Annotated in this window: 55 protein-coding genes (2 of these 55 cut by a window edge); 31 read left to right on the top strand and 24 right to left on the bottom strand. The window is 57.1% G+C overall.

Annotated features, from left to right (window positions below; all coding sequences use genetic code 11):
- The 5 genes from RBB77_RS11045 to cobA form a co-directional block, all read left to right on the top strand.
- Positions 1–271 carry the end of a sodium:solute symporter family transporter gene (locus RBB77_RS11045; protein ID WP_353067351.1) on the top strand. 3887 nt of this gene lie to the left of the window's left edge, so only the last 271 of its 4158 coding nucleotides appear in the window; the start codon falls outside the window, past its left edge; it ends in the stop codon at positions 269–271.
- A 113-nt stretch (positions 272–384) separates the two neighbouring features.
- Entirely contained in the window at positions 385–1059 is a 675-nt protein-coding gene (phoU, locus tag RBB77_RS11040) for a phosphate signaling complex protein PhoU (protein ID WP_353067349.1), read from the top strand.
- A gap of 280 nt (positions 1060–1339) precedes the next feature.
- Complete coding sequence (locus RBB77_RS11035) at positions 1340–3064, top strand: nitrite/sulfite reductase (RefSeq protein ID WP_353067347.1); 1725 nt, start codon at positions 1340–1342, stop codon at positions 3062–3064.
- 9 nt (positions 3065–3073) lie between these two features.
- Positions 3074–3715: a precorrin-2 dehydrogenase/sirohydrochlorin ferrochelatase family protein gene (locus RBB77_RS11030; protein WP_353067345.1), complete on the top strand. Its 642-nt coding sequence runs from the start codon at positions 3074–3076 to the stop codon at positions 3713–3715.
- Positions 3712–4476, top strand: a complete 765-nt coding sequence (cobA, locus tag RBB77_RS11025) for a uroporphyrinogen-III C-methyltransferase (RefSeq protein WP_353067343.1) — start codon at positions 3712–3714, stop codon at positions 4474–4476. Before RBB77_RS11030 ends, cobA begins: the two co-directional genes overlap by 4 nt.
- Here cobA and RBB77_RS11020 read toward each other — a convergent pair.
- Positions 4466–5266 (bottom strand): PEP-CTERM sorting domain-containing protein, encoded by an 801-nt coding sequence (locus RBB77_RS11020; RefSeq protein ID WP_353067341.1) that lies wholly within the window; start codon positions 5264–5266, stop codon positions 4466–4468. The two genes, cobA and RBB77_RS11020, sit on opposite strands and share 11 nt — an antisense overlap.
- Positions 5267–5735: 469 nt before the next feature.
- Here RBB77_RS11020 and RBB77_RS11015 point away from each other — a divergent pair, with 469 nt between their 5' ends.
- On the top strand, positions 5736–6275 hold the full coding sequence (locus tag RBB77_RS11015) for a hypothetical protein (RefSeq protein WP_353067339.1): 540 nt from the start codon (positions 5736–5738) through the stop codon (positions 6273–6275).
- A 97-nt stretch (positions 6276–6372) separates the two neighbouring features.
- Here the strand turns inward: RBB77_RS11015 and RBB77_RS11010 are convergent, their stop codons facing one another.
- From RBB77_RS11010 to RBB77_RS11000, 3 genes are all read right to left on the bottom strand, one after another.
- Complete coding sequence (locus RBB77_RS11010; protein WP_353067337.1) at positions 6373–7140, bottom strand: phenylalanine 4-monooxygenase; 768 nt, start codon at positions 7138–7140, stop codon at positions 6373–6375.
- A gap of 438 nt (positions 7141–7578) precedes the next feature.
- The gene (locus RBB77_RS11005; RefSeq protein ID WP_353067335.1) at positions 7579–8112 is read right to left on the bottom strand and encodes a dihydrofolate reductase family protein; all 534 of its coding nucleotides are present in this window, start codon (positions 8110–8112) and stop codon (positions 7579–7581) included.
- A gap of 190 nt (positions 8113–8302) precedes the next feature.
- Positions 8303–8704, bottom strand: coding sequence for a YciI family protein (locus RBB77_RS11000; RefSeq protein ID WP_353067334.1), 402 nt, complete (start codon positions 8702–8704; stop codon positions 8303–8305).
- Positions 8705–8970: 266 nt separating this feature from the next.
- Here RBB77_RS11000 and RBB77_RS10995 point away from each other — a divergent pair, with 266 nt between their 5' ends.
- Complete coding sequence (locus RBB77_RS10995) at positions 8971–9507, top strand: DinB family protein (RefSeq protein ID WP_353067332.1); 537 nt, start codon at positions 8971–8973, stop codon at positions 9505–9507.
- Between the two features lie 144 nt (positions 9508–9651).
- Positions 9652–10212: a VOC family protein gene (locus RBB77_RS10990; protein WP_353067330.1), complete on the top strand. Its 561-nt coding sequence runs from the start codon at positions 9652–9654 to the stop codon at positions 10210–10212.
- Positions 10213–10344: 132 nt separating this feature from the next.
- On the opposite strand, the gene RBB77_RS10985 is transcribed toward RBB77_RS10990, so the two are convergent.
- The 4 genes from RBB77_RS10985 to RBB77_RS10970 form a co-directional block, all read right to left on the bottom strand.
- Positions 10345–11130 (bottom strand): response regulator transcription factor, encoded by a 786-nt coding sequence (locus RBB77_RS10985; protein WP_353067328.1) that lies wholly within the window; start codon positions 11128–11130, stop codon positions 10345–10347.
- A gap of 3 nt (positions 11131–11133) precedes the next feature.
- Positions 11134–11460, bottom strand: coding sequence for a PilZ domain-containing protein (locus tag RBB77_RS10980; RefSeq protein WP_353067326.1), 327 nt, complete (start codon positions 11458–11460; stop codon positions 11134–11136).
- A gap of 121 nt (positions 11461–11581) precedes the next feature.
- The gene (locus RBB77_RS10975) at positions 11582–12796 is read right to left on the bottom strand and encodes a hypothetical protein (RefSeq protein ID WP_353067324.1); all 1215 of its coding nucleotides are present in this window, start codon (positions 12794–12796) and stop codon (positions 11582–11584) included.
- 54 nt (positions 12797–12850) lie between these two features.
- A complete protein-coding gene (locus RBB77_RS10970; RefSeq protein WP_353067322.1) occupies positions 12851–14380 on the bottom strand; it encodes a glycosyltransferase family 39 protein in 1530 nt (509 codons plus the stop codon).
- Between the two features lie 9 nt (positions 14381–14389).
- Between RBB77_RS10970 and RBB77_RS10965 the strand changes: the two genes are divergently transcribed.
- The 3 genes from RBB77_RS10965 (at position 14390) to pruA (ending at position 20175) form a co-directional block, all read left to right on the top strand.
- On the top strand, positions 14390–17953 hold the full coding sequence (locus RBB77_RS10965) for a polysaccharide deacetylase family protein (protein ID WP_353067320.1): 3564 nt from the start codon (positions 14390–14392) through the stop codon (positions 17951–17953).
- Positions 17954–18057: 104 nt separating this feature from the next.
- Positions 18058–18465: an ester cyclase gene (locus RBB77_RS10960; protein WP_353067318.1), complete on the top strand. Its 408-nt coding sequence runs from the start codon at positions 18058–18060 to the stop codon at positions 18463–18465.
- A gap of 69 nt (positions 18466–18534) precedes the next feature.
- A complete protein-coding gene (gene pruA, locus RBB77_RS10955; protein ID WP_353067315.1) occupies positions 18535–20175 on the top strand; it encodes an L-glutamate gamma-semialdehyde dehydrogenase in 1641 nt (546 codons plus the stop codon).
- 205 nt (positions 20176–20380) lie between these two features.
- Here pruA and RBB77_RS10950 read toward each other — a convergent pair whose 3' ends face one another.
- Positions 20381–21037: a response regulator transcription factor gene (locus RBB77_RS10950; RefSeq protein ID WP_353067313.1), complete on the bottom strand. Its 657-nt coding sequence runs from the start codon at positions 21035–21037 to the stop codon at positions 20381–20383.
- 239 nt (positions 21038–21276) lie between these two features.
- Here RBB77_RS10950 and RBB77_RS10945 point away from each other — a divergent pair, with 239 nt between their 5' ends.
- The 7 genes from RBB77_RS10945 to bshA all read left to right on the top strand — a co-directional run bounded on the left by RBB77_RS10945 (position 21277) and on the right by bshA (position 29938).
- Positions 21277–22923, top strand: a complete 1647-nt coding sequence (locus RBB77_RS10945) for an FAD-dependent oxidoreductase (protein ID WP_353067311.1) — start codon at positions 21277–21279, stop codon at positions 22921–22923.
- A gap of 23 nt (positions 22924–22946) precedes the next feature.
- Positions 22947–24410, top strand: a complete 1464-nt coding sequence (locus tag RBB77_RS10940; RefSeq protein WP_353067310.1) for an ATP-binding protein — start codon at positions 22947–22949, stop codon at positions 24408–24410.
- Positions 24411–24525: 115 nt separating this feature from the next.
- Positions 24526–24867, top strand: a complete 342-nt coding sequence (locus tag RBB77_RS10935; protein WP_353067309.1) for a hypothetical protein — start codon at positions 24526–24528, stop codon at positions 24865–24867.
- Positions 24868–24918: 51 nt separating this feature from the next.
- Positions 24919–25341 (top strand): VOC family protein, encoded by a 423-nt coding sequence (locus tag RBB77_RS10930; RefSeq protein ID WP_353067307.1) that lies wholly within the window; start codon positions 24919–24921, stop codon positions 25339–25341.
- A 172-nt stretch (positions 25342–25513) separates the two neighbouring features.
- Positions 25514–27742 carry a beta-glucosidase gene (locus RBB77_RS10925; RefSeq protein WP_353067306.1) on the top strand — a complete coding sequence of 743 codons (2229 nt, stop codon included), beginning with the start codon at positions 25514–25516 and terminating at the stop codon, positions 27740–27742.
- A gap of 70 nt (positions 27743–27812) precedes the next feature.
- Positions 27813–28682: a ChbG/HpnK family deacetylase gene (locus RBB77_RS10920; protein ID WP_353067305.1), complete on the top strand. Its 870-nt coding sequence runs from the start codon at positions 27813–27815 to the stop codon at positions 28680–28682.
- Between the two features lie 104 nt (positions 28683–28786).
- Entirely contained in the window at positions 28787–29938 is a 1152-nt protein-coding gene (gene bshA, locus RBB77_RS10915; RefSeq protein ID WP_353067613.1) for an N-acetyl-alpha-D-glucosaminyl L-malate synthase BshA, read from the top strand.
- On the opposite strand, the gene RBB77_RS10910 is transcribed toward bshA, so the two are convergent.
- Positions 29896–31299: a sensor histidine kinase gene (locus RBB77_RS10910; protein WP_353067304.1), complete on the bottom strand. Its 1404-nt coding sequence runs from the start codon at positions 31297–31299 to the stop codon at positions 29896–29898. The two genes, bshA and RBB77_RS10910, sit on opposite strands and share 43 nt — an antisense overlap.
- Before the next feature lie 91 nt (positions 31300–31390).
- On the opposite strand from RBB77_RS10910, the gene ribA reads away from it, so the two are divergent.
- Positions 31391–32029, top strand: coding sequence for a GTP cyclohydrolase II (gene ribA / locus RBB77_RS10905; protein ID WP_353067302.1), 639 nt, complete (start codon positions 31391–31393; stop codon positions 32027–32029).
- 2 nt (positions 32030–32031) lie between these two features.
- On the opposite strand, the gene RBB77_RS10900 is transcribed toward ribA, so the two are convergent.
- From RBB77_RS10900 to RBB77_RS10875, 6 genes are all read right to left on the bottom strand, one after another.
- Positions 32032–33258: a DUF3179 domain-containing (seleno)protein gene (locus RBB77_RS10900; protein ID WP_353067300.1), complete on the bottom strand. Its 1227-nt coding sequence runs from the start codon at positions 33256–33258 to the stop codon at positions 32032–32034.
- A 117-nt stretch (positions 33259–33375) separates the two neighbouring features.
- Positions 33376–33876 carry a DinB family protein gene (locus RBB77_RS10895; protein WP_353067298.1) on the bottom strand — a complete coding sequence of 167 codons (501 nt, stop codon included), beginning with the start codon at positions 33874–33876 and terminating at the stop codon, positions 33376–33378.
- A gap of 25 nt (positions 33877–33901) precedes the next feature.
- Entirely contained in the window at positions 33902–34822 is a 921-nt protein-coding gene (locus tag RBB77_RS10890) for a glycine betaine ABC transporter substrate-binding protein (RefSeq protein WP_353067296.1), read from the bottom strand.
- On the bottom strand, positions 34822–35454 hold the full coding sequence (locus RBB77_RS10885; RefSeq protein ID WP_353067294.1) for an ABC transporter permease: 633 nt from the start codon (positions 35452–35454) through the stop codon (positions 34822–34824). The genes RBB77_RS10890 and RBB77_RS10885 overlap by 1 nt, the downstream gene beginning before the upstream one ends.
- Positions 35451–36200 (bottom strand): ATP-binding cassette domain-containing protein, encoded by a 750-nt coding sequence (locus tag RBB77_RS10880; RefSeq protein ID WP_353067292.1) that lies wholly within the window; start codon positions 36198–36200, stop codon positions 35451–35453. The genes RBB77_RS10885 and RBB77_RS10880 overlap by 4 nt, the downstream gene beginning before the upstream one ends.
- A 34-nt stretch (positions 36201–36234) precedes the next feature.
- Positions 36235–37053, bottom strand: coding sequence for an ATP-binding protein (locus RBB77_RS10875; RefSeq protein WP_353067290.1), 819 nt, complete (start codon positions 37051–37053; stop codon positions 36235–36237).
- A 206-nt stretch (positions 37054–37259) separates the two neighbouring features.
- Between RBB77_RS10875 and RBB77_RS10870 the strand changes: the two genes are divergently transcribed.
- From RBB77_RS10870 to tpiA, 8 genes are all read left to right on the top strand, one after another.
- A complete protein-coding gene (locus RBB77_RS10870; RefSeq protein WP_353067288.1) occupies positions 37260–37493 on the top strand; it encodes a hypothetical protein in 234 nt (77 codons plus the stop codon).
- A gap of 191 nt (positions 37494–37684) precedes the next feature.
- Positions 37685–38695 carry a type I glyceraldehyde-3-phosphate dehydrogenase gene (gene gap / locus RBB77_RS10865; RefSeq protein ID WP_353067287.1) on the top strand — a complete coding sequence of 337 codons (1011 nt, stop codon included), beginning with the start codon at positions 37685–37687 and terminating at the stop codon, positions 38693–38695.
- A gap of 305 nt (positions 38696–39000) precedes the next feature.
- Positions 39001–39627 (top strand): pyridoxamine 5'-phosphate oxidase family protein, encoded by a 627-nt coding sequence (locus RBB77_RS10860; RefSeq protein WP_353067285.1) that lies wholly within the window; start codon positions 39001–39003, stop codon positions 39625–39627.
- 106 nt (positions 39628–39733) lie between these two features.
- A complete protein-coding gene (locus RBB77_RS10855; protein WP_353067283.1) occupies positions 39734–40108 on the top strand; it encodes a RidA family protein in 375 nt (124 codons plus the stop codon).
- 39 nt (positions 40109–40147) lie between these two features.
- On the top strand, positions 40148–40636 hold the full coding sequence (locus RBB77_RS10850; RefSeq protein WP_353067281.1) for a hypothetical protein: 489 nt from the start codon (positions 40148–40150) through the stop codon (positions 40634–40636).
- 1 nt (position 40637) lies between these two features.
- Positions 40638–41858 (top strand): phosphoglycerate kinase, encoded by a 1221-nt coding sequence (locus RBB77_RS10845; protein ID WP_353067279.1) that lies wholly within the window; start codon positions 40638–40640, stop codon positions 41856–41858.
- 7 nt (positions 41859–41865) lie between these two features.
- Positions 41866–42516, top strand: a complete 651-nt coding sequence (locus RBB77_RS10840; protein WP_353067277.1) for a DUF4919 domain-containing protein — start codon at positions 41866–41868, stop codon at positions 42514–42516.
- A gap of 109 nt (positions 42517–42625) precedes the next feature.
- Positions 42626–43387, top strand: a complete 762-nt coding sequence (gene tpiA / locus RBB77_RS10835) for a triose-phosphate isomerase (RefSeq protein ID WP_353067275.1) — start codon at positions 42626–42628, stop codon at positions 43385–43387.
- A 55-nt stretch (positions 43388–43442) separates the two neighbouring features.
- Here the strand turns inward: tpiA and lepB are convergent, their stop codons facing one another.
- Positions 43443–43964: a signal peptidase I gene (gene lepB, locus RBB77_RS10830; protein WP_353067612.1), complete on the bottom strand. Its 522-nt coding sequence runs from the start codon at positions 43962–43964 to the stop codon at positions 43443–43445.
- A gap of 414 nt (positions 43965–44378) precedes the next feature.
- On the opposite strand from lepB, the gene murQ reads away from it, so the two are divergent.
- On the top strand, positions 44379–45347 hold the full coding sequence (murQ, locus tag RBB77_RS10825) for an N-acetylmuramic acid 6-phosphate etherase (protein WP_353067273.1): 969 nt from the start codon (positions 44379–44381) through the stop codon (positions 45345–45347).
- A gap of 60 nt (positions 45348–45407) precedes the next feature.
- Here the strand turns inward: murQ and RBB77_RS10820 are convergent, their stop codons facing one another.
- Genes RBB77_RS10820 through RBB77_RS10810 form a run of 3 tightly spaced genes read right to left on the bottom strand, consistent with a single transcriptional unit; the run spans position 45408 to position 48189 of the window.
- Positions 45408–46841: a hypothetical protein gene (locus RBB77_RS10820; RefSeq protein ID WP_353067271.1), complete on the bottom strand. Its 1434-nt coding sequence runs from the start codon at positions 46839–46841 to the stop codon at positions 45408–45410.
- A 19-nt stretch (positions 46842–46860) separates the two neighbouring features.
- On the bottom strand, positions 46861–47445 hold the full coding sequence (locus RBB77_RS10815) for a class D sortase (RefSeq protein ID WP_353067269.1): 585 nt from the start codon (positions 47443–47445) through the stop codon (positions 46861–46863).
- A 3-nt stretch (positions 47446–47448) separates the two neighbouring features.
- The gene (locus tag RBB77_RS10810) at positions 47449–48189 is read right to left on the bottom strand and encodes a hypothetical protein (protein WP_353067267.1); all 741 of its coding nucleotides are present in this window, start codon (positions 48187–48189) and stop codon (positions 47449–47451) included.
- A 454-nt stretch (positions 48190–48643) separates the two neighbouring features.
- On the opposite strand from RBB77_RS10810, the gene murA reads away from it, so the two are divergent.
- Positions 48644–49924 (top strand): UDP-N-acetylglucosamine 1-carboxyvinyltransferase, encoded by a 1281-nt coding sequence (gene murA, locus RBB77_RS10805; protein ID WP_353067265.1) that lies wholly within the window; start codon positions 48644–48646, stop codon positions 49922–49924.
- 9 nt (positions 49925–49933) lie between these two features.
- Here the strand turns inward: murA and RBB77_RS10800 are convergent, their stop codons facing one another.
- On the bottom strand, positions 49934–50410 hold the full coding sequence (locus tag RBB77_RS10800; protein ID WP_353067263.1) for a GNAT family N-acetyltransferase: 477 nt from the start codon (positions 50408–50410) through the stop codon (positions 49934–49936).
- A 193-nt stretch (positions 50411–50603) separates the two neighbouring features.
- On the opposite strand from RBB77_RS10800, the gene RBB77_RS10795 reads away from it, so the two are divergent.
- Complete coding sequence (locus RBB77_RS10795) at positions 50604–51683, top strand: LacI family DNA-binding transcriptional regulator (RefSeq protein WP_353067261.1); 1080 nt, start codon at positions 50604–50606, stop codon at positions 51681–51683.
- A 10-nt stretch (positions 51684–51693) separates the two neighbouring features.
- Positions 51694–52911, top strand: a complete 1218-nt coding sequence (locus RBB77_RS10790; protein WP_353067259.1) for an MFS transporter — start codon at positions 51694–51696, stop codon at positions 52909–52911.
- Between the two features lie 369 nt (positions 52912–53280).
- Here RBB77_RS10790 and RBB77_RS10785 read toward each other — a convergent pair whose 3' ends face one another.
- The 3 genes from RBB77_RS10785 to RBB77_RS10775 all read right to left on the bottom strand — a co-directional run.
- Entirely contained in the window at positions 53281–53913 is a 633-nt protein-coding gene (locus RBB77_RS10785; RefSeq protein WP_353067257.1) for a PEP-CTERM sorting domain-containing protein, read from the bottom strand.
- 584 nt (positions 53914–54497) lie between these two features.
- Positions 54498–55649, bottom strand: a complete 1152-nt coding sequence (gene mqnE, locus RBB77_RS10780) for an aminofutalosine synthase MqnE (protein ID WP_353067256.1) — start codon at positions 55647–55649, stop codon at positions 54498–54500.
- A 38-nt stretch (positions 55650–55687) separates the two neighbouring features.
- Positions 55688–57671, bottom strand: the 3' portion of a protein-coding gene (locus tag RBB77_RS10775; RefSeq protein ID WP_353067254.1) for a WD40/YVTN/BNR-like repeat-containing protein. Its footprint extends 44 nt past the window's final position; only the last 1984 of its 2028 coding nucleotides appear in the window; its start codon lies off the right edge, out of view; its stop codon occupies positions 55688–55690.

The raw sequence follows: 57671 nt of genomic DNA, 5'->3' as shown, positions 1-57671 counted from the left end.
CCCTTCTCATGGGAAGACGATCCCTGGAGTTGCGTTCACAGTGACCGACCGAGGCGCATTCAATTCTCCCGAGATGGGAATCGAACTGATCAGCGCGCTCCACCATCTTTATCCTGAGTTTCAATTGGCCAAAGCCGCATATCTGGTTACGAACGTGGATACGATGCAGGCGCTGACAAACATGGACGATCCACGTAAGATCGCGGCTGGATGGGAGAAGGACTTAACCGTCTTTGAGCGCCAACGCGAAGCGTACTTGCTCTACAAGTAGCCGCACGTGGCCCGAATTGTGTACATTCCCGCAACTCGAGGAAGCGATATTTATGGTTTCTTCTCTTTATTTCCGTCACAATAGTGGAACGAAGTGTAAAGAAGGATTCGCCGATGCCGCGCATTAACTTTCAAATGCAACTTGCAGCTCTCAAAGACAAGCTTCTCGCCATGGCGGCACTCTCGCAACAGGCTCTTTCCTTGTCGTTGGAGGCTTACCTGACTGGGGATATGAGTCTTTGCGACCACGTGAAGGAGATTGAAGCGGCGATCAATACGGCGGAACGTGACGTTGATGAGATGGCATACGACCTGCTCGCCAAAGAACAGCCGATGGCGATCGATCTCCGCTTCATCCTGTCGGTGATCAAGATCAACGGGGATCTGGAACGAATTGGGGATCAAGCTACTAACATTGCCTCGCGGACCCAATTCCTGCATGAATCGCCGAAGATTTCTCTGCCAATCGATATTCCGGATATGGGCGAGAAGGTTGGGGTCATGATCCGGCGCGCGATTCAATCGTTGCTGGAGGCCGACGCCAAGCTGGCAGAGTCTGTACTCGCGATGGACGATGAGATCGACGACATGAATCGCGACGTTCAGAACGAGCTGATTGAGGTAATGCAGCAACACCCGGTGGTCAGCGGGCAGGCGCTGAATGCGATCATCATCTCGCGTAACCTGGAGCGCGCAGCGGACCACGCCACCAATATCGCAGAGGACGTGATCTTCTGGGTTCGCGGCTCGGATGTGCGGCACAAGCTCTCGCTGGCAGAAGCAGACTAAATCAGTGCTGTCCGTGGCTTGAGTTCGAGTCACGTTTCCAATGTGCCTAAAAATGCCGTCAGCCTTGACGTGTGGTTCTCTGCCAACTAACCTTAGATGATGGTGAGCACGTCTCCACGAATGTCAAATGCCTGTCGCACATGTTGTTACATCTCTGTGCGCTGTTGCCTTTGCCCGTTTCGTGGACTTACCCAATAAGTCTCGACATTCCAGCAAAGTCACAAGCGCCCACTGATTCGGTGGGCTTTCTTGTTTTACAGCAGACAAAAGGATACTCATCATGGGAACCCCCGGCGCACCACCTGTCAAAGAGACCAAAGCACAAAAGTCCGAGCGTCTGAAACTGGCAAAGAATCCGTGGGATGCCTGGGAGGAGGTTCGGCAGTTTGCCCGGGACGGCCGCGATTCCGTGCTTCCCGAGTGGGCTGGACTCTACTTCAAATGGTGGGGGATTTACACGCAGGGAGACGGTGTGGGAGCGACTGGCGGTGTCGGCGGTGAAGGCAAGGCCACCGAATACTTTATGATGCGTATCGGTCTTCCAAACGGCATCCTAAACAGCTCTCAGCTGCGCGTCATAGCCGATCTTACAAAAACGTATGCTCGAAATCTTGCAGACATCACGACGCGCCAAAATATACAGCTTCACTGGCTGACGATTGATGCGTTGCCTAAGGTAGTCGATGCATTGACCGCTGTGGGACTGAGCCCCAAGGGCGCATGTGGCGATGTAGTTCGGAACGTAACGGGCTGCCCGCTGGCGGGAATTGATGGTCATGAGCTCCTTGACGCTTCTCCGCTGGCAGTTGAGATTGCACACAAGCTGACGGCGAATCCTGAGTTTTATAACCTGCCGAGAAAGTTCAAGATCTCTGTCACCGGTTGTCCTTTGTGGTGCACGTACCCCGAGATCAATGATGTTGCTTTGACGGCGATCAAGCGGGTTGCCGATGGTAAGGAGGAGATCGGCTATACATTGCGTGTAGGTGGCGGTCTTTCGACCGAACCTCATCTTGCAGTGCGTATCCCCGCATTCCTCCGTCAGGATCAGGCATATGCGGCTGTTCACGCCACTGCAGAGATCTTTCGTGAGCAGCAGGAGCTTCGTGAAAATCGCACCCGAGCTCGTATCAAGTATCTCTTTATGCGGCACGGCTGGACTGCGGAGTCCTTTCTCGAAGCGTTGGAAACCAAACTCGGGTACAAGTTGGATCCCAGTCCTGTCAGTGACGACGTCGTTCCTGACGACATCTACCGGGATCACATTGGGGTCGCGCCGCAGAAACAGCTTGGATTGTCTTCGGTGGGTGCCAGTGTTCTACGTGGACGTATCTCGGGCGAACAACTTCATAAATTGGCCGAACTAGCGGAACAGTATGGCAACGGAGAGCTGCGAACCACGATCATGCAGAACATCCTCATCGCGAATGTCCCGAACGCAAAGGCCTCGGATTTGGTTGTTGCGCTGAATGGGATGGGACTGCAGGTGGATGTTTCAGCTTTCTGGCGCGGAGCGATCGCCTGCACCGGCACGGAGTTTTGCAAGCTGGCGATTGCAGAGACGAAGAGCTTCTCGAAGTGGCTCGTCAGTGAAATGGAAGAGCGGCTCCCGGCCTTCGATCAACAGATCAAGTTACACGTAACAGGTTGCACTAATAGCTGCGGACAGCATTGGATCGCTGACATCGGATTAGAAGGCAAGAAGATCAAGAAGGACGGGAAGTCCGTAGATGCCTTCTATTTTTGTGTGGGGGGCGCGGTGGGCAGGTTTGCACGAACCGCCCGTCCGTTGGGATATCGAGCTGCAGCCGACGATGTTCCGAATGCTATTGAGCGGCTGTTGCGCGGCTATCTTGCAGCGCGTCAACCGGAAGAAGACCTCCGTGCTTATTTCGCCCGCGTGGATGACGACAGTCTTCGCGCTCAGCTTGCAGGTACAGTTGTTGATCCCGTTGACCGCGATGCTCCGCCGGTTGGCGCGGGCCGCTATGCCCCGGGAGAGTAACCTAGCTCCATGGATCTTTTTCCTATCTTTCTTAAAATTGCGGCGCGGCCATGCGTTGTCGTTGGAGCCGGGAATCTGGCCGAAGCGAAGATCGATTCGCTGTTGGCAGCTCACGCTAAGGTGACGGTCATTGCACCGGAAGCGCGTCCTCGCGTTGCGGACATGGCCGCTGAAGGCGAGATCGAGTGGCTGAAGAGGGAGTATGCTGCGGGCGACTTGACGGGGCAGTTCCTGGTGGTTGCGGCGACCGATAATCCTGTGGTGAACCGAGCCATTTTCAAAGAGGCAACCGAGACAAACATCCTCTGCAATGCGGTAGACGACCCGCCGTTTTGCGATTTTTACTTTCCTTCAATAGTGCGGCGCGGAGATCTCCAAATCGCCATTTCGACTGCGGGAGCAAGTCCGGCGCTCGCCCAGCGGCTGCGCAAAGAGATCAATGCGCAACTGCCGCTCGACGTTGGCGATTGGCTAACGGACCTAGGCAACCTGCGGCGCGAGGTAACGCAGATCGAGCCGCTCAATGAGGAGCGGAAGTGGCTGCTTCATCAACTGGCACAACGGGAAGTGTGCGGGTACGAGTCCTGTCCTTCACGCCTGCTTGCCCGCGAACATGCTTTGAAGAATCCACTCCCTGAGAAGAAATCGTGAACGCTGCCGCCCAGCCTGGAACCGTCTACTTAGCAGGTGCAGGTCCCGGCGATCCTAACCTGCTTACGCTCCGCGCACTTCGGTTGCTTGAGACCGCGGATTTGATCCTGCCGGATGATCTGGTCTCCGCTGAAATTCTCTCGCTCTCCCACGCCGGTGCAGAGATAATTCCGGTCGGGAAGCGCTGTGGGCAGCCGCGTATTACGCAGGCCGAGATCCATGTTCTTATGCTGGAGGCCGCACGGGCAGGTAGGTCGGTGCTTCGGCTGAAGTCCGGCGATCCGCTGATCTTTGGGCGGGCTGGCGAGGAGATAGGGGCCTTGCGATCGGCCAAGATCCCGTTCGAGATCGTCCCAGGTATCACGACGGCGTTTGCTGCGGCAGCAAGACTGAGGACTCCGTTAACAGATCGCAGCGCAGCTTCGAAGCTGATTCTCGCGACAGCGCATCATGCGGCGGAGAAGGTGGATCTGAAGCCGAAGTGGACGGGAGCCCTCCCTGAGGACGCCACGCTGGTGATCTACATGCCGGGCCGTAAATTTCGTGCACTCGCCCAAGACCTTATTTCTTCCGGGATCTCCGGCGAGACGCCGTGTGTCGCGATTAGCAAAGCGACCGCCGCTGATGAGCACGTTTATATTTCGACTCTAGACGAACTCGACGATGAAGCTGTTGGTCCTGCTCCTGTGATTCTGTTGATCGGACATGCCATCCAAGTGCCAGAGCAGGTTACAAGTCTCTCAGAGGCGCTTAAGCTTTGAATCTACGGCGAATGGCACCTGCGGCACCTACCACTCCGGTAAGCACGAGAACATAGCTGGAAGGCTCTGGGACAACTGGGATCGTTGGCGGAGGTCCACTGGGAGATCCTGGTCCGCTGGGGGATCCTGGGCCACTGGGAGATCCTGGTCCGCTGGGGGATCCTGGGCCGCTGGGGGATCCTGGGCCGCCGGGGGATCCTGGGCCGCCGGGGGATCCTGGGCCACTGGGAGAACCGGGGTTGCCAGGAGGGGCGGTCACTCCTTTTCCTGGTCCACCGGGGGGCACGCCACCGCCACCACCGAAGCCCGGATTGTAGACAGATGGGCCACCCGGAGTCTCGGGTGAGACGCCCCCATAGGAAGGAGGTGGTGGTACGTCGTTTGAGGCGACCATTTCGCCTAGATCGACCGGCAGGAGATCCAGACCATCCTCAAGAGGGAGTGCGGAGTGGAACGGACCGGGGGTCTCCTCTGCAACGAGAGGCTCATCGCCGCCTCCATCAGGCAGAACGCCGCAAGCCAAGTTGATGTGGTGGAGCGTTTGCGGGCGGGTCATGCGAGGGCCCCTTGCGACAGCGGGCATCAGCTTCGGTTTAGCAGGGGCGATCTTGTGTTGAGCGTAGAGCTTTGCGCGGCGCTTCGCGGCAGCGATTCGCTGAACCTGGCGGGAGTGCGCCAACTCACGGCGGTACGCGACAAACCATCGCTCGCAATCGGTCGACGCGCTAATGCACGATGCCGATGCGCCTACAAAGATCACCAAGAGCAGAAGATACACAAAGCGACGCATAATTCACCTTAGGAGATTTCGTCCTTCTAATAATCACTGGACGAACGTTAACGTTGATGCAATCAGTGGACCAAACCCGATTGCACCTGAACCTGCCAAACATTGCAGTATTCGAGTAAAACCTTTGCACGATTGGGAATATATTACCCTGCATTGGCGAATTGTTTTCCCTTTTTCTCTCGTTTTGTTTACCAATGTGGGAATCTCGATGATTTCCGCATCTAGCGTGGCGGGGTTGAGAGGTGCCCTAGTGGATTTAGACTGCGAGTTGGCCGGCAACGATGGAGCAGATTGGGGCAAGTTATCTTGCGCAATACTTTGCACGCCTACAGCCAAATTGAGACTCAACACAACATTTTCTTCAGTTCTGCGTTCTTACTAATCAGGAAGCCGGGCCCATCCGAGGAACGGAATCCGTAGAGCCACTGACGCCTGACGGCGTACTGGGCTTTGCTCAGGAGATTTGAAAATGCGCTTTTTACGCTATCTCGCTTTACTCGCCATCTTGATCGTTCCGGCGGCAGCTTATTCTCATGCCCAGGTGTCGGTGGGCGTCGGCATTGGTGGCCCCGTCTACGGTGGCTACGGCTATGCTGCTCCCATATGCGCTTACGGATACTACGGCTATGCCCCTTATGCCTGTGCACCTTACGGTTATTACGGACCTTCCTGGTTTAGCGGCGGTTTCTTTATCGGTGCTGGCCCCTGGTACCGTGGCGGCTACTATGGTTACCGCGGCGGCTGGGGCTATGGATATCGTGGCGGGTACGGCTACCGTGGCGGCGTAGGCTATGGCTACCGGGGTGGGTACGGGTACCGTGGCGGCTACAGCGGGGGATACCGTGGCGGCTATGGCGGCGGATACCGCGGAGCATCTGTTAGCAGCGGATTCCACGGCGGAAGCAGCGGTGGATTTCATGGTGGCGGTGGTGGCGGATTCCACGGTGGTGGTGGCGGTGGTGGATTCCACGGTGGTGGCGGCGGTCACGGTGGTGGCGGACACCGATAACCGTTCGTCGGTTGAATTATGAAGACGGCTGCTGGCTTTGTGCCAGCAGCCGCTTTTCTTTAATGCGGTATCCCCGAGACCGAGAACTTGAGCCTTCCTAGGCCAGTTGGCTTTCGGCCTGCTTGGTGGCTTCGTAGATCTGGTCGAATGACTCGACGGCGTAGAGCACGGGTTGCATCTCGCTGGTCTGGAACTCCTGGTTCAAGACAGCGTTGAGGTTGAAGTCCTTCACTTCGCAGCCGCCTGCTAGGACCCGGGTGCATTCTCCATGGGAGGAGATGAGGCCGCTGCCGTAGACCTTGATCTCACCGTTCTGGCGGATGAGACCGAACTCGACGGTGAACCAGAAGAGGCGGCCCATGCGCTCGAGCGCCACCGGATCGGTAAGGCGGGCGCAGATCTTTCCGTAGCTTTCGAGGAAATCGGCGAAGACCGGGTGGGCGTGCATGGGGACGTGACCGAAGACGTCGTGGAAGATGTCGGGTTCCGGGGTGTACTCCATGGAGTCGCGCGAGCGGAGCCAGGTGGTGGTGGGGAACATGCGGGCGGCGAGCATCTCGAAGAAGGCGTCGGCGGGGAGGAAGCCACTGACGGGAGTAGACTGCCAGCCGGTGCGAGGCTGAAGGAGAGCGCTGACCTCGGAGAGGTTGGGCAGCTGGTCTTCGCGGAGGCCGATCTGCTGGAAGCCGTCGAGATACTCCCTGCAGGCGTGCTCGCGGAGCTGGGGCATGCGGCGGGTGACGAGTTCGCTCCAGATGGCGTGCTGCTCCGGGGTGTAGTCCGCCCAGGTTTGTTCGATGAGGTAGGGTGCGGCCACGTTGAGCTTGCCCTGTGCCAGATTCAGCGGTGAGGTTGCGATTCCCATGGGTTGTGTACTCGGCTCCTTGTGCCAGCAGAAGGATACATCTTTATGACGATGATTGTGTCAGTTTGGGTGCCGGGGTACCCCCCGGGGGGTGGGGTATTTTGGGCGCAAATTACTTACTTTCAGTAATTTACAGCGAGTATGTCCGGGCAAGATATTCATTCTAAATGGCTTGCGGCTAAAATACTTGTTTTCAGCGAGTTGGCAGCATTCTCCACTTCGTACTTTCGTGAAAAAAGCCCGACGTGAGCCGGGCTTCTCTTTACTTCTTTGAGTATAGCTGGGGGAGCAGAACTAATGCGCCATGTGTATCTGGTTGTCTGTTATAGAGTTACGAGGTTTTGGGGGTTGACAGATCAAATTACGCACGTCCAGGCGGGTGTCCTAACCCAAAGCGGACCTGATGCCCCGGCGGAATCCGTCGGGCGAGTCGCGCGACTAAGCGGGAACGTACGTCAAGCTGATCACGTCCTCGCCAATTAGATCGTTGGCAACAAGTCGAAGCGGCGGCCGTGGGCCAGAGAAGAATGGCTTGCCTCGACCAAGTACGACGGGTTGAAGGTAAAGCCGATACTCATCAATAAGACCAAGGTCGCCTAGGCTTCCTGCCAAGTCTGGTCCGGCAACTTCAATCTCCCCGACTTGCTGTGCCTTCAGTCCGCGTATTGCCGTCTCGATGTCATTTTGGATAAGCGTGGCGTTGGGCCCGACCGACTTCAGCGTGCGTGACACAACCCACTTCGGCTTGCTCCGCCACGCCGCCGCGAAGTCGTGATCCTGCCTGTCCCAGTCCGCATCGTCTTCGTCCCAATAACGCATTATCTCGTACATGCGGCGGCCGTACACGCTGCCTGTCAGGTCGAGCATAAGCTTCATGAAGTGGCGAGAGAGCGCCGCGTTTGGCCTAGGAAGAGCAAGATGGTCGACGTAGCCATCCAAGGACTGGTTCAATCCATAAACGAGCTTTGCCATGGTACAAACCTCCACGAAGTTCTTCAGAATAGTTTGAGCCGACGTTCCGCAGAGATGAGATTGGACACGATCCGCGCGCCGCATGGTCGGTGTGACCGATAGCCAGAGGCGCATTGAGTTCGGCGTTCCCCGGAGCTAAGTGTGCATAGATTTCCGTTTCGTGAGCCGATCGCACGGTGTCAATCCTTCCTCATCGCGCGGCGAGCTTTCGCCTTCGCTGCTCGCTCTTCTGCATCATTTCACTCATATCGAAAGCTGGACGTACTTCGAACGAGGCTCCATGTTTCAGGGTCGGATGCTGCGAGATGAGCTGAATGGCATGATTCATGTCCCGCGCTTCAAGCACGCCAATGCCGCCGAGTTGTTCCTTGGTTTCCGCATAGGGACCGTCGGTCGTCGCGACTTTCCCGTTCTTCCAATACACGGTCAACGCAGTTTCAGAAGGCTGAATAGCTTCTCCAGCAACAAAGTGCCCGCTGGCGCGCAGATGCTCGTCGTACTCAAAAGCTGCGTCGAACATCGCGTTTCTGTCGTCCTCGGTCATGCTCGCGTGGATTGCTGGCTCGTAGTACCCCAGAAAGACGTATTTCATTGGACCTCTCCTCTTGTTGTTATTGGCCAGCGGCTGATCCTTGCATGCTGGATTGTTCACCCTATAGTCGTCGGGCGTGGGGAAAATCGACAGCAGAGCTGGTTTTTGATTTCAATTCCCGCGACAGCAGGCTATCCGGAATCACTCATTGGCTATGGATGTTCCGGTTGGATGGGGTTATCATCTCAGCCGGTTTGAGATCTGCAAAATGAGGGATCTGCAAAATTAGGGAGGTCCAAATGAATCTGAATAAGAGACTCTGTTGTGTGTTCGTCGCATCGATGGCCACCTGCGTTGCTGTACTCGCGCAAACGCCGGCAACCGCACCGCCTAATCCGATCACAGCCAGCGAAAAAGGTTTCTACGGTCTGGTCAGCGGTGAAGTAATTGCTGGTGCCGAGAAGATGCCGGAAGAAAACTACTCTTTCAAGCCAACGCCGGATGTTCGCAGTTTTGGCCAATTGGTCGGCCACCTGGCGGATGCGCAGTACCTTTTTTGCTCGACGGCTCTCGGCGAACCGGATCCCGTGAAGGCGATCGAGAAAACCAAGACCTCGAAGGCAGACCTTGTGGCAGCGCTGAAGGATGGCGTGGCCTATTGCAACAAGGCGTTTGCCGGTATGACTGACGCGCAGGGCGGCCAGATCGTGAAGATGATGAACTTCGATGTGGCCAAGCTTTCTGTGCTTTCCATCAACACAGCACACACCGATGAACACTACGGGAACATGGTCACCTATTTACGTTTGAAGGGCATCGTCCCCCCAAGCAGCGAAAAACAGGCTAACCAGGGACAGAAGTAAGACCGCGTCTTGAAGACTTTTCCGCGACGGCGGGTCGACTTCAGAGCGGCGTTTGCTTTGTCATACGACGGGATAAAGGTTGCAATACATGATCCACGCCACTAGCCTGTGTTCATACAAAAGACTTGCTACTGGGAGCTATGGATGGGGATCAGGAGACGTGAGGTACTCTACTTTCTCGCGTGCGCGAGCGGGTGGCCGGTTGTAAAGGGCAGCACTGCGTCGGCTGAAGCGGCAGAGAAACATTTCACTGGGGAACCGATTTTGGACGGCGCACAGGCGCCTTCGCATGGTGAAAAGACTTCAGGCGAGAGCTTGCCTGCGGAGCGAGTCCTCGGAATCGGTGGGTTGTTCTTTCGCGCTCGCGATCCGAAGGCGCTTGCGGAATGGTATCGGAGCCACCTGGGAGTGGGATTGGTTTCTGGCGACTCTGCCAACTCCGGGTGGCACACGGAAGCAGGTCCTACTGCCTTTCAACCGTTTTCTATGACGAGTAAATACTTCGGTGATGAACATCAGATGTGGATGTTCAATTTTCGCGTCCGAGACCTCGACAAGATGGCGGCGCAGCTTCGCTCCGCAGGCATCGAAGTCGCTATTGACCCACAAACGTATCCCTATGGGCGGTTTGCCAGGATTCATGACCCGGAGCAGAATCCGATAGAGTTGTGGGAGCCCGCCGAACATGGTGCAACACATCAATAGTTACTTTGCCAGGAGCCGAGGGAGCATTCAGGCGAGCCCCATGGGAAACGCAAGACCCCTTTAGGCCTGCTCAGGTGATGCGTTTTTGGGGTTGGGAGTAAAGAGGTAGAAGAACCGGGTCGCTGGGGTCAACTACATTTTTGCGCGGAGAGGCTGCGAAGGCTCCGTGTGGGGCGCCATCGCTGGGTCGCCATCGACGAGATACTTCTTGAGCAGCTCATGGTGGAGACAGTAGAGAGCCAGTTCGAGACGATCGGAGACGCCGAGCTTGTCGTAGACCTTGCGCAGGTAGTTCTTGATGACCTGTTCGGTGGTGCCAATCTGGTAGGCGATCTCTTTGTTGCGCATGCCGCGGGTGATGCAGCTGATGATGGCCAGCTCTTTTTTGGAGAGCTTGGGCTGGACCTTGGGATCGGTGAGGTTGGTGGCCTGGGAACGGTAGGCCTCGATGACCCAGCTGATGGACTGGTTGTCGATCCAGGTCTCGCCTTCGGCAATCTTGCGGACGCATTTGACAAGGAGGTCGGGGGAGATGGAGCGGGGCACGACTCCGCGAACGCCGCGGCGGTAGAGCTCGACGGTGTTGGCTTCGTCGGTCTCGGTGACCTGGACGATGAGCTTGGCTTCGGGCGCCTGGCGGACGAGCTCGGGCACGGCATCGATGGTGCCGGAGATGAGTTGGCCCTCGAGCAGGACGACGTCGGTGGGGTAGCGCTGCAGGGCGGCGTAGAGATTCTGGAGCGTTTCCACCTGGGCGACGACGCGGATGTCATCTTCGAGCGCAAAGACCTTCTTCATGCCGACGCGATAGATCGCCTGCGAATCCGCGAGGATTACACGAACTCCGGCAGCATGAGTCGTGTCCTCTTCCGGGGTCTCTTCGTTGCTACGGATTGGGTCAAAATTGACTACTGTCATAGATCAAGCCTTTAGGGAATATTCGTCGATCACTGCAGCGGCTTTTTTCGTTCCATTCTGCAGATAGTGGCGTACGACACGGCCAATGCAGTGTATGGTGACGTCGTTCGTGGTTCCCATGACTGCTGCTGGCATCGCTATCGTGAACTCAATTCTGCTGTCTACCCGCGGCAAGTGGTCACTCACAAAGAGGAGCCCATTGGCGGAGATGTTCTCGGTCATCGCTTCCAATTCACCCTGCTCGGTTTGAATCCGAATAGGGAGCCTCATTGGAAAACGTACCGCCGTGCGAACTGGATTCTCCCCATTTGGCATTTGCCACTGAGCCACTCGTCCTCCTCCGTGCCTGAACTGCGGATATGACATAAAACACCCGAAAAACTGCCAATGACTGACACTGTGGAGTTTACCCCACCTTTCCCTCTGCGACAGTATTTTTATGAATGCAAGGTTACTCCAATGGGCACAGCGCGGCGGAACTACCTACCCAGAGCTGGTTGCGGTTATGGTCGACCCCCATCATCAAACCGCGTCCGAGGCGGACCAGGGCGATGGCCGGCTGGAGGGCTTCGCCGTCGGGCCAGAGGTACATGATGCGGATTTCGGCCTGGGTCGGGCCATGGGGAGTGTCGATGACGGGCTCGAAGGAGACGCGCTGCTGGAGGAGGTAGAGGTGACGGTCTGCAACGGGGATGGCGTTGAGGTCGTCGTCCGTGGGAGCGAAGTGAATTCCCTTCCCTGCAAAGGAATAGAGGGGTTTGAGGAGGAGCTTTTCGCGGTCTTCGGGGAGGCCGGAGAGGTTGCGGTTGGCGTACCAGTCGTCGAGGAAGACGGCCTTGGGGACGGAGGGATGGTCGAGGTAAGGGAGGGAGAACTTGCTGATGCGGAAGTACCAGTTGGGATGGCCGGCCCATTCGACGGCGAGCTCGTCGCGATAGTCAAAGGGTAGCTGGATGTTTCTGCGCTCGAGCTCGTCGACGATGGCGCGGTTGTAGATGCGGTGGATGGGGATCTCGCGGCCATCACGGAGGTAGAAGAGGCGATTGCCGTGTTTGATGAGGCTGGTGATGTCGACGGTGGCGATGCCTAGCTTGTCCTCGTAGATGTTGAAGTCGGGGAGAGTCTTCTGGTGGGCGGGATCGATCTCGAGGAGGATTACGTTCTCGGGGGCGTGGTCGTTGAGGATGACTTTGGCGAGGAGTTGCCAGTAGGTTTGCTCGTTGAGGCCGCCGAGGTGCCAGGTCAGCGTGGGATCGAGATTGTAGGTTTCGATGTACTGGGGGGCGAGCATGTCCTGATAGCCGAAGATGGAGGGGAAGGCCTGGAGTTCGACGAGCTTCGGGCTCAGAGAGCCGTCTGGGTTGCGGACGAGGCCGAAGTCTACGGTCATGAAATTGGGATGAGGGTTCTGGTTGGGCATGCGGTACTGCGCGGGGACACACTGTTCGGAGGCCTGCATGTAGGCGGGGTTGTCGAGAAGCTGGTGGGTGAGAGCGGCACCGGTTTGGGCGAGCTCGTCGATGAGGGATTTGGGGAAGAAGCAGGGTGTTTCGGCGACGCGGAATTCGATGTTGGTGCGGGCGCGGCGGCTGAGACGAGCGAGGAGGTCTTCGTATCCGGCTGAGGTGAAGCGGGCGTTGAACAGATCGCGATAGGGCTGCAGCATGGGAGCTAGTGTAGCCGCTGTTGCGGTTGGCGGACGCGTTGATTGCGTGCTGGGCTATGCGGCGGATTTCCGCTTGATCTCTGTTGGCTGTTCGGAGTGGGAGCGAAAGAGGAAGCTTCCCCAAACGATGAGCAGCGGGAAGAGTTCGAGGGTGTAGCGGGGTTCGGAGTTGTCGAGGGTGAACAGGAGCGCGCAGCGTAGAACAACAAAACCCACCATGGCGGCCGCGAGCGCGTCGTGTGGGCTCCAACCGTGTCTTCGCCAGAGCCAGAGGCCGATGCCACCAAGGAGGAAGTAGGCGAGGTTGAGGGCCGCGGAGGCGTAGGCGAGGAGAGTCTTGGCGCGGTATTCGTGCCAGTTCCACCAGTCAAGGCCGATCTGCATCATCTCGGGGCGCGGCCGGAACAACATGTTCGCAAGCCGGGCTGCGGGGAGGACGAGGTAGTAGCGCAGGGGATGGGCTTGAATGCGCTGTTGGGCGAGGGCTTCGAAGCGTTGATCGAAGGCCGGAGTGGCGTTGTCTTTCTGGTTGTAGTCGGAGAGGAGCGCGGCAGTTTCGGTGTATTGATCTTCGAAGTCGAAGGCTCGCGTGGGGAGATCGCTGATGCCGAGATCGGTGCTGTCGTAGTTCCAGTAGACCTGCTCGGTGTCGGCGAAGTCGATCGCCCAGGTGCGATACCAGAGCTGAAATCCTTTAGGGATGGGCTCGCCGGGGTCAGTTGCGCTGCGTGGAGCCAGAGGCTGAAATACGTGGAAGGTGCGATAGTTCCTGATGGTCCAGGGCACGAGCGGAAGGAGGATACAGATTGCGGCGACGATGACAGGGCGGAGTTTGGGTAGGAAAGGGTGTGCGAGGTATCTCGGTTGTTGCCAGACGATCCAAATCATCGCTGGAACAACGGCTGCGGGAAGGAGGCCTTGCTCGGGTCGCAATAAAACGGAGTAGGCCATGGCGGCGGTGATCGTCCAGAGCCATCGGTTGTAGCAGGCGCCTGCGCTTCGCCAGCGTTCGAGGCTATAGAAGGTGAGGGCGATGGTAAACAGCGTGGGGGTCTCGGTGAGTGGCGCTGCGGCGTAGATCGCGGTGAAAGGACATATGGCGGAGAGCCATAGCGCGGCCAGTGCGGCTCGTCGTCCGAAGAGCCTGCCTGAGAGTGCCGAGAGCAATATGCAGGTGAAGAGGTCGATTGCCGATTGCAGATACATGATGGGGTGGTAGCGGTCGAAGCCTAAGATACGAAAGCAGACCGCGAGAAACATCGGGTAGCCGGGGAGGCGAATCAGGGTTGGGCGGGGGCCGTTTGGGCCGAGACTGAAGCCGTAAACATCGAATTTCAACCAGTTTCGGGCGATGCCTCCATAGATGAGGGTGTCGCCTTCGATGCGGCCAGCGTGGGCCACGTACCAGAGGCGCAGGAGGAGCCCTGCCGCGAGGGGGAGTGCAACCCACAGAGCTGTCCTCAGCTTTCCCTTGGTCATGTCTTTTGCATCATACTGCTGGAGCGCGCAGATATCGGCTTGTCGCGTTGACTCGGAGGTTTCGCCTGCATACGATGAGAGATACCGCATGCGCAGAGTCGCCATTACTCCTCAATGAATAGACAGGTCTTCTACGATCCACAACGCAAGCGCTGGAAGCGGCTGCGCAGAATTTTTGACGTGCTCGCCCTTCTGGGACTAGTGCTAGGGACTGTCTTTGTCATTGGTCTGATGCGGATGAAGCCGTTGCCTGAGCTGTTTCTGCGGACGCAGAAACGAAACTACCGGGCGCTTGCGAACCAGACGACGCCGCAGTTGAAGCCGGGACAGAAGCTGCATCGATCTGCCCACCGTAAGACGGACGTGAAGCCGGGAGACGTTCCCCTGAACTCGGGCGAAGGTCTGCGCGCGGCTTATTACGTGGAAGACGATCCGGCGAGCTACTCCTCGCTAAAACAGCATATTGCGCAGGTCGACCTGCTGTTTCCGGAGTGGCTGCATGTGGTGGGCACGACCGGTGAGGTAGTGTCCTACACGCAGGATAATCGTCCGTACGACGTGGTGGATAAGGCCGGAGTACACCAGGTGGATCGCGAGGGGAAGGTTGCGCGAACGGTCACGGCCAACCACGTGAACCTGGATATCTTTCCGCTCGTGAACAACTACGATCCGAGGCGACAGATTTGGGCGCCGGAGGTTGCAGGATTTCTATCAAGCGATGCGGCGCGGGCCGCCTTCGTGGAGCAGATTCACAACTTCCTGGCAGGAAATCCGACCTACCGCGGGCTGTCGCTGGACTTTGAAGAGATTCCAACAAGCGCGCAGCCTGGGTTCAGGTCGTTGATTGCGGCGTTGTATGACGACTTTCATCCTCGCAATCTTAGACTCTACGTGAATACGCCGGTGGGGGATGACGATTGGGATCTGAAGTTCATGGCGGACCACTCCGATGGTCTGCTGTTAATGAACTACGACGAGCACGAGACCGACAGCGCGCCGGGACCGATCGCCTCGCAGGATTGGTTTATCGACAACCTGAAGAACGTGTTGAAGATCGTTCCGAAGGAAAAGATTATCTGTGCCTTGGGCAATTATGGCTACGACTGGATTACGGCGTTGCCTCCAGAAGAGCGGGCGGTTAGGAAGGGCGCGAAAAAATCGATTGCGAAGAAGGCGGATCCTGAAAAAGTAATCGCCGCCCACGATCTTTCGACGCAGGATGCGTGGCAGGCTGCGGAGGACTCCGGATCACAGATCGATCTCGACGACGACTCGATGAATGTTCACTTCGCCTACGACGACGAAGATGCTCGTGTTCGCCATCAGATTTGGTTTCTGGATGCCGCAACAATTTTGAACCAGATGCGTGCAGCTCGTTCGCTAGGAATACAGACGTACGCGTTGTGGCGGCTTGGGCAGGAAGACAACTCGATGTGGAAGATCTGGGATCATCCGCTGCAGTCGGATCCGGTGAAGGAGTTGGCGCAGGTTGAGCCTGGATACGACGTCGATACGGAGGGTCAGGGTGACATTCTTCGGGTCACGCGTAAGCCACAAACGGGCGAGCGCGTGGTGACGTTGGACGACGACGACTCGGTGCCGATGGAGTATCGGATGGTAACGCAGGAGTCGATGTCCTCGTATCCGCTCTCGTATACGGTCGAGCAGTATGGTTATAACGACAAGAAGGTGGCGCTAAGCTTCGACGATGGACCTGATCCGGAGTGGACGCCGAAGATTCTGGACATCCTGAAGAAATACAACGTGAAGGGTACGTTCTTCATGATCGGCGAAGTCGCCGAGGACTACGTCGGCGTGATGCAGCGGGTCTTTCGCGAAGGCCATGAGATCGGCAATCACACTTGGTCGCACCCGGACATCAGCGAAATCTCGAACCGGCAGGTGGATCTGGAGTTGAATCTGACCGAGCGGCTATTTGCGTCGAAGCTCGGAGTCCAGCCGCTTTATTTTCGGCCGCCGTACTCGATCGACCAGGAACCGGATACGAACGACCAGGCTGCCCCAGTGGAACGGATTCAGGGGCTGGGTTATGTGATCGTCGGCAACAAGATCGATACCAACGATTGGGATGAGCATCCGCGCAAGTCTCCGCAGGAGATTACCGAGAGCGTCTTTCAACAGATTGAGGATATGAAGACGAAGCCGTGGAACCGCGGCTCGGTGATTCTGTTGCACGATGGTGGTGGGGACCGCTCGGCTACCATTGCGGCGCTGCCAGTGCTGATCGAAGCGTTGAAGGCGCGGGGTTATGAGATCGTTCCGGTGTCGGAGCTGGTGGGCAAGACGCGCGCCGAGGTGATGCCAGAGTTGACGCCGCACCAACGGTGGCAGGCGCGCGCGGATTCGCTGACGTTCTTCTTCTATAGCTTCTTCCACTATTTTGTGGTGGGTGTGTTCTTCGTTGGCGATGTTTTGATGAGTGCGCGGCTGATCATCATCGGCGTCTTTGCGATCATCGACCGATTCCGCAAGAGGAAGAACTTTGCGACGCCGGAGTATCAGCCGAGGGTTGCAGTGCTGATCCCTGCGTATAACGAAGAGAAGGTCATTGTCCGGACGATTCGCTCGGTGATGATGTCGACGTACAAAAACATTCGCATCATTGTGATCGATGATGGTTCGAAAGACAACACGTTTGATGTGGCGCGCGAGGCGTATCCGGCGGACATTGCATCGGGCCGGCTGACGGTGATGAGCAAGCCGAACGGTGGCAAGGCGGATGCTCTGAACTATGCGCTGGAGCGGATCGATGAAGAGCTGTATGTCGGCATCGATGCGGATGGGGTGATTGCGCATGATGCGATTGCGCGACTGGTGCCGCACTTTGCGAATCCGAAGATCGGCGCGGTGGCGGGTAATGCGAAGGTCGGCAACCGGGTAAACCTGTGGACTCGGTGGCAGGCGCTCGAGTACATCACGAGCCAGAACTTCGAGCGGCGCGCGCTGGATTTGTTCGATGTTGTCATGGTAGTTCCTGGGGCGATCGGCGCGTGGCGGACGGCGCCGGTGAAGGCTGGGGGAGGATACCACTCGAATACGGTGGCCGAGGATGCCGACCTGACCATGAACCTGCTGGAGCAGGGGTACTGCGTGATCTACGAGGACCAGGCGCTTGCATTTACCGAGGCACCTGTGAATGCGGATGGTTTGATTCGGCAGAGGTTCCGATGGTCATTCGGGATTCTGCAAGCCATTTATAAGCACAAGGGCGCGATCAGCAAACACCGCGCGATGGGGCTGTTTGCATTGCCGAATATTTTGATCTTCCAGATCATTCTGCCGCTGGTATCGCCGTTGATCGACCTGATGTTCGTGCTTGGGATCTTTCACTACATTATCGACAAGCACTTTCATCCGGAGACGGCATCGTCAGATAGCTTCTACAAGCTTCTCGCTTTCTTTGCAGCGTTTCTGGTGATCGATTTTGCGGCTTCGGCGCTGGCGTTTGCCTTGGAAAGGAAGCACCCGGCGAGCAAAGGCGACGGTTGGCTGCTGTTCCACATCTGGATTCAGCGATTTACCTATCGGCAGCTGTTTTCGGTTGTGTTGTTCAAGACGGTGAAGCGCGCGATCGACGGCAAACCGTTCAACTGGGACAAGCTGGAGCGGACCGCGCAGATGTCGAAGTCGACGGAGAAGCTTACTGAGGGCGCTTAGCTGCGGGACGTTACACACATCGAACATACGTTCGGAAGCATCCAATAGAGTGCGAAAGAGAGATCTGTCAGCTTGGGTCAAGAAGCCACATGCAAGGAAACAGAATGAATTCAGTCAAGATCGTTGAGGACTTTTGGTCAGCGGTATGGAAGTCTAGAAACCCGGACGCTATCGCAAATTTCGTCGTGGAGGATGCGATCATCACCACCGGAGGCGTTGAGATAAAGGGAAGGGACAAGTTCATCGCCTGGGCCTGGGACTTTCTATCGAAGATCAATGACTTTGGCTTTGAGGTCCTGGAGACCTTCCAAAATGAAGACGGGAGCCGCGTGGCATCACTGTGGCGTGTCACGGGCAAGAACAACGGCATGATGGGAACCGCTCCAGACCAACAGCCAATCAGCTTGACCGGGACTGCGATCTGGAGCGTTCGCGAAGACGGAAAGTTGCTACACAACCGTGTCGAACGTGCGGCCTGGGAGACATTAGTAAACCTCAACAGCAAGCGCTAATACCCGAATCAGGAATTACCTATCTCAAGAGCGACGAGAGTCCACCTCTCGCGCTAGAATCGACGCGTTATGGCTACCATGAATCTCACGCACTCTGCCCCGGCAACCTTGCCGAAGACACCATTTTCCAACGAGCCGTTTGTTGACTTTTCGACGGCTGAAAACAAGCGAAAGATGCAGGAGGCGCTGGCTCGGGTTGAGAGCGAACTCGGTCGCGAGTACGAAATTGTCATCGGTGGCACGCGGTTCAAGACCGAGGGCAAGATCGTCTCGAAGAACCCGGCACGCCCGGCGCAGGTGATTGGGGTTCATCAGCGGGCAGCTGCTGCGCATGTTCCAAGCGCGATGAAGGCCGCGCAGACGGCGTTTCTGAGTTGGAGCAGAGTGCCGGTGGAAGAGCGCGCTGCGCTGCTGTTTCGTGCGGCGGCGTTGATTCGCGAGCGCAGCTTTGAGTTTTGCGCGTGGTTGACGCTCGAGGTGGGCAAGAACTGGGGCGAGGCGGATGCCGATGTGGGCGAGACCATCGACTTCCTGGAGTTTTACGGACGCGAGGCGCTGCGGTTGGCTGAGGCGAAGACGCCGATTCAGTTTCCCGGTGAGCGGAACCAGTTGCGCTATATTCCGCTGGGCGTGGGGGCGGTAATTCCGCCGTGGAACTTCCCTTTTGCGATTATGGCGGGGATGACGGCGGCGTCGATTGTGACTGGCAATACCGTGATTTTGAAGCCGTCTGTCGATGCACCTACGATTGCAGCGAAGTTTTTTGAACTGCTCGAAGAAGTGGGGCTGCCTGACGGTGTTGTGAACCTCTGTCCCGGTGAAGGACCTGAGTTTGGGAGCGAGGTTGTCGCGCATCCGCAGACTCGGTTTATTGCATTTACCGGGTCGAAGGCAGTGGGGCTGGAGATTCATGAGCGTGCCGCGAAGACAATGCCAGGGCAGGTATTTATCAAGCGGACGATCCTCGAGATGGGCGGGAAGGACTCGATCATCGTTGAGGCGGACAGCGATCTGGATGCTGCCGTGGATGGAGTTGTGGCGAGTGCCTTTGGCTTCAATGGGCAGAAGTGTTCGGCTTGTTCGCGGGCGATTGTTGCAGCGGACATCTACGATGTGTTTTGCGACCGGTTGCAGGAGCGCGTGGCGAAGATCAAGACGGGTGACCCCGCGGAGAATGTTTACACCGGGCCGGTGATCAGCGAGAAGGCATACCGGAAGACGCTCGATTACATCGAGATCGGTAAGAAGGAAGGCACCGTGTTGAACGGTGGCCACGCGATTGAGACGCCGGAGGGTGGCTACTACATTGCGCCGACGGTGATTGCGGATGTGGCTCCTACGGCGCGGATTGCGCTCGAAGAGATCTTTGGGCCGGTGCTGGCAGTGATCAAGTCGAAGAGCTTCGACGATGCGCTGGCGATTGCGAATAACACGGAGTATGGACTTACCGGGGCTATCTACACGGGTTCAAGGGAGAAGCTGGATCGGGCGCGTGAGGAGTTCAATGTCGGCAATTTGTACTTCAACCGGAAGTGCACGGGCGCGATGGTGGGGGCTCACCCGTTCGGTGGGTTCAATATGAGCGGCACCGATTCGAAGGCGGGCGGACCGGATTATCTGCTGCTGTTTACGCAGGCCAAGAGCATCGCGGAGAAGATTGGTCATGCTAGCCCGGCGGCTGAAAAGCAATCGGAGCAGATGGGGATGTAAGAGATGGTGTCCTGCCAGACGGGGCCTCCTGCGCGGAGGGCGGTCACTTCGTGACTTGTGTACCGGTCTTGGCAGATGAGCGGCATAGGGCCTCCCGTTGGTCGGCGTTATCTTTCCGACCAACGGGAGGACTTTTTTTTAAGGTAGACATGTCACGAAGTGACCGCCCCGCGCGTAGCGGGCCCGTCCGGCAGGACTTTTCTTTTCAGGCAGATTTCATCTGAATAAGATGTCCGGCCTTGGCGGCTGCTTCGGCCAGGACACGATGGTGGATGGTGAAGAGAGCCAGCTCGAGCCGGTCGGAGACGCCCGACTTGTCGTAGATGCTGCGGAGATAGTTCTTGATGACCTGCTCCTTGGTACCGAGCTGCTGGGCGATGTCCTTGTTTTTACAGCCCTGAACGATCAGCGCGACGATCTGCATCTCCTTGGGGGTCAAGCGGTCGCGGACGCGGGTGCCGACGCTGTCGGAGGATTGCATAGTGGTGACGTTGGCGCGCTGCACAAAACGCTGGCCACGAGCGACGCGGCGGATGCAGTCGATCAAGACGCTTCCGCCGACGTTGCGATGGAGGATTCCGTCGAAGAGCGCAGCTACCTCCTCGGGCACAAGTTCGGAGTTTTCGGCGACCAGAACGGTGCGACTACCTGCGGCCTGGGTGCGGGCGAAGAGATCCTTCAGTTCGAGGCGCAGACTGGAGGAGAGCAGCACGACCGAGCCGCGCAGGCCGTCGATGGCGACAAAGAGCTTCGGCACGTCCTCACACTGGGCAACGATCCGCATGTCTTCCTCGAGCGACAGCGTTCTGGCCGCGCCTGCACGGAAGATCGCCTGATTATCAGCGAGAATAATTCGGTTCATAAGTGTCGTGGTCTCCTGCCGGGAGCAAACGTCGCAATCGCCCTGGCTATTCCCTTATCGGTGGACTGCAGCGGAGACGAGGCATTGTCTGCAATTCGGACAGCTTTTGGACCGTCGATGCCACTTTTGCGGCATGAATCGAGCCTTACCGGCCATAACTTTCTGAACCTTGCGGGCATTTGAGCTAATCGAATTGTACGTGGGGTGTCTCGAACCACGTCTTCGAAGTATAAAGGGATATGCCTAAGCCAATTTTGCTAGCTATCGACGACGACACCAGCGTACTGGAAGCGGTGGTCCAGGACCTGCGTCGGCACTACGGCCAGGACTACCGCATCGTCCGTGCTGCGTCCGGCGGTGCTGCCCTGGATATCTGCCGCCAGCTGCAGGAGCGGAAAGATATCGTTGCGCTTTTTCTTTCTGACCAGCGTATGCCGGGAATGACCGGGGTCGACTTTCTGCAACAAGCTCTGTGCATCTATCCGAATGCCAAGCGTGTTTTGCTGACTGCGTATGCGGATACCGAAGCGGCTATTCGCGCCATCAATTCGGCCAAGATTCACTACTACCTGAACAAGCCCTGGGATCCGCCGGAAGAGAAGCTTTATCCCGTGCTGGACGACCTGCTGGAGAGCTGGAAGGAGGGGTACAGACCTCCGTTTGAAGGAATTCGGGTGGTCGGCGTCCGGTGGTCGGCGATGGACCACGCCGTTCGAGACTTTCTTTCGCGCAACCGCATTCCTTACCAGTGGATGAACCCAGAGACAAATCCAGATGCGCTGGCGTTGCTGAAGGACAAAGGCATCGACGATACCAAGCTGCCGGTCATCCTGTTTGGAGACGGCACCGCGCTGGTGCAGCCCACTTCGACCGAGATGGCCAATAAGGTGGGTCTACGGACTCAGGCGCAGCAGGAGTTCTACGACGTGGTCGTGGTAGGCGCGGGGCCTGCGGGACTCGCTGCGGGCGTCTACGGGGCATCTGAGGGGCTTCGGACACTGGTGATCGAGGCTGCGGCTCCGGGTGGGCAGGCTGGCTCGAGCTCGAAGATTGAGAACTATCTTGGCTTTCCGGAGGGATTGAGCGGGGCGGAGCTGGCGAAACGAGCTTATCTCCAGGCCAATCGGCTGGGAGCGGAGTTTCTGACCCAGACGGTCTCCTGTATTCGCTCGGAGAACCAGTACCGCGTTGTTACGATGGCGGACGGGCAGGAGGTCACGTGTCACGTCTGCCTGCTGGCGACCGGGGTCGACTACTGCAAGCTGGATGTGCCAGGAGCCGATAAGCTGAGCGGGGCCGGCGTTTACTATGGCGCGGCGCTGACCGAGGCGATGTCGTGCAAGGAAGAGATTGTCTACATCGTCGGCGGGGCAAACTCGGCAGGCCAGGCGGCTATGCATTTCTCCCGTTATGCCGATCATGTTCACATGCTGGTGCGCGGGAAGTCGCTCGAAAGCAGTATGTCCAAATATCTGATCGACCAGATTGAGGCGACACCGAACATCACGGTCGAGACTGGAACCGAGGTTATCGGGATGGGCGGAGATAGCCACCTGGAGTGCCTGACCTTGAGGACGCCACGTGGTGAAGAGGCCCGTCAGGCCAGTTCCCTGTTCATCTTTATCGGCGCGGCTCCAAAGACGGACTGGATGCCGGCGGAGCTTTGCCGCGATAGCAAGGGATTTATCCTCGCCGGTCCGGATCTGAAGACGCAGTCGCCCAAGTCATGGAAGCTGGAGCGCGATCCCTACCTGCTCGAGACAAGCGTTCCCGGCATCTTTGTCGCCGGCGATGTACGATTCAACTCGGTCAAACGATGCGCCTCCGCCGTTGGCGAAGGTTCCATCGCAATTCAGTTTGTGCACCAATATCTGGCAACACTTTGAAAGGCAACCTAACCAATAACCCGATGAGCGAACAAACCCAAATCGTCCAAAGTCATGTCGTGGAAAACCTAAATGACGAACTGCTTACGCTGCTGCGTAAGGTTCCCATTCTGTCGTCGTTGCGGGATGAGGAACTGCATTGTCTGGATGGAGTGCGGGACTTCCATGTCGACAGGGGCGAGGTTGTTACGCAACAGGGCGAACTGGCGCACTCTTTTTGGATATTGCTTGACGGCGAGCTTCGGGTCCATCAAAGGACTGCCGAACAGAACGAATTCACCCTTGCCAAGATTGAAAAGGGAAGCACTTTTGGTGAGATGGCGCTCTTGAGCAACGTTCCAAACTCCGGGAGCGTTGAGGCGATGGCGCCGAGTCATTTGCTTGAGCTTAACGAAGACCAGTTCTGGAATTTGATGACCAGTTGCCCCCAGGTCCGCAAAGCGATTCTTGGCAATATGGCATATCGCTTTCAAAAGTTGCAGAGCACCACGGTGCAACAGGAGAAGATGGCTTCGCTGGGCACGCTCGCTGCCGGTCTGATGCATGAACTCAATAATCCCGGTGCTGCGGCCCGTCGCGCGGCTTCGCAGCTGCGAGAGAATCTTATGCGGTTGCATGAGATCTCGCTGAAGTTCAAAGAGCGTGACTTCACCAAAGATCAGAAGGAGTGCATGTTCGACATGCAGAAACAGGCCCTTGCGCCTAAGCAGCCTCTGATGATGAACTCTCTCGACCAGAGCGATGCCGAGGAGGCACTGGCCGAGTGGATGGAGTCGGCGAACATCGAAAATGCGTGGAAGATGGCTCCGACGCTGGTTTCAATCGGCATGACCGCAGCGGGGCTTGAACGTGTGAAGAACGATTTCGAGGGTGCGTCGCTGGGCGAGGCGCTGAATTGGCTGGAGGCGATGGCGTCGAGTATGCAGCTGGTCGGCACCATCGAGGAGAGCATCGGGCGAGTGACGGATCTGGTGTATGCGGTCAAGTCGTACGCCTACGAAGGCAAAGGGCAGAAGCAGACGATCGACATCAACAACAGCATTCATGCGACGCTGATCATTCTCGGGCACAAACTGCGCGAGAAGGAGATTGTGCTTGAAAAGAACTTTGCGCCAGATCTTCCTCCCCTGCATAGCGAGTGCACTGGGCTGAACCAGATCTGGACCAATCTGTTGGATAACGCGATCGATGCTGTGCCGCAACACGGACGCATCAGCGTGCATACCTGGGCGGAAGATTCGAAGACCGACACGAAAAATCCGCACAAGGATCTCTGCATCAGCGTGAGCGATAACGGTACCGGCATTCCGTTGGAGAGCCAGGAACACATCTTCGATCCGTTCTATACAACGAAGCCTGTTGGAGTCGGTACCGGAATAGGTCTCGGCATCGTGCAGCGCATCGTTGATCAGTACAACGGCGTCATCCGGTTCACTTCCGAACCCGGAAGTACGGAGTTTGTCGTGCGCCTGCCCAGCGATAGCTAATAAGAAAGATCGAGCGGCGCAAGACTGTCGACGACGACAACATTTTTCGTCGAGTAGCGTTTACTCCTTCAATCGCATCCGATTTTGAGGGCGCGAATGGAATTGTGAGGACGCTATGAAGCTCTCTTATCTTGCATTGCCTGTTGCTGCCGCGGCTTGTCTTTTCACGGCCGGATGTGCGTCACACACCGCCTACTATGCTCCACCACCACCTCCTCCTGCTGGCTACAACAGCGTTCCTCCATTGATCGCAAGGGCCGATCATGAAGGATTTCGCGCCGGGACCGAAGACGGCGCACGCGACTTGTACAACGGCTTCGGCTACCACCCCCAGCACGATCGTAAGTTTCATGGCACACCCGGCTACGATGCCGTTCTGGGGCCTTATGGGCCATACCGCGATGAGTTCAGAAGAGCGTATCTGCGCGGCTACGATCAGGGATTTCGTCGCGGCTAGACGCGCTCGGCGGTGGTCCTCTGCGTCGTATGATCGATGCAGGAGACCACCGTGACACTGACGCCTTTTCACATTGCCTTTCCAGTCGACGACCTTGAAGCCGCTCGTGCCTTCTATGGAACGACCCTCGGTTGCCCGGAGGGCCGCAGCTCGTCACAGTGGATCGACTTCGATCTCTTCGGCCACCAGATCGTGGCGCACCTGAAGCCCGGCTCTTCGAACGGTAAGGCTCACCATAATGCTGTCGACGGACACGACGTTCCGGTTCCTCACTTCGGCGTGGTGCTTCCCATGGAGACCTGGTTGGCACTGGCTGAGCGGCTTCGAAGTGCTGCCGTTGAGTTTGTGATCGCGCCATACATCCGCTTTAAGGGCGAGGTAGGCGAGCAGGCAACGATGTTCTTCCTCGACCCCGCGGGGAATGCCCTTGAGTTCAAGGCGTTTGCTGACATTGGCCAGCTTTTTGCGAAGTGATTGTCCCGGCCAGCGCATAGCAAAATATAAGCAGCGGGAACTGGCTGCGCCTTCCCCTTAAATGCTCAAAAACCCTTACCTATATCGTTTTAGTTCGTATAGACTTCCAGTGACTCGTAAGCAGGCAATTTATCGTTTCGGGGCCGGTCGAAGTTAACTTTAAGGAGCATGGATGTCATTTTCGCAGCAGTTTAAAAGTTTCAGTGCCTTGTCGATTGTGGTTGGATTTGCTGTGGTGTCCTTGAGTTCTTTGCCAGCACGCGCCCAGGCTAAACCGGATACCTCGAAGATGCCGTGGATGAACAAGGCTCTCTCACCCGATAAGCGCGCTGATCTGGTGCTCGGCCAGATGACCCTTGATGAAAAGATTCAGATGGTACACGGAACGGGCTGGGGGGTTCTGCGTCCGCCAGATCCGGTTCCAGCCAAATCGAACTTTGCCGCAGGTTACATGGAAGGGATCGAGCGGCTCGGCATTCCTGGAATCGATCTTGCGGACTCGGCTGTCGGTGCTCGCATGGCGGCTTATCAATCGCGCTATGCGACGCTGCTGCCTTCGACTCTTGGCGCGGCCTCGAGTTGGGATCCCGACTCGGCTTTTCTTTACGGTTCTGTGATTGGCCGCGAGCTTCGCGCGTGGGGCACGAACATGTCGATCGGAGGCGGCGTGAATATCACGCGAGAGCCGCGCAACGGCCGCAACTTCGAGTACGCCGGTGAAGACCCGATTCTCGCTGGTACGTTGACCGGCAATCTCGAGAAGGGCGTCTTCTCACAGCATGTGATGAGCGATATCAAGCACTACGCGTTGAACGATCAGGAGACGGGGCGAACCGTCGTCAATGCTTTGCTCGACAAGAAGGCCTTGCGCGAATCGGACATGCTCGCCTTCGAGGTGTCCATTGCGATTGCCGAGCCATCGGCGGTGATGTGTTCCTACAATCTTTACGAGGGCGACCATGCCTGCGAGAACGACTACCTGCTTAATGAAGTTTTGAAGAAAGACTTCAAGTTCAAGGGCTGGGTAGTGTCGGACTGGGGCGCGACTCACAGCACCGTGAAGTCTGCGCTCAATGGACTTGATCAGGAGATGCCTGGCGATGAAAACTACTTCAACGCACCGCTGAAGAAGGCAGTCGAAGGGGGACAGGTTCCTACGGCGCGGCTCGATGACATGGTTCATCGGATTCTGCGGAGCATGTTTGCAGCGGGAGTGGTCGATGATCCTCCGGTACGAACTGTGGTCGATCCTTTTCGCGGACGCGATGATGCCCAACATATCGCTGAAGAGAGCATTGTTTTGCTGAAAAACTCCGACCATATTCTTCCGCTGAAGGCCACGGCTTCGAATTCGATTGCGATTATCGGTTCGCATGCGGATGTTGGCGTTCTCTCGGGCGGCGGATCAGCGCAAGTTGATGCACCGGGGGGTAACGCTGCGGATCCGAAAGCTGGTGGCTCCGGCTGGACCGAGCATATATACTTCCCCTCTTCCCCGCTCATAAATGTTCAAGCTCATTCGCCACACGCGTCGGTTCGGTATGCCAATGGTACCGATGTGGCCGCTGCCGCACAGCTCGCGAAGTCTTCTGCAGTAGCAATTGTCTTTGTGAACCAGCCAATGCAGGAGGGCATGGATGCAGTGACCTTGTCGCTGCCCGATAACCAGGACGCTCTTGTCGAGGCGGTCGCCAAAGCGAACCCAAATACCATCGTTGTGATTGAGAACGGTGGCCCGGTAAGTATGCCGTGGGTTGATCACGTGAAGAGCGTGGTCGAGATGTGGTACCCCGGCATCGGAGGTGCGCAGGCACTGGCCAATATTCTCTTTGGCGACGTGAATCCTTCGGGCAAGCTTCCGGTCACGTTTGCGAAGGACGAATCGCAGCTACCTAACCCGGTTGTACCGGGACTTCAAGGCGTGCCGCCGGGTCCGCTTCAGGAGCACAAGGTCGATCCGTTCGACGGGAACTACAACAGCGAAGGCGCGCGGGTCGGTTACAAGTGGTTCGAGTCGACAAATAAGCAGCCTCTGTTTCCATTTGGCTTTGGTCTGTCGTACACCACCTATGCTTACTCCGGCCTTGCTGTAGATGACGCCAAACGAACGGTTCACTTTACCGTTCGTAACACCGGTAAGCAGGAGGGCACCGAGATTGCCCAGGTCTACGTCGCGTTGCCTGCTGCTGCAAAGGAAAACTATAAGAGGCTGGCAGCATGGCAGCGTGTGAAGCTTGCCCCCGGTGAGTCGAAGGAAGTCACACTGCCGCTGCATCCACTGTCCCTTACGGTCTTCAACACGGATCAGAATGGTTGGCAGCTGCTTCCTGGCGAGTACAACGTAACAGCCGGGCCGTCTTCCAGCGATACTCCGCTCAAGGCGACGCTGCACGTTCAGTAGGCATCGGGCCCCTGAGTCTGTTGATCGCAGCTCAGGGGCTAACTGATCCGAGTAAACTTTACTGAGATCTATGCCTGCTCGACTCATCATTAATGCGGACGACTTCGGCCTCACCCAGGGAGTCAACCGCGCCATCGCAGAGCTTCACCAGGCCAAAGCCCTCACTTCTGCCACGCTGATGGCGACCGGTGCTGCGTTCGACAACGCTGTTGCGCTTGCTCAAGCTAACCCTGCTCTTGGCGTCGGCTGCCACGTCACGCTCACCGACGGCATTCCTGTTTCGTCACCGCAAAATATCCCTACACTGCTGGGCGCCGATGGCAAAACCTTTCGCCCCTCGCTGAGCGGCTTTGTACAGATGCTCCTCCGTGGCAAGATCAGCGAAGACGAGATTGAACGTGAAGCATTTGCGCAGGTCGAGAAGTTGCGGAGCGCCGGCATTCACGTCACTCATCTGGACACGCACAAACACACCCACCTCTTCCCTGCTGTAACGCGGCCGCTTTTGCGTGTGGCTGAGCGCTGTTCGATCGGTGCGATTCGCAATCCGTTCGAGCGACCATGGAGTCTCGCTCTAGGGCACGGGAACCGGCTTCGCCGCCTTCAGGTGAAGCTGCTCGGCAATCTTCAGCACAGATTCGAACGCCAACTTCAAATTCGCGATGCGCGGGTGCTCACCACGGACGGGACGATTGGCATCTCCGCGACCGGCCATCTGGACGCGCCAACTCTGCGCCAACTTCTCCATGCGCTGCCAGCGGAGGGGACCTTCGAGCTTTGCTGTCACCCTGGTTACAACGACGGCGATCTGGACCGCGTCATCACCCGACTCCGAACCCATCGCGATATCGAACGTAACGCGCTGCTCACCGAACTTCCTGCACGGTCTTTGCAACCAAACGCGCCGCAACTCATCAACTATGGGGACCTTGGCGCTTAGCAGCGCCTTGTGTAGCAACGAGGACGAGACGAAGGAGTCTTACAGGAAGTTTGTTTCGTCCAATACCTGAAGCAACGCACGCGACTCCAAAGTATGGGAAGACTATGAAGATCGGCATCACCTGTTATCCCACCTACGGCGGCAGCGGTGTCGTCGCTACCGAGCTTGGCATTGAGCTTGCTGCTCGTGGCCACGAGATTCACTTCATTACGTACTCCCAGCCTTTTCGTCTTAGCGGCCGCGAGTCGAATATTCACTTCCACGAGGTTGCGGTTTCGAACTATCCACTGTTTGAACACCCACCATACGACCTTGCACTCGCCACTCGCATGGCCGAGGTGGCCGAGTTCTATTCGCTGAACCTCCTGCACGTTCACTATGCAATTCCTCATTCTGTCAGTGCTCTGCTGGCCCGCCAGATGCTGGCGACGCGTGGAATTCATCTTCCCTTTATCACGACGCTTCATGGCACCGACATCACGCTGGTCGGTCTTGACCGGTCGTATCTACCGATTACGAAGTTCGGTATCGAGGAGTCCGACGGCGTCACGAGCATCTCGAGCTATCTCCGCGACCGCACTCGCGAGGCCTTCTCCATCACCTCGGAGATTGAAGTGATCCGCAACTTCGTCAACTGCGATGTTTATTTTCGCGATCCGAAACTGGTGGCCGAGATGCGTCCACGCTTCGCAGAACCGAACGAACGGCTGCTGGTTCACCTATCTAATTTTCGGCCGGTTAAACGCATTCAGGACGTTGTGAAGGTATTTGCGCGGGTCGCCAAGGCAATGCCGGCACGCCTGATGCTGATTGGGGACGGCCCTGACCGCAGCGTTGCCGAGTATCTGGCGCGAGAGCACGACGTGCAAGACCGTGTTCATTTTATCGGCAAACAGGATAACGTCAACGAGCTGCTGCCGCTGGCCGACCTGATGCTGATGCCGAGTGAGATGGAGTCGTTCGGGCTGGCCGCACTCGAAGCGATGGCATGCAGTGTTCCGACGATCGGTACACGCGTTGGAGGCGTGGCAGAGCTTATCCAGGATGGCCACAACGGCCTTCTCTTCAACGTGGGCGATATTGAATCCATGTCCACCGCTGCGATCGCGCTGCTGGGCGATCAGCAACGTCTTGAAGCCATGGCGCGAGCAGGCCGTAAAACGGCGCAGGATCACTTCTGCGCCTCACGAGTCATTCCGCTCTATGAGGAGTACTACGACCGAGTCATCGCACGAACTGCATCATCGACCATGTGACTGATAGCCTGACCGGCTGCGACGCCGAGGGGTCCCCAGGTCTCTGCTCCGGCGTCGAGAATCGGCATCAACAGCGTGACTTTCGTCCCCCGGCCCGGACGGCTGTTGATCTCCACCGTCGCGAGATCGCCGTATAGCACCTGCATGCGCTCCCGGACATTCCGAACTCCGATTCCGTTGCCTGTACGAACCAGTCCGCTCGTCGAAGAGACGTCAACGCGCTCCGGAGCCATGCCTACACCGTCGTCCTCTACCTCGACCAGCAACCGCCCTTGATCTGTGATGCGGCTGCGCAGGGTGACCGTACCGCCACTGATTCGCGGCTCGAGACCATGCTTGATGCTGTTTTCAATCAGCGGCTGCAGAAGCATCCCCGGCACCACAATGTCGAGAGTGTTGTCGGCAATCTCTTTGACGACCTTAAGCTTTTCTCCAAACCTCACCACCTCAATATCCAGATAATCGTCGGTAAAACGCAGCTCTTCACGAAGTGGAAGGAAGGCCTCCCGGTCCTTCAGCAGCACGCGCAGGATGTTGGCGAGCTTGACGATCATCTCTCGTGCGAGTTCAGGCTGCGAACGAACGAGCGAGGTGATGGAGTTGAGCGTGTTGAATAGAAAGTGCGGATTGATCTGACGTTGCAGGGCGTCCAGTCGTGCCTCGAGCAATAGCCTTCCCTGCTCTTCCAGTTTTCTTTCGACTCGAACTGCATTCCAGATCTTGAGCGGAATCCCAACGACAATCGGCGCTGTGGCGCAGATCAGCAACTGCACCCACCACTCTCTGGAGCTGAGTTCGAAGAAGTATCTGGGGAAGTAATGCGACAGCGCGCTGGTTGCGAGTTGCATGCCAGCCACCAGCAGCAGCAGGAGAATCTGGCGATCGAACTGCGGCCGCCGCAGATTTCGGGTCACCCAGCGGTAGATGCTCAGGTCGATCATCGGCGAGAACGACCAGACGTCCTCCGGGTCGGCGAAGCGGCCAAACGCTCCAAAGATCGCGGCAATCGCGAGATTGACCGGGAGCGCCCAATACTCATGGTGAAGCAACGCCGGAATCGCCAGGGTCGCCCCACCAGCCATCGCCGCCAGGGGTCCCACCAGAATTCCAAGAAGAATTGTGGTTTCGAAGGACAAGTCGGCCGCTAAGAAGTTGGGCACCATTGTCCGAACCAAAACCCCCAAAGTGAGCGGCGCGCAGATGATGATGACCAGCCACATTGTCTGTCGGGGAGTCCGGCGCTCCAAAAGGAGAAGATTCTTGAAGCTTCTGGACCGCGCCAACGAACTCGAAACCGCCGCCGCGACGCCGAGTTCTATCAGCAAAGTAATCAGAATCAGCTTGGGATCGGGCTGGGTCACACAACTACTTTACGCCGGTCGCGCAACTTCGCATCCAACTGGCTGTTAGCGCAATCTAATTTCCATGAAGCAGGAAACGTATAATCGAGAAATGCCGTTTGCAAGTGTGACCAAAGTAGCCGACGCCGATTTTCCTACCCGCTGGGGGCAGTTCCGTATCCTCGGCTTCGAAGGTGTCATCGAAAACCCAGCCGCGTGCAACGACAACATTCCGCCACCTGCTGTGCGAGTGGAAGGGGCGGTAGCTCTGGTGATGGGCGACGTTCACGCCGGACCTCCGCTAGTACGGATTCACTCGCAGTGCCTCACCGGCGACGTCTTCCACTCCCTGCGCTGCGATTGCAGGCAACAGCTCGAACTTGCGATGGCCCTGATCACCGACGAAGGCAACGGCATTCTGCTCTATGAACAGCAGGAAGGGCGCGGTATCGGTCTGATGGCCAAACTGCGCGCGTATGAGCTGCAGGACAAAGGTCTCGACACCATCGAAGCGAATCTCGAACTTGGTTACGAAGCCGATTGCCGACACTTCGAGTTGCCTGCGGAGATCCTCAAGCAGATGGGCGTTACTGAGGTCCGGCTCATCACGAACAATCCGGAGAAGGTGGAAGCACTGGAACTTGCCGGCATCAAGGTGGTAGAACGCATCTCCGCCGAGGTGCCAAGCGAACCGACCAACGAGCGCTACCTGCAAACCAAGCGCGAGAAGATGGGCCACCTCGTCAACTAGCTTCAACCCCGGAACACCGCTGATTCAGGATGATGATTCATCCAGTCGAACCAGTAGTCTTTGTGAGCGTCGATCTCCGTTAAGCACCGTCCTGCGAGTTTTCCCTCTACCGCGCATCCCTGGAAGTTCCAGACGCTGCCCGTCTCGACGTCGCTCATTCCCTGATCGGCTACGCCTCTGGCAAAGGTCAGAGGCGCATTCTCAAGCCTTCCTTCGAAGACCCTGATCGATGCCTGATCAGGCCCGACCACTACTAGAAGCGGCTGGCCTCCGACCCGGTCCTGAATCAGTTTTGTCCGGAGGATTGCTTCAATGGGATAGGCTTTGCTCGCACCCGCGACAACGACCCCCAGCATCAGCTCATGCGGTCCTATTCCAGACTTTGTCGTGTCCACCACCGTTGGTGTCCTCGCGACATGTTTCTCCCAGTCTTTGGGATCGTACTCAGCCGCATAGAGCGGGTCCGACTTCAACACCTGCCCGTTTGGCTGCTCGCTCTTCCATAGAGCGAAACTCAACTCGTCACTCCGAATCGGCTTCAGTTGCTGCCCCTTCAACGGGCCAAAGATAGCCTCACCGGTGCTCTGTTGCCAAATGCTGTTTGTCTGTTCATCTCTCAACAAAGCATTTCCGTTGTTAATTCCCGCCAGGCGAAAGTGCAACAGCTTTCCTTCGACAATGCGACTCCACACCAGCCCCGTGTGACACAACGTGCAATAGGTCACGGCAATCGGGATGCCGCCTACCGTGTCATTCACGATGTGGTGATAACCCATGGTCCGTATCGGATAAGCTCGCGCTTCGGTTCCCACCTTGACCGCCAGCACCTTGTCGTCCGAATCGACCGGCGATTTTGCCGCGTTCTCGAAAGATGGTGAATCGTAGGGATGGAACATCTTTTCGAAGACATTGACATGCGTGAGAATCGCACCGGCGAAGGCCACCAGCAACAGACCAGCCATCGCAACTCGAGCTCCCATCTTCGCCGTCTTCCACACTCTCAACATCACCAGCAGAACTGCCGCAGCACACAAGGCGGCCAGCCACGGGCCTGCATGACGAACGGTCAGAGCGATCTCCAACTCTCGCACACCCTGCGGACGGAAGGGGCGAATGACGAACATCGGGATTATCACGCAGGCCGCCGAAATGGCCGCGAACATCGACGCCAAAGCGAGAAAATATCCGGTTTTGCTTGCTACAGCTTGAATCTTCTGCGTCTCTGGCATGTTCTTCCTCGCAGCGATTCAACGCGACCAGGTAGGGCGAGTCAACCATGCAAATGGAGGGTCTTTTGCTCAACCTATAGGATGAGCTCGATTTTCCTCTGGGAAATAACCTGGGGATCATTCTTTCCGCAACGCCATTACGACCTTCGCCGTGGTGACAGCCTGCCCGATGTGCCGCTGCGTATGCTCTGCGCAGTGAACGAGCAGGCCACCCACTGTACTCGGTATCAGCGCGCGGCCCACACCGCGCGGCTCTTCGTAACTTCGCTGCGAGATCATCAGCACTCTCCGTCGCGCCTCGCTCAATCCTGCCCGGACCTCGGCCAAGACTACCTCGGCAAAAGCGCCGTTCTCCATCTCACTGGCGAGCGCGTCCATCTGGGCCCCGTTCAACGTGCCTGCCTCCGCATAGGTCAGCAGGCGATCGAGGCTTCGCGCGATATGCCTGAGATGAAACGCTACAGGTGCGATTCCGAATGGTCGCGCATTCATTTCGGCATCGCTTAAGCCTGCGCACCATCGCTCGACGTCCTCGGCGGCCAGTTCCAAGGCGTGCATCACCTGTCTCCGCAGCGCATCGACCTCGGTCAGCGTTCCCCGCAACCATGGCTCAACCATTAGCAACCCTCCTGCTTTATCAAGCTCAAAGCCCCTTCGATCGGCGAAACTCCCTCACCACGTCGGCTACATCCTTGTGCTCGGAGTCGACCGCGTAGTTCATTGCGCGCACCTCGTCCGCGCTCACCTTTCCCGCCAGCCGATCCATCGCAACCTGTATTCCAGGATGCCTCTGCAACGAATCTTCGCGGGCCAGCGGAACGGCCTCGTATGGCGGGAAGTAGTGTTTGTCATCCTCGAGCACCACAAATCCGAGCGCGCGAATTGGTCCGTCGGTCGAGTTGCCCGCTACCATGTCCACCTGGTTGCTCGACAGTGCGCGGTAGAGCAGACCGAGGTCCATCGTCCGGGGTTCGCCAGCGAACTTCAGTCCGTAAGTTGCTTCAAGGCCTCGCAATCCGTCGGGGCGTGATTGAAACTCATACCCCACACCTAACCTCCATCCTTCCGGCGTTGGTGAGGTCTTTACAGCATCCGAGATCGTCGTCACGCCTAAACGCTTCGCATCGTCACCACGCACCACCATGGCGAAGGTGTCCTCGAACCCGAGCCCAGGGCCCACCTTTATTTTGTACTTTGAGGCGTACAGAGCGCTCACCTCACGAAACACGGTCGCCTCGTTTCGTTGACCAATCGCGGGAAGCGGTTGCTTGAGGATCGCAGTCAACGCTGTGCCGGTGTACTCCACGTATCCATCGATACGCCCGCTCACCATCGCCTGCTGACAGAGATAGCTTCCGGCCAGATAGAAGCGACGATCTACCTGCTCCCCGGTCACGGCCTCGATCTCCTGCGCAAACATCTCTCCCAGCACCACCTGCTCGGTGAAGTTCTTCGCGCCGATGGTGATTCGCGAAGACCGTGGCGGAGCGCATGCTGTTAGCCACGCAAGAAGTACCGACGATAGTATCCAGTTCAACCCACGCAGTCGGCGCTCAACCCGCATCAGACTCGCCTCACGGCGAACCGCTTCTCCAGCAACCCCAGACCTGCATCGGCAATAAGGGCCAGCAACGCGGCCGGAATCGCGCCTGCCAGCACCAGCCCGTTGTCCACGCTTGCTACCCCGCGAAAGATCAGCTCACCCAATCCGCCAGCGCCGATTGCCGCTGCGATGGTCGCCACACCGACACATGTCACAGTCGCGGTTCGCAGGCCAGCCAGAATCACGCTCGCGGCCATAGGAAGCTCAACCTTTACCAGCCGCTGCCAGGAGGTCATCCCGATCGCATTGGCGACGTCTACCAGCGCGGGGTCGACGCTGCCGATTCCAGCGTAGGTATTGCGCAAAATTGGTAGCAGAGCGTAGCCCGTTAAAGCCAGTATTGCGAGGCGCGCAGCATTTTCTCCCAGCCATGGCACCGGCAACAACAGACCGAAGAGCGCGAGGCTGGGTATGGTTTGCAATACATTCGCAACCCCGATGACGGGTTTCGCCAGCGCCTGCCTTCGGGTCAATAAAATCCCCAATGGCAATCCGATCGCCGCAGCCAAAAGCATGGCGGAGAGCGTTAGCCATAGGTGCTCGAATGTCAGCCGTCCAATGTCGTACCCGTTTTGTCTTAGAAATCCGATCATGCGGGCACCGAACGATGTACAGAGCGAACATAATCTTTTACATGAGGGTTTTCCGAGCCTAAGACTTCGTCAGCGGGAAGGTTCGCTACTACAGCACCCTCGGCAAGAAAGATGACCCGCTTGGCCAGATAAAGCGCCTCATCCAGATCATGTGTGACCAGCAAAACGGTCTTCCCGACCCTCTTCAGCAGATCTCGCAACATAGTCTGCATCTCGGCCCGGGTGAGAGGATCGAGGGCGCCGAATGGCTCGTCCATCAATAGGACGGTGGGGTCGGTCGCGAGGGCGCGTGCAAGCCCTACCCGCTGGCGCTGGCCGCCAGAGAGCTGCCATGGATATCGCCGATGAAACTCTTCATAGTCGAGTCCCACGAGCGACATCACCTCGCGAACTCGTTCGGCGGTCTCCTGTTTGGGTCGTCCAGCCAGTTCCAATGCCATCCCCGCGTTGCGTTCCACGGTCATGTGGGGAAAGAGTCCAGTCTCCTGAATGACGTAGCCAATACTTCGCCGCAGCGCAATCATGTCGCCGTCTTTTGTCTGGTTTCCTGCGATCAACACTTCACCCGCACTAGGCGTCAGGAGACGATTCACCATGCGCAGCAGCGTTGTTTTACCGGATCCACTACGTCCCAACAGAGCCGTCGTTGTTCCCGCCTCAAGCTCCAACGAGATGTCGCGCAACAAAACACGCCCATCCGCCAGCGTGTAGCTCACCTTCGCGAACTCAACGCCAACCGTGGGCATGTCTTTACTCTAAACCGCGGGCGGACTTACGACGTTACTCTGCGGTGTCCGGAACCGAATCCACAGGGGCCGGCTCTCCTGCTGTGCCGGGCTGGCCTTTTACGCGCACCACTGTGATCTTTTCGAAGCCTTCTTTGAAGGTGGGGGGCTTCAAGCGTTCGGCCATCTTCTGCATCACCTCGTCAGTTACCTGGCGATCGCGCTTCGAGTTGCGTTCCATGCATACGGCCAGGGGCACGTCGAAGAATACCGCCTGTACCTCGTAACCGAAGCTCTTGGCCATCTTGATCCATTGCCTGCGCTCATGGGGAGACAGGTTCGTCGCATCGACGTAATTCCACGGCATCTTGGCGATAAGCCTGGCGCGCAGTAGGCTGCGGAGCGTCGAAAACACCAGCCCCTGGTAGCGCTGCTCGGTGATGTCGTCAAAGAGCAACGTCCGCAGCAGATCGCTCGACAACGGGGTCACGCCGCGACGCTTGTACCAGGTCGTCTTGCCCGACCCAGGCAGGCCAATCGCGAGCACGACATAACCTTTTGGCGACTTGGTCGCAGTCAGCTCGGCGGGCGGCGTTGCAAGTGACTCTGGCTGGGTCTCCACCACAATCTTTGGTTCTGGCGCTGCGTTCTCTGCTACCGGTGCGGTTGTGCCGCTAAACGTCTCGGCAGAGGCAGCTTCAGCAGCTGGTTCTGCAACATGTTTGACCGTTACTGGCGTTGGCTCTGCGGCGCGTACCGGCGCAGCCTCCGGGTAGCTTGGTCTCAGGGGAGCTGGTTGGTTCGAGGGCAACTCCTGCCCACTTTTCCCCGTGGACTCCGAATCATTCGGTCCACGTCTAGGGCGTCGTCTCATCTTTTCGCTTATCCATTCGCGCAAATCGCGCATACGACGCTTGTAACACAGCGCGGAAGCCTCCCGCAAATCGCTCGCACCTTCTGCGACACCCCGGTCGCTTCTTCGATTCCCAAAGTTCGCACGCCTTCATCTCGTCTTTTCTCAGCGGTTTACATCGTCCTTTCACATTTCTTCCGTACTGTCGCGGGTAAAAGAGGTGAGCGATGTCCGTCGAAATCTCCGATCTGGATCAGATGCAGGCCGCGTACAAAGAAGCGGTTGATCAGTGGGTTGTTGCCATCCGCAAAGAAGAAGCGCTCGCCTCGGCCAACCACTCCGAGGCAGAGATCGATGCCTGGGAGGCAGCGGACTTCCGCGAAGAAGACGCTCGCGGGAAGGCCAAAGAGGCGAAGAAGAACTACGAAGACGCCCTCCGAGAGAAGTTCTTCAACTTCTAACAACGCGGCCGGGCAAGCTGGTTGCCACGTAACCGTCGCGATTACGTGACGTGAAAAGTTCTGTGGATTTTGCGCCGTTCTTGCGCCAGTGATAGCATCCGCTCTGATGGCGTGCGGAGCGGTTCGCCGCGCTCTACAATGGTTGAACGGATCAACAAACGCAGCAAACACGACAGGAGCAACCAAAAATCATGGCAGCTGTAAAGGTAGGCATTAACGGCTTCGGCCGCATTGGACGCAACGTCTTCCGCTCCGCTCTAGGCAACCCCGACATTGAATTCGTAGCCGTAAACGACCTCACCACTCCCGCCACGCTGGCCCACCTCCTTAAGTACGACTCCATTCTCGGCAACCTGAAGCAGGAGATCACCCACGGAGCCGACTACATCGCAGTCGACGGCAAGAAGATCAAGGTCTTCGCCGAGCGCGATCCCGCCAAGCTGGACTGGACTTCGGTTGGCGCTCAGATCGTCGTTGAGTCCACCGGCTTCTTTACAGACGCGGAGAAGGCCAAGGCTCACCTCGGCAGCACCGTGAAGAAGGTCATCATCTCCGCCCCGGCCACCAACGAAGACATCACCCTCGTGCTCGGCGTCAACGACGGTAAGTACGAAGCTGCGAAGCACAACATTATCTCGAACGCGAGCTGCACGACCAACTGTCTCGCGCCCGTGGTCAAGGTGCTTCACGACACCTTCGGCATTGCCTCCGGCATTATGACCACGATCCACAGCTACACCAACGATCAGGTCATCCTCGATACGCCGCACAAGGATCTGCGCCGTGCTCGCGCCGCCGCCCTCTCGATGATTCCGTCGAGCACCGGCGCCGCCAAAGCCCTGAGGCTCGTTGTTCCTGCAATGGACGGGAAGCTCGACGGCTTCTCGATGCGCGTCCCGACCCCGAACGTCTCTGTGGTCGACCTCACCTTCGTCTCCGAGAAGCCGATCACCGACAAGTCCATCAACGAGGCCCTCAAGAAGGCTGCCGACGGCGAACTCAAGGGCATCCTGGGCTTCACCGACGAGGAACTCGTCTCCTCCGACTTCAAGGGCAACCCCCTCAGCAGCATCGTTGACAGCAAACTGACCAAGGTCGTCGGCCAGAACACCGGCAAGGTCATCAGCTGGTACGACAACGAGTGGGGCTACTCCAACCGCGTGAAGGATCTGATCCTCTTCCTCGTCAAAAAGGGCCTCTAAAACACGTAATACTAGAAAGGCTAGCGGTATTGCATCTTTCTTCCATATCAGGCAATACCGCTATGCTTTCGCTCTCCAAGAGTGATCTAATTCTCTTGAACAATGCCCTCAATGAAACCTTGAATGGCGTCGAAGATTTCGAATTTCAAACACGAACCGGCTCAACTCGTGAAGAGTACCGAACCGCTTTGCTGGTGATCCAAAAAGCTCTCGATCAGTTGAAATAGTAATTTCATCCAGCGTCGCAATCTAGTCTCGTGAATCTACTGTTAAGGCAGCGAATCCGCTTGCCCGGATCGAGCGCTATGAGTCGCTTTCAGGAACTCGCCTTTACACCACTCGTCAAACAACATCAGCAGGAGCATGGCAGCCGGCGCCAATACGAGCGCATGGCAGAGCACTCACCATCAGGGAGTACTCTCGGTCCGGATGAGCAGACTTTCATAGGCCTTCGCGACAGTTTTTATATGGCTTCGGTCAGCGAGACCGGCTGGCCTTATGTGCAGCACCGCGGCGGTCCGAAGGGCTTCGTTCACCCCATCGATTCCAGTCTGATCGGCTTCGCAGACTTGCGCGGAAACAAGCAGTACATCAGCCTGGGAAACTTTGATCACGACCCTCGCGTCGCTCTCTTCTTCATGGATTATCCCAATCAGACACGCCTGAAGATTCTCGGCCGCGTCGAGGTTCACGAGCACGACTCAAAAGCCCCGGCGCTGATCGAATCCTTCCGGCCAGCGGACAAATCTTCGGTCGTCGAAAGGGTCATCCTCGTTCACGTCGAAGGCTTCGACTGGAACTGCCCGCAGCACATCACTCCTCGCTACACGGTAGAAGAGTTTCAGGAAGCCCTTGCGCCTCTCACTCAAAAGCTCGCGAAGCTCGATGAAGAGAATGCAAAACTGCGCGAGAAGCTTCGCAGTCTGAAATAGACGAGTCGGCAGTACATAATGAGTAGCCGACCGCAATGTCGATCCGCTCGTTCGCAAGGGCGTGAGCCACTAGCAGACTAACTTCGAAGGGCACACAGGCACAGATATGATCCGCAAAAACATTCCCGGCACTTCTCCCTTCGAACCGATCATCGGCTTCTCCCGCGCCGTTCGCATCGGCAACCAGGTTCATGTCTCGGGCACAGGCCCCGTTGGCGCGGATGCGGTGGATGTATCCGAGCAGACCAACCGATGCCTGGACCTCATAGCCACGGCCCTCAAGAATGCAGGCAGCTCTGTGGAGCACGTGTACCGCACCCGCATGTACCTCACCCACGCCGCAGACTGGGAGGCTGTCGGTCATGTTCACGGCAAGTTTTTCGGACAGATTCGCCCAGCCGCAACGATGGTCGTCGTCGCCGCGCTGCTCAACCCGGCCTGGCGGATCGAGATCGAAGCCGATGCGTGGATCCCCGAATAAACACGAATCGACTTCGCTGGGCATGCTCTAAAATTTCCCATGCCCAGCGACCCTAACCGCTCCGTCCCGAAGGCGATCCTGATCGGTGGGATCGTCGCCGCTCTCCTCGACATGCTCGATCCGATCATCTTCTACGGGTTGCGAGGTGTCGCTCCCATAAAAATCCCGCAGTCGATTGCAAGCGGTATTTTAGGCCGCGCGGCATATTCCGACGGTGTCCCAAGCGTCCTGCTCGGCCTGGCGGCTCATCTCTTCATCGCGCTGGTTTGGGCAACGATCTTCGTTCTCGCGGCCCGCTTTCTGCCTTTTCTTGAGCACCACGCAGTCGTCTCGGGTCTCGTTTACGGGGCGTTTATCTACGTCGTCATGTACTACCTGGTGCTTCCGCACACGAACCTTTACCCCAGGATCGACCCATCTCCTGTGGTACGGCTCAACAGCATCGCGGCCATGGTTTTTTTGGTCGGGCTGCCCATATCTTTGGCGAATCAACGCTTCGCGCCGTCTTCTCGGGTATCCTCTAACTGACATGGCCAAGCTATCGATCCGCGACCTCGACCTAACCGACAAGCGCGTCCTCATTCGCGTCGACTTCAACGTGCCGCTCAAAGACGGCATCATCACCGACGACACTCGCATCCGCGAAACGCTTCCCACCATCGAGTACGCGCTGCGCCACAAAGCCAAGGTCATCCTCTGCTCACATCTTGGCCGTCCCAAGGGCAAGCCCGTCGCGACCATGAGTCTTCGTCCCCTGGTCGATCATCTCCGCACGCGGCTCGACCACATCCTCGGTGATGACGAAAACGTAGCCTTCTCCCCTGACTGTATCGGCGTGGTCGCCAGCGAGATGGCGCTCAACCTTGAATCCGGCCAGCCGCTCTTGCTCGAGAACCTCCGCTTCCATCCCGAAGAAGAAGCCAACGATCCTGTCTTCGCAAAGAAACTCGCTTCGCTCTGCGACATATATGTCAACGACGCGTTTGGCAGCGCTCATCGCGCTCACGCCTCCACAGAAGGCGTCACCCACTTCGTAAAACAATCCGCCGCGGGCCTGCTCATGGAAAAAGAGCTGACCTACCTCGGCAAGGCACTCACTGAGCCTGACAAGCCATTCGTCGCGATCATTGGCGGAGCGAAGGTCTCAGACAAGATCGACGTCATCGACAACCTGCTGGAAAAAGCCGACGCCATCATTGTCGGCGGCGGCATGGCTTACACCTTCCTCAATGCACAGGGACAGAGCACCGGCAAGTCTCTCGTCGAGATCGACAAGATCGACGTGGCCAAAGCGGCGCTCCAAAAGGCCAAGGCCATGGGCGTCCGCTTCCTCCTGCCGATCGACCATATCCTTGCCGACAAGTTCGCCCCCAACGCCAAAACGCAGGTCTTTTCCGGTGACGCACCCTTCCCCGAAGATTTGATGGCCCTCGACATCGGTCCCAAATCCATTGCGCTCTTTGAAGAGGAGATCGCCGAGGCTCGCACCATCATCTGGAACGGCCCCATGGGCGTCTTCGAGATGCCTGCCTTCGCTCGTGGCACCAACGAGATCGCCGCAGCCGTCGCGCGCAACCACGACGCGACGACCATCGTCGGCGGCGGAGACTCGGTCGCTGCCATCCAGCAGTCCGGCTTTGCCAACCGCATCACCCACATCTCCACCGGCGGCGGCGCCAGCCTCGAATTCCTCGAAGGCAAAACCCTTCCCGGAGTCGCCGCGCTTACCGAGAACCAGAGGTTTAAGTAAGGCCGGAATGATGAGACTTCGTCACCATCAATTGCCGCGCTTTACTTTGTGTTTGCTTGGATACGTATTCGTCTCTACCGCATTTGGTCTCGACAGTGCCAAGGTCGCTCAGGCGAAATATGATGGGCTCAAGGCAAAGGTACAGAGCGGCGACATCAACGTCGATTGGCGAGAACTACGGCTGGATGCAGTCGTTGCAGATGTCGACGGCGAATTCGATTGGCATCAAGCGAACACAGCTGGCGTGGCCGCATTCAACGCGGGTGATTACGAGGGGGCGCTCCGCAAGGGACAGGAGATCATTCAACACAACATCGCAAACGGGGACGGACACTTTCTTGCGATGGTTTCGCTGAAGCATCTTGGAAAACAAGAGGAGACCGCGAAGGAAAAACTAATCGTCGATCAAATCGTGCAATCCATAATGAGTTCCGGGGATGGCAAGACTGCTGACACGGCTTGGTTTACGGTAAGCACCTCGGAAGAATATTTCATCATCCGCATTCTAGGACTGAAACCGAAATCTCAGGCGCTGGTCAAGAACGGAACGCACTCACTGGACAGGATGGCGGTAGTGGGAGAAGACGGCAAGGAAACCACACTCTGGTTTAACACAGATACAGACATCGAATTAACCCGCAGAGCTGGGGAAAGTTAAAACAAGTTGCACGACGAAGAATCATCCTCTCTTTGTGTTTCGATCGATGGAAACCGTTTTTCTTTCTCCCCTTCCCTGAACGACTTGAAGATGGAATACTGATTCGCACATGAGAAAGCCACTGATCGCAGCCAACTGGAAGATGTATAAGACGCCCAAAGAGTCTTTGGCCTTCCTTAGCGAGTTCCTTCCTCTGGTCAAGGACCACACCTCCAGCGAGATCGCAATCTTCCCCACCATGTCTTCGCTTGGCTATGTCATCGAGGCGACCAAAGGCACCAACGTGACCGCCGGCGCCCAGACGATGCACTGGCTCAACGAAGGCCCCTATACGGGCCAGACCTCACCGACCATGCTCGAAAGCATCGGTTGCACCCGCGTGCTGCTCGGCCACTCCGAGCGCCGCATCTACGCTCACGAGACAGACGAAATGGTCAACCTGAAGCTAAAGGCGGCGCTCGAACACGACCTCATTCCCGTTGTCTGCGTCGGCGAAACCCTCGACAAGCGTCAATCCGGACTTACTGAAGCAGTTCTCTGTTGGCAGGTTGCTTGCGCGCTCAACGGAGTCAAGGGCACCTCTTGCGGCCAGGTGGTCATCGCCTACGAGCCCGTCTGGGCCATCGGCACCGGCAGCGTCGCAACCCCCGAGCAGGCCAACGAAGCCCACGCCATCATCCGCCGCGAAGTGGCCAAGCACCTTGGCCTTCCCTGTGCGAGCGGCATGCGCATACTCTACGGCGGCTCCGTTAAACCGGACAACGTCGCCAGCCTGATGAACCAGCCTGAAATCGACGGCGCGCTGGTCGGAGGAGCCAGCCTGCACGCAAAATCCTTCCACGAGATCATCTGCAACGCGACGGGCGCGTAAAGATTCGACTGAGACAACCCCAGTGCGGGCATCATGCCGATTGCTGCTTCTCTCGCTACCGAACCACGCCAGCCTGATCCATCGGCCAGTACACAAAGGCCGCCTTGCCGTAGATCAGATCCCGGTCGACAGGCCCAAAGTCGCGGCTGTCGCTTGAGATCGACCGGTGATCGCCCATCACAAAATACTCATGCCCCGGTACCGTCATCTCCGGCTGCGATCTGTCATCGGCAAATCGCGTTGGGACGTAGCGTTCCTTCACGCGTTCGCCGTTCACGATCACCTGTCCATGATCGATCCGCAAAGTATCGCCAGGCAGCGCGATCACCCGCTTGATGTAACTCTTTTCATGGTCGTGCGGGTACAGAAATACGACCACGTCCCCACGGTGTATCTCACCAACCCGATAGGCCACTTTGTTAATGAATAGCCTGTCCTGGTCTTCCAGCATCGGCAGCATGCTGGTTCCTTCCACCCGAACCGGTTGGTACAAAAAGATGATGATGAACGCCGACACCACAACCGAGATCACCAGATCGCGCAGCCAGGAGTGCATCACTCCCTTGCGCTGATCCATCTGATCCGTCGGCTCAATCACCTGCTGATCTTCCGGCTCAGGCCGAATGTTTCCGTCTATCTCCACGCGATCTTCCGAATCCTCTATCATTTAGACGCACCAACTTCGGTGTTGCAATCCGTGGTCTGACCGCCGACTGAGCCAGCACGCAACCGCTCAGCGCGGGTAAACCCAATTAAGCGGAGATGCATCTCATATATCCAGCAGAGGCTTGAATTCAGCCTCGTGAAGCATATGAGAACTCTCCAGTTGAAGCAGAATTCTCTGCTTAGCACAGGTCGAACACTCTCGCCAACCCAATCGCTACTCGGCGTAAACCCCGACCCTTTATGATAACTCGCATCGGGCAAACCTTTCTTGCCGCATTTAAGAAGGTTAGGACTAGAATTGCCCCAGCAGAACAGTAGGATACTTATGGCAACCCTTACCATGCTCGAGCAGGCCCCGACACCAAAACCCGTCAACCGTGGCGCAGCAGACTTCAACGATCTCACCACGGAGACCGCCAACACCGCCTCGGAGGGACTGGACACCAAATCCGCTCTCGAGATCGCCCGCATCATCAATCACGAAGACGCCAAGATCGCAGCCGCAGTCAAAAAAGCGCTGCCTGAAATCGCAATCGTCATCGATACCGTCGCCCGCTCCCTGCGCGATGGTGGCCGACTCATCTACGTTGGCGCTGGTTCCAGCGGCCGCATTGCCTCCCTCGACGCCTCGGAGTGCCCGCCAACTTACTCCACCGCCCCCTCACAGGTCCAGTACATCATGGCTGGCGGCCCAAAGGCTCTCGCCTCTGCCTCCGACGTCAACGAGGACTCGCCAGAAATCGGCCAGCGCGATATCGCCCGCCGACGCCCAACCCGCAAGGACATCGTCATCGGAGTCTCTGCCAGCGGTCGCACGCCCTACGTGGTCGGTGCTGTGGAGTACGCCCGCGCTCGCGGAGCAAAGACCGCCGCGATCACCTGTAACCTCAACACCCCCCTTGCCGACGTTGCTGACACAACCGTCATCACGGAGGTCGGTCCCGAAGTCATCTCCGGCTCGACGCGCATGAAGTCCGCCTCAGCCCAGAAGATGGTGCTCAACATGATCACCACCGGCGCCATGACCCGTCTCGGCTACGTCTACGACAACCTCATGGTCAACGTGCACATGAAGAATGCGAAGCTGGTCGAGCGCGGCATTCGTGTCCTGATGAAGGTCTGCGATATCGACCGCGACACCGCGATCCGCACCATCAAATCAGCAGGTAAATCGATTCCCATCGCAGTCGTCATGCTCAAGGCCAACGTCGACAAGATGGAGGCGGTACGGCGCCTCACAAAATCAGACGGCAACGTTCGCCTCGCCATCGATGACTCTCGCCTGGAGCTCTGATCACTAGCTAGCGCGGCCTTAGAATCGCCCGTGCTGCACTCCTCGTCCCCTCGCAGCGAATCACCCTTTGTTTTTCCAAGGGGTGACTTGTAGAGAGGGTTGGTCCTGCTCCGATGTGATCTTCCACTTTCCGTTCAGGCGCTTCAGCGTCAGCCGTGTCGGTACGAACGACTCCAGTATCTCGGACGTCTCCTGCTCATCCATAAAGTGTTTAACCAGGCGTACCTCAGCCTCCGATTCGGTCTGCCGCTCGATGACAATGTCCTCCATCTTTACAGTCCACAATCCCTTTCGCATTCGGTTGGTCGCCTCGCGATCCCGCAAGACCGCTTCTCTGCCCACGTTGCGTTGATTGAGATACCGGTCCAGCGTATCCGCATAGAAGGCAGCTTGAGCATTCGCATCCTTGGTTCGCATCGAAGCCGCCCAGTCCTGCAGCCATAGCTTCAAATCTGCGCTATTTATCGCAGACTCGCGAGTAGACTCCGACAAGGAAATTGGCTTTGACGAGTCAGCTTCACCAGCCTTCCGCGTATCAAGTTTAGGTACAGGATTGGGCGCGACGGCTGGTGCGGCAACCGGGGCCAGCGATGAAGCGATCTCGCGATGCGGCCAATAGAACTCGCCATGCGACCAATAAAAATAGCCTTCTGCACCCACCGCCAGGAGAGCAAGCAGCATCGTCGTCCACAGCGCGAATCGCTTCCATCCGGACGGTAGATCATCTTCTATGCGAATCCTGTAAGGAACAGTCCGAGCCTGCCACGTTGGTTCTTCTTCCGAAAGATCTGGCTCACCGTAAAACCTCGGTTGAGCTCTTTGTTCCGCAGCAACAGTCTGTTCAGCAGCTGTAGATTGCTCCGACTCAAAAGTCTTTTGAGAGGCTATGACTCTTTCAGGCTCGTCGTTCGAGTTTGACTGAATATTCTCGGCCTGCGGCTCGGCCACCAGTGCAGCAGCGCTCCATCCCAAATCCGGCGCCGCAGTCAGGGCCTCAATCAACGTCTCCGCAGCTACAGGCGAAGCCATCTTCTCTTCTGAACGCTTCGATGCTCGTAGTGGGTCTACATCTGGTTCTTCGGATCTATCGACAACGGCCGTTCCTGCCGCGGACTTTCTTGCTGCTGCATACGTCGCTACGCGCCGAGTATCTAGTTCAATCTGAGCCCTCATCTGTTCAAACAGATCATCGAGTTTCGATCGAACAACATCCTCTTGCGACGTGTCTCCCAGCAGGGCCGAGGCCTGAAAGTTCACCTCTCCCAAAATGACGGTCTCGCCATTCTCCAAATTTACGCGGAACACAGTGTTGTCATGTCTGTTCTTCGATCGCGGCGACGGCCCCAATCCTCGCACCGTAATCCGATCGCCAAACCGCGTCACATCATCCGAGATCTCTCGCGAACACATCTCCAATGCACGTAAGACCACTTCCGGACGTAAGACCACTTCCGGATCCGGATTTTTTACTTTTTCGCGGATCTCAAATTTCATGGCACCCCTTTCTGGACTTCTAATGGATCGCAGAAACCCCGTCGGGGGAAGCGGACAATAAGTGAGCATGAACAATAAAGCGTTCCGGCGCGGCGCCCACATAGTCGAACGGAAAACAGGTGATCAATGTCAGCTCTGGTCTTGCAGCAATATTGAGCACCTCTACTTTGTCTGGACTCACAATCTCGGTAGAGTCCACCACATAGTGATAGATGCCAGTTTTGTCGATCAGGCGAACCTCCATCTTCGCGGCGATCCTGCGAAGTGGCCGGAAGAACGAATCGCGATGCCCTGCCAGCCCCACCGTACCAAGACCACCCGGCACCGCAGTCCCGGGAATATGGCCTACTCCTCTACGCAGACTGTTTCCATCATAATCGGCAGTGATCGGCGCCGACAATGCGAGCGCGGGAATCTCAATCCTGCCAATCACATCCTCTGTCGTGCGCCCTGCCGACGCGACGTTTTCCGCTGGCAGAGGCTCGCCGATCCGCTCAGCGAGTCTCTGCGTACCCCTTGCCTGAACACCCAGCACCAGGCAGTATCCAACACAAAGGAGACCACACGTCCAAAGGAGACGTTCAGCGTATGCGAGCATTCGCATTCACTACTCCCGCATCAACGGTCTTCGATTGAGAGCTGAGAAACGTCTCTGCGACACGATCCAACGCAACATAGCGGCAGCGATCAGAGAGCAGAAACCCGCCAGCCACGCGAACGGAACTATGCTCGCTGTATGGGGCAATGCTTTGATAACTGGCTTCTGCACGCTCGCCACCTGCGTATATCGCTCTGCTTTGATACCTGGCTTGGCATCAGCCGCGTCGCTTGGTCCTACCTGCTGAAGCGAAAGAAGCCAGAGCGTCAGCAGTTGCATGTCGCCCTGAGACAGCGTGTTATCGGTGACCTTGCCTTCAGAGGCGGGATCAACTGCAGGAACCTTTGATGGATTCGACATCGCGATCGCAACCGCTTCAGCCTTCGGGTAAACGAACTCTACGACCGATGCGCTTCCCGGAAAGTACCATCCCTTGAGGTACTGAGAGCCATCAGCGGGATTAGCCCACTTCACAGGACCGCTGCTGGCGGGTTTTTGAATCTCGCTGTTTGAAATGCCGATAAAAGTTGAATGAAGATCGCCCTTCGTCGAATCCACCTTCAAGATGACCCGGTCCGAAAGACGATTGACAACGTGGATCGTGTAAGTGCCGGGTTCCAGGGTAGCCCCAGGAATGTGCGACGGGTTGGAGATCGTGAAGTCAGCGGCGGGATTTGCCGGACCCGCAGCCCATAAGGCCGCATTGAAAATACAAAAAGAAGTACACAGTATGAGAGCTTTGAGTCGCATGGTTTCTCCTTGCAGGATCAACGTACGTCCCGTGATATGCAAGGTGTACGCGAAAAGTTAGCCGCTGGGTTGAGAGAAAGATGCGGTAACTAATCTTTTTCAGGGAAAGTAATCACTACGTTCACAGACCGTGCGATTAGTAATCGAATAACTATTACTAAGTTGATCGAACGTGAAATCTTATTCACTTGTCGCGGATTTTGAGGAGACAAGTGCATCATTTTGCAAAGTCGTCCGACCACTGGTCGATTGCTACCACATGGATGGTGACAGATCTTGTCTTTCAAACGTCAGCTATGCCTTTTAGATTTATAAAGTTAGATCAGGTGATTGAGCGGTAGACCTGTAATTCGAGCTCCAATCCGAAGCAATATCGAGGGTTGCGTTCTGCTTTAGGCCCAACAGAACCACCGCCGTTACTCATTTCCACGCGAAATCTTCGTAAACTGGCAAGATGGACAAGTTCGTAGTGCGCGGCGGAAATCCCCTTCTCGGTACCATCAAAGTCTCCGGAGCGAAAAACTCCGCCCTCCCGTGCATGGCCGCCGCCATCCTGACCGAAGACGAGGTCATCCTCGAAAACATCCCTCAGGTCAACGACATTGAGACCGAGCGCAAACTGCTCACCAGCATGGGCGCCGAGGTCGAGCTCGGATATGGTCGCGCCCAGCACCGCACTCGCATCAAGTGCGCTATCCTCTCCGATCCGGTCGCCAAATACGAGATCGTGAAGACTATGCGCGCAAGCTCACTGGTCCTCGGCCCGCTCATTGCACGCACCGGCATTGCACGTGTCGCCATGCCCGGAGGCTGCGCCATCGGTGGCCGCCCCATCGACCTCCACATCAACGGCCTCGAAGCCATGGGCGCCACCATAACCCAGGATCATGGTTATCTCGAAGCCCGCGCCGACCGGCTCAAGGGCGCACACATCGTCTTCGACAAGATCACTGTCACCGGAACCGAAGACCTCCTGATGGCCGCCACGCTTGCCGAGGGAGAATCCGTCTTCGAGAACTGTGCCCGCGAGCCCGAAGTCACCGATCTCGCTGCCCTGCTCATCGCCATGGGAGCAAAGATCGAAGGCGCAGGTACCGGAACCATTCGCATTCAGGGCGTCTCCAAACTCCACGGTGCACGTCATCGTATCAACCCGGACCGCATCGAAGCCGGAACCTTTCTCATCGCGGGAGCCATCACCGGCGGAGATCTCAACATCGATTGTTGTGAACCCAAGCACCTCGGCGCACTCATCAGCAAGCTCGAGCAGTGCGGCGTCAAGATCGACGTCGGCGCCGACCACGTTCGCGTCCGCTCCGGCGGCGAACTCAAGGCCGCAGACATTACCACCGAAGAGTATCCCGGCTTCCCCACCGACATGCAGGCTCAGTACATGGCGCTCGCCACTCAGGCCGAAGGCACCAGCACCGTCATCGAAAACATCTTCGAAAATCGGTTCATGCACGTGCAGGAGCTGATCCGCATGGGCGCAAACATCATGATCTCCGGCCGCACCGCAACCGTCCGCGGCAAGACACCCCTGCAATCAGCCGCCGTCATGTGCTCGGACCTCCGCGCCTCTGCCTCTCTCGTTCTCGCTGCTCTGGTGGCCGACGGCGAAACCATCCTCGACCGCGTCTACCACCTCGACCGTGGCTACGAGCACTTCGAGGAGAAGCTTCGCGGGGTCGGCGCCCAGATCCGCCGCATGGGAGACGTCTTCGGGAAAAAGTAACTCCTGTCGTTACGAGAGTCCCAGTTCCTTGCGATACGCAAAAGCGTCCAATCCGGCTCCGCCATAGAACCGGCGTTTCAGCTCAGTTCGCGCATAGCCCGAGCGCTCATAGAAGCGGATCGCTCCCTCGTTTCCCGTGAACACATGCAGTTCCATCCATAGCGCACCGGCAGTAGCTGCACGCCTCTCTGCTTCCTGTAAAAGCGTTTGAGCCAAACCTCTTCTTCTGCGCTTCTCCGCTACATCCAACGTCACAACGTACCCACGAACGATGTTCCAACTTCGTTCTACCTGGACAATGACAAATCCGGCGATCTCGCCTCCTGTCGTCTCCGCGATCAATGTGACAGCATCATCCGCCTCTGCGAACGCGCGCATCGACTCCCGACCAAACCGGAATTCGCTCGAAAAACACAGCTGATCAAGCCTGTAAATCGCGTCCAAATCCCCTTTGAGATATCCCCGAAGTTCAGCTTCCGCACTCACCACGCCACCCCAAAACTCCGAACCACATTAAAGATAACTGCGCACTGCCGATCAGATCGATTTTGAACCCGGAATACTACTTCGATTCGTCTCGCTAAGTACAGCCGGCGAATCTGCAAGATCCTGTTCCCGCCTTCAAACTAAAGGTGTACAACTGTTGCGATACTTGTACAGGCCAATCTGCCGGAGAGCGATGAAAGAGCTAAATAAAGACAGCAAGCCGGATACCGGCAAACCCGTGACACTGAAAACTCTGGCGGAATATCTCGACCTCTCCCCGGCGACCATCTCGATCGTTCTCAATGATTCGCCCGTTGCTAAGTCCATCTCCCTTGCAACCAAAGAACGAGTTCTGGACGCCGCCAAGAAGTTCGAGTACCGGCCCAACCTGCACGCCCGCATGCTACGCACCAGACTAACCAACACCATCGGCGTGATTGTTCCAGAGCTCAGCGAGGGCTACTTTACCGGCGTCATGCTTGGGGTCGAGCAATATCTCCTCCAGGAAGGCTTCCTTTATTTCACAGTCAGTCACTTGGGCCGTGCCGACCTCCGGGAAGAGTATCAGGAGCTCCTCATGAGCCGCCGCGTCGATGGCTTCCTGCTCGTCAACACGGAACTGCCAGTAAGCGTCACGCCACCGGTAGTAGGCGTCTCCTCCCACAGCAAGGAGCCCGGTGTCTCCAACATTCTGCTCGATCACAACTTTGCTGCACGAAAGGCTCTTCACCACCTTCACGAATTGGGCCACCGCAAGATAGCCTTCATGAAGGGCCAGCGCTACTCTCTTGACTCCGAAGCCCGCTGGGAGTCGATCCTCAGCATAGCGAACGAGCTCGGGATTACGGTTCGTCCTGAACTTTGCATCTATTTGGAGAAGAATCTCTGGTCGCCCGAGCTCGGCTACCAGCCTGTACGAGAGCTGCTCGCCCGTACACGCGACTTCACTGCGATGTTTTGCTTCAACGATACGGCCGCCATCGGCGCCATTCGCGCTATTCAAGACGCCGGGCTTAGTTGTCCTCGCGATATCTCGGTCATCGGCTTTGACGACATCATGGTGGGAGAGTACTTCAATCCACGCCTCACCACCGTACGCCAACCTCTCCACAAGATGGGTTGGACCGCCGCACAAATGCTCATCAAACGTATCCAGTTCCCGGAACTTACCTATCCGCATGAAGTCTGGTTCGAGCCCGAGTTGGTCGCGAGAGAATCGACCGCAAGCATCCAGAACACGTCTCAGCCCAGCTCACGGCGAGGCAAAGGTTGATAGGAGAGCTTTGCAACCAACCGAACGAAAGGCTCCCCAACTGAGCCCGGATCGCGCAACCATCATCCGCACCCTCGCTCCCGCCTACTTCTATTTTCTTGTGGCCGGCACTGTTACGGTCATGCTCGGTCCTCTACTGCCGCAGCTCATGGAGCATTGGCATATCCAGGATGCCCAGGCAGGCACCCTCTTCACGGCCGACTTCGTGGGACAACTCTGCGGCGCCTGGATCGCCGCACGCAATCTCCGCGCCAGCCTGGTCTACGGATCGATTCTCTCCGCAGCCGGATGCCTTGCACTGCTCTCACTTGGCTTCGGCGCGGCACACATCGCCCTCTTCTGCATTGGACTCGGCCTCGGCACAGGTCTTACTGCCGGTAACATCCTCGCAGGAACTACGCTTCCCTCCGCGCGAGCGCGACTCCTCGTAATACTCAACGTTGCCTGGGGTCTCGGCGCCATCGCCTGCCCTCTGTTGATCTACCTTACGGCTGGCGGTGGCATGCGTCGTTTCTTTTTTGCCATCACGGCACTTCTCCTCACAGCGTCCCTGCTTTCTTTCGCAATACCACGCGCAACCCCCTCTAACGACGCCCCCAGACAATCAGAGTTGGCTGGACGAAGACCAGCACCCACAAAATCACCGTGGCCTCTGCCGCTGTTGCCTCTGCTCGCCTATGGTGCCGCAATGTTTTTCTATGTAGGGGTCGAAAATTCGCTCGGTGGCTGGCTACCGAGCTACGCTCTTCGATCCAGCGCATCGCTCCAGGCATCTACCATCGCTATCTACTTCTGGGTAGCAGAACTGGTCGGACGCCTGATCGTAGCTGCACTCATGACCGTCCTGAGTGAGAGAATTCTGTACCGGCTCTGTCTGGCGTTGCTTCTTGTCACCGAAGGGTTGCTTTGCTCGATCGCGCATCCGTCATCAGTCAGTGTCATCACGCTCACCATCTTCGGCGGATTCACTCTCGCTCCCGTCTTTCCGCTTCTGGTTTCTTTCATGCTCGCCCGCACCGGAAACCACAAAAGACTCGGCCCGCTCTTTGCCAGCGCTTCCTTAGGAGGAGCCGTGCTGCCCTGGCTAACCGGCCTGTGCTCCACCTACCTTCACGGCCTTCGCGCCGGGCTGGTTGTTCCAGCCGCAGGCGCCGCTCTTCTTCTACTACTCTCTGGCATCACTACCGCCAAAAATCTACCCGCCTCTTCCGACAGACTCATGAGCTAACCATTCTCTCAAGCGCTGCAGAGGCGGCCACTCCATCGGCATCCGTCAGAACTGAAAACACATTTATTCGCCTACAACCCGCAGGAAAAGAGGCCAGGCTTAGCCTGACCTCTGAGAAAAGGAGACGACCTTCAGCAACCCTTATTTGACTGGGGCTGCAAAGTGATCGCGAAGCTGAATAACACCGATGACGACAACTGCTGCCATAGCTGGTCCGAACAAGAGATACATAGTGCCTCCTTCCCAGGGTTATGTAACTAAATTTGATCTAATAAACTTGCGCATCAACCGATCGAACAATTTACCGTCTACCGATGAAGCTGACGACTGTATGAAAGCAATTGCATGACCAAAGACTTCAGTTCAAACTTATGAACGAACTAATCTCCGACGAAGTAGCCCCGCCATTCCGATCAATCCCGAGCCGAACAACATCAGGCTCGAAGGCTCTGGAGTCGTCGCTGTTCCGATGAACTCCTGCGGCCCTGAAGAGGTGTCGTTCGAAGGAATGTACAGAGTGAACTGGCTGAAGTAGCCGGAGTTGATCAGCTGCTGGTTTTTTGCCGCATTCAACGCATCACTGGCCAGAGTCTGCGCCGTCGAATCAAACAGCGAATTTCCAATCAGGTCAGCCGAATCGAAGATGCTCCATTCGGCATACTGAACTTCGCTTGTGCTTACTCCAGCTTGCGGGTGCAGAATCTCGGAGTAGAGAATCGCATCAGCGCGATACTCCTGATCCATCACGGAGTTGCCTGTGGGGATGTTCTCCTCTGTGGCACTCCAGCTCTCGCCCGGAACAATCTCGCGGTTGTAGTTGAGGCACATCAGGTTCACTGTCGATGTGCCAGAGGACGTCTCGAGCTGAAACGAGTACGGATAGATATCAGCGCTGCCGCCGAACGGATTACCCGTTCCGTTGTTGAGTGTGAGTGTGTCCGCCTTCACCACGGATGAAGCAACACCAAGACAGGCGATTGAAACAAGTGATACAAATTTCATCTTCAAGAAGCCATCTCCCCGGAGAAATTGTTGTCAGAGCCTTCCCGCACTCTGTTCCCACGAATCCCCACCCAGTTCCGGGCACTTGATTCGAAGGAATATCGATTGGTTGAGCCGGCATCCATTCCCGTTTTGGTCTGCGAACGCCGGCAATTCATTGCGATTTGCTTACCTCACCTTGAGTTATTGCAAGTCGCGAACCAATTACGAAAGGCAGGGAGAATTCTTCGTTTTCTGGGCTTTCTGACGTCCTGGGGTCGGAAATCCACAAAACTTACCCGGTCGATGCCAAAAGATTGGCCCAAAATGAAAATCTTTTCCACTTTGGGTCTGCAATCTTCCGCGAGGGTCTCTTGTTTTTTCGCGATAGAAGATTTGTCGGGCAACGGTCGGCTGCCCCGGTCACAAAACAGAGGGCAATTGAAGTGCCAGAAGTTACAAACCAAGCGCGAGTTTGGTTCATAAGCATTGCGCAACTCGACTCTCTCGCACAACGCAGAGTCCAGTACAAGCGGGAAGCGATCTCGCAAAGAAAAAGCCTCTTCCCACAGGAACAGGCTGGAGTTCTGCTTACCTTCTAAATCTCACACGGCAACGGTAAAGCTGTCTTCGCTACGGGTCACGGCTCGGTACATGGTGTCGCGCTCAAACGGCGTGCGCCCCGCTTCAGTGATCAGCCGAACAAGATCCGCCCGCCTCATCCCTTGCGGCGTCGTGGCTCCCGCGTCATGATAGATCTTCTCCTCAATCACGGTACCGTCGATATCGTCCGCGCCAAACCGCAGCGAGATCTGAGCCATCTTCGGCGAAACCATCTGCCAATAGCTCTTTATATGGGCAAAATTATCCAGCATCAGTCGGCCAACAGCGATCTGACGGAGATCCAGCATCCCCGTAGTCTTGGGGATATGAGCCAAGGCCGTGTTGTCCGGGTGGAACGACAGCGGAATAAATGTCTGAAAGCCCCCTGTCTCGTCCTGCACCGCTCGCAGCTTCAACAGATGGTCCACGCGGTCTTCGTCGTTCTCCACGTGCCCATACAACATGGTCGCATTCGATCGCAACCCGATCTGGTGCGCCATTCGAGCCGTGTCGAGCCATTCGCCACCGTCGATCTTGTGGTCGCAGATGATGTGACGTACCCGATCCGCGAAAATTTCCGCGCCACCGCCGGGCATCGAATCCACGCCCGCGGCCTTCATCCGCTCCAGCGTCTCGGGAATGGTCATCTTGCCGCGCTTAGCCAGAAACGCCACCTCGACCATGGTGAACGCCTTGATATGCACCTTCGGAAACCGAACCTTCAGCCCCCGGACCAGATCCATGAAGTACTCAAATGGAAGATCCGGATGCAGTCCCCCGACGATGTGAAACTCCGTCACCGCCTCCGTGAGCCCCGTAGCAGCAGTCTCCCAGGCCTCCTCCAGCGCCATCGTATACGTGCCCGCCTCACCCTTCTTGCGCCCAAAGGCGCACAGACGGCACGAGGCCATACAAACATTCGTCGGATTGATATGCCGGTTCACATTGAAGTAAGCAATGTCCCCATGCATCCGCTCCCGCACGAAGTTCGCGAGCCAGCCCACCGCGAGAATATCGCCACTTCGATACAGCGCCACCCCATCGTCAAAGCTGAGACGCTCTCCTTGCTGCACCTTTGCCGCTATCGGCAAAAGTGCAGCATCATCTGTCTGAAAGGAGTGTCGCGTCTGCAAGGCGGATAAGGAAGAACTCATTCTTCGATTCTATTCCTCATCAGCCGCCGCAGCACATCTCAGTGGCTCGCCATTTCTTTCGAATCAACCATGCGCGGCTGGATCACGACACCGTCAAACCAGGTCGTTCCAACTAGATGGTCGCCAATCGAACGAACCATCCTGAGATTCCAACCGGTATTCCAGTACTGAATCTTCCGGTCAGGCAGGTGAACCGCGAATGCGATCGTATTCTTGCTTCCCGCGGCAATCAAGACACGCTGCGAGGCAACATCATAAAAGATGCTGTTCACATCGCGAAGAAACAGGTCCTTGACCGTTTGCCACGTAGCTCCCTTGTCGTCGGAGACAAAGATCCCCTGCCGCCCTCCAACCCACAGCCCACCTGCATCGTCTACAGTCATGGCTGAAATCTGATCGAGCGTCTCCGGAAGCTTGATGGCCGTCCACTGCTGACCACCGTCTAAAGAAACCACCGCAGAGTTCAAACTCGATGCCAGAACAGTCGAGTTTCTAGCAGCCACAAAATTCCAGCTCTTCGGCTCAAAGCCCGGAACTTCCTTCCAGCTTTGACCCGATGTAACACTCTCGAAGAGACCCGTGGAGGTCGCGGCATAGAGCGTGTCTCCTCCTCGAGCAAATGCGTTAACCGCCGCTTCGAAGGCATGAGCCGGTTGCGCAGTAGTCTTATGCGTCGAGGCCTCTTGTGCTTTGTGCGCAGCTGTCGTAGCAGTGGTCCGCCCCGCCGTTTTCTTTCCAGCTTTGGCCGGTGGCGCAGGTGGCGGATTGAAGATTACGTTGTCCACGCGACTCCACACAGCTCCTTGGAGCCGATAGATTCCGTGACGCGTGCCAGCCAGCAAATTGTTGTCCGGCCCCTGAACCAGACTGAACACGTCGTGTCCATTGAGTCCAGAACTCATCTGAGACCAATTCAAGCCGCCGTTCATGCTGGCAAACACTCCGCCCAGCGCCTTATCGTTCACCACACCCACGTAGATCGTCGCGGGGTTAGAAGCATCTGCAAGATAAGAGGTGATCTGCCGCGCCGAAAATCCGGCGTTCGACTGAACAAATGAATTTCCTCCGTCATTGCTGGCCAATACGCCGCCCCGGTCAGTTGCGAGCATCACCCGGTTCGAGTTGGTCGGGTCGACGTACACATCATTGATAATCACTTCCGGACCTGTGGTTCGCTGCCATGTGGTTCCAGAATCTACCGTTCGCCACAGACCTTCAGTGGTTCCCGCAAACACGATGTTCCGATTCGTCGGGTCCTGCATCAACACCCTGGTTCTACGCGCGGTTGAAGGAATTCCCTGGATCTTCTGGAAGACCTGCCCAGCGGTCTGGCTCTTGTAAATTCCTGAGCACGCACTGGCGTAAACGGTCTTCGGATCTTTCGGGTCCACGATGATCGAAAACACATCCGAGTCATCGATCACGCCCTGTTTGATATTGGCCCAGTGCTGCCCACCATCGACTGTCTTCCAGGGTAGATGCCACGTCCCTGCGTAAATAATCTGCGGATCGACCGGATCAATAGCGATCGATTCGACCTCGTGCAACTCCTGGCTTCCTGCGGGACTAATCAGCTTCCAGCGCTCTCCGCCGTCGTTGGATTGGTAAACGCCCTTCAGTGTACCGGCAACCAGAAGCTTCGGATCGGAAGGAGAAGGGGTTAGCGCGCGAATGGACTGACCCTGCATATCGCTCACGCTCTCCCACTTCACCCCACCGTCCTTACTAAGAAAAATGCCGCCATCGGGGCTTCCAAGCACCCAGGCGCCCACCACAATGCGCTTCGAATCAGCGCCGCTGACCACAATCGAGTCCAGCACAAGATCATCCCGCTTACCAATCCACCCAAGCCTCTTCCATTCAGCGCCGCCATTCCGCGACTCATACATCCAGCCCGTTGCCGTGCCCAGATACAAGTGAGAGCGATCATGAGGATCGACCGCGAAAGCCCGCGCGTCCCCTCCGTCCGGACCGTACGGCAGCCAGCTTGCCGCATGTAACTGAAGACAAAAGAGAACAACC

It is taken from the genome of Tunturibacter psychrotolerans, from assembly GCF_040359615.1.
GTDB classification, from domain to species: domain Bacteria; phylum Acidobacteriota; class Terriglobia; order Terriglobales; family Acidobacteriaceae; genus Edaphobacter; species Edaphobacter psychrotolerans.
Note: the sequence above shows the minus strand (reverse complement) of the source record. Positions and strands in the feature narration are given on the sequence as shown.

Excerpts from the sequence above, each read along its gene's own strand:
- RBB77_RS10935 (WP_353067309.1), top strand. The coding sequence starts at position 24,526 with ATGAAGCTCTCTTATCTTGCATTGCCTGTTGCTGCCGCGGCTTGTCTT.
- murQ (WP_353067273.1), top strand. The coding sequence starts at position 44,379 with ATGGCAACCCTTACCATGCTCGAGCAGGCCCCGACACCAAAACCCGTC.
- RBB77_RS10820 (WP_353067271.1), bottom strand. The coding sequence starts at position 46,841 with ATGAAATTTGAGATCCGCGAAAAAGTAAAAAATCCGGATCCGGAAGTG.
- RBB77_RS10885 (WP_353067294.1), bottom strand. The coding sequence starts at position 35,454 with ATGATCGGATTTCTAAGACAAAACGGGTACGACATTGGACGGCTGACA.
- RBB77_RS10875 (WP_353067290.1), bottom strand. The coding sequence starts at position 37,053 with ATGAGACGACGCCCTAGACGTGGACCGAATGATTCGGAGTCCACGGGG.
- RBB77_RS10965 (WP_353067320.1), top strand. The coding sequence starts at position 14,390 with ATGAATAGACAGGTCTTCTACGATCCACAACGCAAGCGCTGGAAGCGG.
- RBB77_RS10855 (WP_353067283.1), top strand. The coding sequence starts at position 39,734 with ATGATCCGCAAAAACATTCCCGGCACTTCTCCCTTCGAACCGATCATC.
- RBB77_RS10895 (WP_353067298.1), bottom strand. The coding sequence starts at position 33,876 with ATGGTTGAGCCATGGTTGCGGGGAACGCTGACCGAGGTCGATGCGCTG.
- RBB77_RS10890 (WP_353067296.1), bottom strand. The coding sequence starts at position 34,822 with ATGCGGGTTGAGCGCCGACTGCGTGGGTTGAACTGGATACTATCGTCG.
- RBB77_RS11015 (WP_353067339.1), top strand. The coding sequence starts at position 5,736 with ATGCGCTTTTTACGCTATCTCGCTTTACTCGCCATCTTGATCGTTCCG.
- RBB77_RS10815 (WP_353067269.1), bottom strand. The coding sequence starts at position 47,445 with ATGCGAATGCTCGCATACGCTGAACGTCTCCTTTGGACGTGTGGTCTC.
- RBB77_RS11000 (WP_353067334.1), bottom strand. The coding sequence starts at position 8,704 with ATGAAATACGTCTTTCTGGGGTACTACGAGCCAGCAATCCACGCGAGC.
- RBB77_RS10920 (WP_353067305.1), top strand. The coding sequence starts at position 27,813 with ATGCCTGCTCGACTCATCATTAATGCGGACGACTTCGGCCTCACCCAG.
- bshA (WP_353067613.1), top strand. The coding sequence starts at position 28,787 with ATGAAGATCGGCATCACCTGTTATCCCACCTACGGCGGCAGCGGTGTC.
- lepB (WP_353067612.1), bottom strand. The coding sequence starts at position 43,964 with ATGGATCAGCGCAAGGGAGTGATGCACTCCTGGCTGCGCGATCTGGTG.
- RBB77_RS11005 (WP_353067335.1), bottom strand. The coding sequence starts at position 8,112 with ATGGCAAAGCTCGTTTATGGATTGAACCAGTCCTTGGATGGCTACGTC.
- RBB77_RS10840 (WP_353067277.1), top strand. The coding sequence starts at position 41,866 with ATGATGAGACTTCGTCACCATCAATTGCCGCGCTTTACTTTGTGTTTG.
- RBB77_RS10925 (WP_353067306.1), top strand. The coding sequence starts at position 25,514 with ATGTCATTTTCGCAGCAGTTTAAAAGTTTCAGTGCCTTGTCGATTGTG.
- RBB77_RS10950 (WP_353067313.1), bottom strand. The coding sequence starts at position 21,037 with ATGAACCGAATTATTCTCGCTGATAATCAGGCGATCTTCCGTGCAGGC.
- RBB77_RS10975 (WP_353067324.1), bottom strand. The coding sequence starts at position 12,796 with ATGCTGCAGCCCTATCGCGATCTGTTCAACGCCCGCTTCACCTCAGCC.
- mqnE (WP_353067256.1), bottom strand. The coding sequence starts at position 55,649 with ATGAGTTCTTCCTTATCCGCCTTGCAGACGCGACACTCCTTTCAGACA.
- RBB77_RS11035 (WP_353067347.1), top strand. The coding sequence starts at position 1,340 with ATGGGAACCCCCGGCGCACCACCTGTCAAAGAGACCAAAGCACAAAAG.
- ribA (WP_353067302.1), top strand. The coding sequence starts at position 31,391 with ATGCCGTTTGCAAGTGTGACCAAAGTAGCCGACGCCGATTTTCCTACC.
- RBB77_RS10795 (WP_353067261.1), top strand. The coding sequence starts at position 50,604 with ATGAAAGAGCTAAATAAAGACAGCAAGCCGGATACCGGCAAACCCGTG.
- pruA (WP_353067315.1), top strand. The coding sequence starts at position 18,535 with ATGGCTACCATGAATCTCACGCACTCTGCCCCGGCAACCTTGCCGAAG.
- tpiA (WP_353067275.1), top strand. The coding sequence starts at position 42,626 with ATGAGAAAGCCACTGATCGCAGCCAACTGGAAGATGTATAAGACGCCC.
- RBB77_RS10845 (WP_353067279.1), top strand. The coding sequence starts at position 40,638 with ATGGCCAAGCTATCGATCCGCGACCTCGACCTAACCGACAAGCGCGTC.
- RBB77_RS10850 (WP_353067281.1), top strand. The coding sequence starts at position 40,148 with ATGCCCAGCGACCCTAACCGCTCCGTCCCGAAGGCGATCCTGATCGGT.
- gap (WP_353067287.1), top strand. The coding sequence starts at position 37,685 with ATGGCAGCTGTAAAGGTAGGCATTAACGGCTTCGGCCGCATTGGACGC.
- RBB77_RS11020 (WP_353067341.1), bottom strand. The coding sequence starts at position 5,266 with ATGCGTCGCTTTGTGTATCTTCTGCTCTTGGTGATCTTTGTAGGCGCA.
- murA (WP_353067265.1), top strand. The coding sequence starts at position 48,644 with ATGGACAAGTTCGTAGTGCGCGGCGGAAATCCCCTTCTCGGTACCATC.
- RBB77_RS10900 (WP_353067300.1), bottom strand. The coding sequence starts at position 33,258 with ATGCCAGAGACGCAGAAGATTCAAGCTGTAGCAAGCAAAACCGGATAT.
- RBB77_RS10810 (WP_353067267.1), bottom strand. The coding sequence starts at position 48,189 with ATGCGACTCAAAGCTCTCATACTGTGTACTTCTTTTTGTATTTTCAAT.
- RBB77_RS10960 (WP_353067318.1), top strand. The coding sequence starts at position 18,058 with ATGAATTCAGTCAAGATCGTTGAGGACTTTTGGTCAGCGGTATGGAAG.
- RBB77_RS10785 (WP_353067257.1), bottom strand. The coding sequence starts at position 53,913 with ATGAAATTTGTATCACTTGTTTCAATCGCCTGTCTTGGTGTTGCTTCA.
- phoU (WP_353067349.1), top strand. The coding sequence starts at position 385 with ATGCCGCGCATTAACTTTCAAATGCAACTTGCAGCTCTCAAAGACAAG.
- RBB77_RS10860 (WP_353067285.1), top strand. The coding sequence starts at position 39,001 with ATGAGTCGCTTTCAGGAACTCGCCTTTACACCACTCGTCAAACAACAT.
- RBB77_RS11030 (WP_353067345.1), top strand. The coding sequence starts at position 3,074 with ATGGATCTTTTTCCTATCTTTCTTAAAATTGCGGCGCGGCCATGCGTT.
- RBB77_RS10870 (WP_353067288.1), top strand. The coding sequence starts at position 37,260 with ATGTCCGTCGAAATCTCCGATCTGGATCAGATGCAGGCCGCGTACAAA.
- RBB77_RS10945 (WP_353067311.1), top strand. The coding sequence starts at position 21,277 with ATGCCTAAGCCAATTTTGCTAGCTATCGACGACGACACCAGCGTACTG.
- RBB77_RS10880 (WP_353067292.1), bottom strand. The coding sequence starts at position 36,200 with ATGCCCACGGTTGGCGTTGAGTTCGCGAAGGTGAGCTACACGCTGGCG.
- RBB77_RS10970 (WP_353067322.1), bottom strand. The coding sequence starts at position 14,380 with ATGGCGACTCTGCGCATGCGGTATCTCTCATCGTATGCAGGCGAAACC.
- RBB77_RS10985 (WP_353067328.1), bottom strand. The coding sequence starts at position 11,130 with ATGACAGTAGTCAATTTTGACCCAATCCGTAGCAACGAAGAGACCCCG.
- RBB77_RS10940 (WP_353067310.1), top strand. The coding sequence starts at position 22,947 with ATGAGCGAACAAACCCAAATCGTCCAAAGTCATGTCGTGGAAAACCTA.
- RBB77_RS11010 (WP_353067337.1), bottom strand. The coding sequence starts at position 7,140 with ATGGGAATCGCAACCTCACCGCTGAATCTGGCACAGGGCAAGCTCAAC.
- RBB77_RS10990 (WP_353067330.1), top strand. The coding sequence starts at position 9,652 with ATGGGGATCAGGAGACGTGAGGTACTCTACTTTCTCGCGTGCGCGAGC.